The sequence below is a fragment of the Chromobacterium alkanivorans genome (assembly GCF_016937655.1).
Classification (GTDB): Bacteria; Pseudomonadota; Gammaproteobacteria; order Burkholderiales; family Chromobacteriaceae; genus Chromobacterium; species Chromobacterium alkanivorans.
In genome coordinates this window covers 169,939-226,382 of sequence record NZ_JAFHKL010000005.1, presented here as the reverse complement: position 1 = coordinate 226,382, position 56,444 = coordinate 169,939, and the positions used below count along the sequence as shown (strand labels likewise).

Annotated in this window: 51 protein-coding genes and 2 tRNA genes (2 of these 53 only partly in view); 27 read left to right on the top strand and 26 right to left on the bottom strand. The window is 65.3% G+C overall.

The features are described from left to right. The 3 genes in view from JW897_RS11080 to JW897_RS11070 are tightly spaced (at most 6 nt apart) and all read right to left on the bottom strand, a layout consistent with a single transcriptional unit that may run on beyond the window. Window positions 1-430, bottom strand: partial view of an AAA family ATPase gene (locus JW897_RS11080; RefSeq protein ID WP_338030566.1) — the 5' portion only. Its footprint begins 128 nt before the window's first position; only the first 430 of its 558 coding nucleotides appear in the window; its start codon is at window positions 428-430; its stop codon lies beyond the left edge, outside the window. After that, window positions 427-2,115, bottom strand: coding sequence for a single-stranded-DNA-specific exonuclease RecJ (recJ, locus tag JW897_RS11075; protein WP_205466103.1), 1,689 nt, complete (start codon window positions 2,113-2,115; stop codon window positions 427-429). Before recJ ends, JW897_RS11080 begins: the two co-directional genes overlap by 4 nt. A gap of 6 nt (window positions 2,116-2,121) precedes the next feature. Further along, window positions 2,122-3,129 (bottom strand): hypothetical protein, encoded by a 1,008-nt coding sequence (locus JW897_RS11070; RefSeq protein ID WP_205466102.1) that lies wholly within the window; start codon window positions 3,127-3,129, stop codon window positions 2,122-2,124. 239 nt (window positions 3,130-3,368) lie between these two features. Between JW897_RS11070 and JW897_RS11065 the strand changes: the two genes are divergently transcribed. From JW897_RS11065 to JW897_RS11045, 5 genes are all read left to right on the top strand, one after another. Continuing rightward, window positions 3,369-4,703, top strand: a complete 1,335-nt coding sequence (locus JW897_RS11065; RefSeq protein WP_205466101.1) for a M23 family metallopeptidase — start codon at window positions 3,369-3,371, stop codon at window positions 4,701-4,703. Continuing rightward, complete coding sequence (locus JW897_RS11060; RefSeq protein WP_205466100.1) at window positions 4,703-5,800, top strand: anhydro-N-acetylmuramic acid kinase; 1,098 nt, start codon at window positions 4,703-4,705, stop codon at window positions 5,798-5,800. Before JW897_RS11065 ends, JW897_RS11060 begins: the two co-directional genes overlap by 1 nt. Window positions 5,801-5,916: 116 nt before the next feature. Continuing rightward, a complete protein-coding gene (locus JW897_RS11055; protein ID WP_205466099.1) occupies window positions 5,917-8,214 on the top strand; it encodes a DNA translocase FtsK in 2,298 nt (765 codons plus the stop codon). Window positions 8,215-8,276: 62 nt separating this feature from the next. Further along, on the top strand, window positions 8,277-9,365 hold the full coding sequence (gene hemH / locus JW897_RS11050; protein ID WP_205466098.1) for a ferrochelatase: 1,089 nt from the start codon (window positions 8,277-8,279) through the stop codon (window positions 9,363-9,365). Window positions 9,366-9,644: 279 nt separating this feature from the next. Further along, window positions 9,645-10,868 carry a branched-chain amino acid ABC transporter substrate-binding protein gene (locus JW897_RS11045; RefSeq protein WP_048414733.1) on the top strand — a complete coding sequence of 408 codons (1,224 nt, stop codon included), beginning with the start codon at window positions 9,645-9,647 and terminating at the stop codon, window positions 10,866-10,868. Window positions 10,869-11,022: 154 nt separating this feature from the next. On the opposite strand, the gene JW897_RS11040 is transcribed toward JW897_RS11045, so the two are convergent. The 3 genes from JW897_RS11040 to JW897_RS11030 are packed head-to-tail and all read right to left on the bottom strand — an operon-like array spanning window position 11,023 to window position 12,970. Next, window positions 11,023-11,838 (bottom strand): crotonase/enoyl-CoA hydratase family protein, encoded by an 816-nt coding sequence (locus JW897_RS11040; RefSeq protein WP_205466097.1) that lies wholly within the window; start codon window positions 11,836-11,838, stop codon window positions 11,023-11,025. Then, window positions 11,835-12,329: a DUF4442 domain-containing protein gene (locus JW897_RS11035; RefSeq protein WP_227108215.1), complete on the bottom strand. Its 495-nt coding sequence runs from the start codon at window positions 12,327-12,329 to the stop codon at window positions 11,835-11,837. The genes JW897_RS11040 and JW897_RS11035 overlap by 4 nt, the downstream gene beginning before the upstream one ends. A 56-nt stretch (window positions 12,330-12,385) precedes the next feature. Next, the gene (locus tag JW897_RS11030; protein WP_205466096.1) at window positions 12,386-12,970 is read right to left on the bottom strand and encodes a TetR/AcrR family transcriptional regulator; all 585 of its coding nucleotides are present in this window, start codon (window positions 12,968-12,970) and stop codon (window positions 12,386-12,388) included. Between the two features lie 224 nt (window positions 12,971-13,194). Between JW897_RS11030 and JW897_RS11025 the strand changes: the two genes are divergently transcribed. From JW897_RS11025 to JW897_RS11010, 4 genes are all read left to right on the top strand, one after another. Beyond that, window positions 13,195-15,246 carry a site-specific recombinase gene (locus JW897_RS11025; protein ID WP_205466095.1) on the top strand — a complete coding sequence of 684 codons (2,052 nt, stop codon included), beginning with the start codon at window positions 13,195-13,197 and terminating at the stop codon, window positions 15,244-15,246. Window positions 15,247-15,719: 473 nt separating this feature from the next. Beyond that, entirely contained in the window at window positions 15,720-17,078 is a 1,359-nt protein-coding gene (fliD, locus tag JW897_RS11020) for a flagellar filament capping protein FliD (protein WP_205466094.1), read from the top strand. A 212-nt stretch (window positions 17,079-17,290) separates the two neighbouring features. Then, a complete protein-coding gene (locus tag JW897_RS11015) occupies window positions 17,291-18,286 on the top strand; it encodes an LD-carboxypeptidase (protein WP_240352164.1) in 996 nt (331 codons plus the stop codon). 103 nt (window positions 18,287-18,389) lie between these two features. Beyond that, a complete protein-coding gene (locus JW897_RS11010) occupies window positions 18,390-20,834 on the top strand; it encodes a S9 family peptidase (protein WP_205466092.1) in 2,445 nt (814 codons plus the stop codon). Here the strand turns inward: JW897_RS11010 and JW897_RS11005 are convergent. Next, window positions 20,831-21,970 (bottom strand): HoxN/HupN/NixA family nickel/cobalt transporter, encoded by a 1,140-nt coding sequence (locus tag JW897_RS11005; RefSeq protein ID WP_205466091.1) that lies wholly within the window; start codon window positions 21,968-21,970, stop codon window positions 20,831-20,833. The genes JW897_RS11010 and JW897_RS11005 overlap by 4 nt on opposite strands. 134 nt (window positions 21,971-22,104) lie before the next feature. On the opposite strand from JW897_RS11005, the gene JW897_RS11000 reads away from it, so the two are divergent. Next, a complete protein-coding gene (locus tag JW897_RS11000) occupies window positions 22,105-22,380 on the top strand; it encodes a metal/formaldehyde-sensitive transcriptional repressor (protein WP_048414740.1) in 276 nt (91 codons plus the stop codon). Window positions 22,381-22,608: 228 nt separating this feature from the next. On the opposite strand, the gene JW897_RS10995 is transcribed toward JW897_RS11000, so the two are convergent. From JW897_RS10995 to tig, 11 genes are all read right to left on the bottom strand, one after another. Next, entirely contained in the window at window positions 22,609-23,418 is an 810-nt protein-coding gene (locus JW897_RS10995; protein WP_205466090.1) for a MetQ/NlpA family ABC transporter substrate-binding protein, read from the bottom strand. Window positions 23,419-23,491: 73 nt separating this feature from the next. Continuing rightward, window positions 23,492-24,178: a methionine ABC transporter permease gene (locus tag JW897_RS10990; protein ID WP_048414742.1), complete on the bottom strand. Its 687-nt coding sequence runs from the start codon at window positions 24,176-24,178 to the stop codon at window positions 23,492-23,494. Further along, window positions 24,178-24,915, bottom strand: coding sequence for a methionine ABC transporter ATP-binding protein (locus JW897_RS10985; RefSeq protein WP_205466089.1), 738 nt, complete (start codon window positions 24,913-24,915; stop codon window positions 24,178-24,180). Before JW897_RS10985 ends, JW897_RS10990 begins: the two co-directional genes overlap by 1 nt. A gap of 373 nt (window positions 24,916-25,288) precedes the next feature. Continuing rightward, complete coding sequence (locus JW897_RS10980; RefSeq protein ID WP_205466088.1) at window positions 25,289-27,124, bottom strand: SurA N-terminal domain-containing protein; 1,836 nt, start codon at window positions 27,122-27,124, stop codon at window positions 25,289-25,291. 72 nt (window positions 27,125-27,196) lie between these two features. Beyond that, a tRNA-Asp gene (locus tag JW897_RS10975) sits at window positions 27,197-27,273 on the bottom strand. A gap of 6 nt (window positions 27,274-27,279) precedes the next feature. Continuing rightward, window positions 27,280-27,355, bottom strand: a tRNA-Val gene (locus JW897_RS10970). Window positions 27,356-27,399: 44 nt separating this feature from the next. Then, the gene (locus JW897_RS10965) at window positions 27,400-27,789 is read right to left on the bottom strand and encodes an HU family DNA-binding protein (protein ID WP_474456863.1); all 390 of its coding nucleotides are present in this window, start codon (window positions 27,787-27,789) and stop codon (window positions 27,400-27,402) included. A gap of 54 nt (window positions 27,790-27,843) precedes the next feature. Then, window positions 27,844-30,261, bottom strand: a complete 2,418-nt coding sequence (gene lon / locus JW897_RS10960; protein ID WP_048414745.1) for an endopeptidase La — start codon at window positions 30,259-30,261, stop codon at window positions 27,844-27,846. 143 nt (window positions 30,262-30,404) lie between these two features. After that, the gene (gene clpX / locus JW897_RS10955) at window positions 30,405-31,679 is read right to left on the bottom strand and encodes an ATP-dependent Clp protease ATP-binding subunit ClpX (RefSeq protein WP_048414746.1); all 1,275 of its coding nucleotides are present in this window, start codon (window positions 31,677-31,679) and stop codon (window positions 30,405-30,407) included. A 19-nt stretch (window positions 31,680-31,698) separates the two neighbouring features. Beyond that, a complete protein-coding gene (gene clpP / locus JW897_RS10950; protein WP_048414747.1) occupies window positions 31,699-32,331 on the bottom strand; it encodes an ATP-dependent Clp endopeptidase proteolytic subunit ClpP in 633 nt (210 codons plus the stop codon). Between the two features lie 18 nt (window positions 32,332-32,349). Continuing rightward, window positions 32,350-33,657: a trigger factor gene (tig, locus tag JW897_RS10945; RefSeq protein WP_205466087.1), complete on the bottom strand. Its 1,308-nt coding sequence runs from the start codon at window positions 33,655-33,657 to the stop codon at window positions 32,350-32,352. A 579-nt stretch (window positions 33,658-34,236) separates the two neighbouring features. On the opposite strand from tig, the gene trxB reads away from it, so the two are divergent. From trxB to JW897_RS10920, 5 genes are all read left to right on the top strand, one after another. Next, entirely contained in the window at window positions 34,237-35,193 is a 957-nt protein-coding gene (gene trxB, locus JW897_RS10940) for a thioredoxin-disulfide reductase (RefSeq protein ID WP_205466086.1), read from the top strand. Between the two features lie 4 nt (window positions 35,194-35,197). Then, window positions 35,198-35,821, top strand: a complete 624-nt coding sequence (locus JW897_RS10935; RefSeq protein WP_048414750.1) for a Smr/MutS family protein — start codon at window positions 35,198-35,200, stop codon at window positions 35,819-35,821. A 99-nt stretch (window positions 35,822-35,920) separates the two neighbouring features. Continuing rightward, complete coding sequence (locus JW897_RS10930) at window positions 35,921-36,373, top strand: peroxiredoxin (RefSeq protein WP_048414751.1); 453 nt, start codon at window positions 35,921-35,923, stop codon at window positions 36,371-36,373. Window positions 36,374-36,433: 60 nt separating this feature from the next. Beyond that, window positions 36,434-37,837, top strand: coding sequence for a PhoH family protein (locus tag JW897_RS10925; protein ID WP_048414752.1), 1,404 nt, complete (start codon window positions 36,434-36,436; stop codon window positions 37,835-37,837). Then, window positions 37,837-38,664 carry an alpha/beta hydrolase gene (locus tag JW897_RS10920; protein WP_240352163.1) on the top strand — a complete coding sequence of 276 codons (828 nt, stop codon included), beginning with the start codon at window positions 37,837-37,839 and terminating at the stop codon, window positions 38,662-38,664. Before JW897_RS10925 ends, JW897_RS10920 begins: the two co-directional genes overlap by 1 nt. Window positions 38,665-38,994: 330 nt before the next feature. Here JW897_RS10920 and JW897_RS10915 read toward each other — a convergent pair whose 3' ends face one another. After that, window positions 38,995-39,183, bottom strand: a complete 189-nt coding sequence (locus JW897_RS10915; RefSeq protein WP_048411033.1) for a putative motility protein — start codon at window positions 39,181-39,183, stop codon at window positions 38,995-38,997. A gap of 169 nt (window positions 39,184-39,352) precedes the next feature. On the opposite strand from JW897_RS10915, the gene JW897_RS10910 reads away from it, so the two are divergent. The 6 genes from JW897_RS10910 to JW897_RS10885 all read left to right on the top strand — a co-directional run bounded on the left by JW897_RS10910 (window position 39,353) and on the right by JW897_RS10885 (window position 44,331). After that, window positions 39,353-40,186 carry a GNAT family N-acetyltransferase gene (locus JW897_RS10910; protein ID WP_205466084.1) on the top strand — a complete coding sequence of 278 codons (834 nt, stop codon included), beginning with the start codon at window positions 39,353-39,355 and terminating at the stop codon, window positions 40,184-40,186. A gap of 59 nt (window positions 40,187-40,245) precedes the next feature. Next, entirely contained in the window at window positions 40,246-41,328 is a 1,083-nt protein-coding gene (locus JW897_RS10905) for a PfkB family carbohydrate kinase (RefSeq protein WP_205466083.1), read from the top strand. A gap of 25 nt (window positions 41,329-41,353) precedes the next feature. Next, window positions 41,354-42,280, top strand: coding sequence for a pseudouridine-5'-phosphate glycosidase (locus tag JW897_RS10900; RefSeq protein ID WP_205466082.1), 927 nt, complete (start codon window positions 41,354-41,356; stop codon window positions 42,278-42,280). A 62-nt stretch (window positions 42,281-42,342) separates the two neighbouring features. Continuing rightward, entirely contained in the window at window positions 42,343-43,008 is a 666-nt protein-coding gene (locus JW897_RS10895) for an HD domain-containing protein (RefSeq protein WP_205466081.1), read from the top strand. Window positions 43,009-43,139: 131 nt separating this feature from the next. After that, window positions 43,140-43,865: a metallophosphoesterase gene (locus JW897_RS10890; RefSeq protein WP_048414758.1), complete on the top strand. Its 726-nt coding sequence runs from the start codon at window positions 43,140-43,142 to the stop codon at window positions 43,863-43,865. 70 nt (window positions 43,866-43,935) lie between these two features. After that, window positions 43,936-44,331: a hypothetical protein gene (locus tag JW897_RS10885; protein WP_205466080.1), complete on the top strand. Its 396-nt coding sequence runs from the start codon at window positions 43,936-43,938 to the stop codon at window positions 44,329-44,331. Window positions 44,332-44,342: 11 nt separating this feature from the next. Here JW897_RS10885 and JW897_RS10880 read toward each other — a convergent pair whose 3' ends face one another. After that, the gene (locus JW897_RS10880) at window positions 44,343-46,136 is read right to left on the bottom strand and encodes an ABCB family ABC transporter ATP-binding protein/permease (RefSeq protein WP_205466079.1); all 1,794 of its coding nucleotides are present in this window, start codon (window positions 46,134-46,136) and stop codon (window positions 44,343-44,345) included. A 193-nt stretch (window positions 46,137-46,329) separates the two neighbouring features. After that, on the bottom strand, window positions 46,330-46,710 hold the full coding sequence (gene apaG, locus JW897_RS10875) for a Co2+/Mg2+ efflux protein ApaG (protein WP_019101389.1): 381 nt from the start codon (window positions 46,708-46,710) through the stop codon (window positions 46,330-46,332). Between the two features lie 107 nt (window positions 46,711-46,817). Here apaG and rpe point away from each other — a divergent pair, with 107 nt between their 5' ends. The 4 genes from rpe to trpE all read left to right on the top strand — a co-directional run bounded on the left by rpe (window position 46,818) and on the right by trpE (window position 50,674). Beyond that, window positions 46,818-47,501: a ribulose-phosphate 3-epimerase gene (rpe, locus tag JW897_RS10870; RefSeq protein WP_205466078.1), complete on the top strand. Its 684-nt coding sequence runs from the start codon at window positions 46,818-46,820 to the stop codon at window positions 47,499-47,501. Between the two features lie 28 nt (window positions 47,502-47,529). Beyond that, window positions 47,530-48,285, top strand: coding sequence for an SDR family oxidoreductase (locus tag JW897_RS10865; protein WP_205466077.1), 756 nt, complete (start codon window positions 47,530-47,532; stop codon window positions 48,283-48,285). Window positions 48,286-48,403: 118 nt separating this feature from the next. After that, window positions 48,404-49,072, top strand: coding sequence for a phosphoglycolate phosphatase (locus JW897_RS10860; RefSeq protein ID WP_048414763.1), 669 nt, complete (start codon window positions 48,404-48,406; stop codon window positions 49,070-49,072). Between the two features lie 138 nt (window positions 49,073-49,210). Next, window positions 49,211-50,674, top strand: coding sequence for an anthranilate synthase component I (gene trpE / locus JW897_RS10855; protein WP_048414764.1), 1,464 nt, complete (start codon window positions 49,211-49,213; stop codon window positions 50,672-50,674). 76 nt (window positions 50,675-50,750) lie between these two features. On the opposite strand, the gene JW897_RS10850 is transcribed toward trpE, so the two are convergent. Next, complete coding sequence (locus tag JW897_RS10850; RefSeq protein WP_205466076.1) at window positions 50,751-51,560, bottom strand: phytanoyl-CoA dioxygenase family protein; 810 nt, start codon at window positions 51,558-51,560, stop codon at window positions 50,751-50,753. A 119-nt stretch (window positions 51,561-51,679) separates the two neighbouring features. On the opposite strand from JW897_RS10850, the gene JW897_RS10845 reads away from it, so the two are divergent. Continuing rightward, on the top strand, window positions 51,680-52,600 hold the full coding sequence (locus tag JW897_RS10845) for a LysR family transcriptional regulator (RefSeq protein ID WP_205466075.1): 921 nt from the start codon (window positions 51,680-51,682) through the stop codon (window positions 52,598-52,600). A 194-nt stretch (window positions 52,601-52,794) separates the two neighbouring features. On the opposite strand, the gene JW897_RS10840 is transcribed toward JW897_RS10845, so the two are convergent. The 4 genes from JW897_RS10840 to arfB all read right to left on the bottom strand — a co-directional run bounded on the left by JW897_RS10840 (window position 52,795) and on the right by arfB (window position 55,799). Further along, entirely contained in the window at window positions 52,795-53,406 is a 612-nt protein-coding gene (locus JW897_RS10840; protein WP_205466074.1) for a 3'-5' exonuclease, read from the bottom strand. Beyond that, window positions 53,403-53,609: a hypothetical protein gene (locus tag JW897_RS10835; RefSeq protein WP_019101381.1), complete on the bottom strand. Its 207-nt coding sequence runs from the start codon at window positions 53,607-53,609 to the stop codon at window positions 53,403-53,405. Before JW897_RS10835 ends, JW897_RS10840 begins: the two co-directional genes overlap by 4 nt. Window positions 53,610-53,686: 77 nt before the next feature. Continuing rightward, window positions 53,687-55,309 (bottom strand): methyl-accepting chemotaxis protein, encoded by a 1,623-nt coding sequence (locus JW897_RS10830; protein WP_205466073.1) that lies wholly within the window; start codon window positions 55,307-55,309, stop codon window positions 53,687-53,689. A gap of 82 nt (window positions 55,310-55,391) precedes the next feature. Next, complete coding sequence (arfB, locus tag JW897_RS10825) at window positions 55,392-55,799, bottom strand: alternative ribosome rescue aminoacyl-tRNA hydrolase ArfB (RefSeq protein ID WP_048414853.1); 408 nt, start codon at window positions 55,797-55,799, stop codon at window positions 55,392-55,394. A gap of 167 nt (window positions 55,800-55,966) precedes the next feature. Between arfB and JW897_RS10820 the strand changes: the two genes are divergently transcribed. Next, a protein-coding gene (locus tag JW897_RS10820; protein ID WP_053077401.1) for a GGDEF domain-containing protein crosses the window boundary here: on the top strand, window positions 55,967-56,444 show its 5' end (the start). 707 nt of this gene lie beyond the right edge of the window; only the first 478 of its 1,185 coding nucleotides appear in the window; the start codon lies at window positions 55,967-55,969; its stop codon lies beyond the right edge, outside the window.

The following is a 56,444-nucleotide window of genomic DNA, read 5'->3' as shown; positions in this document are numbered from 1 at the left end:
CCTCGGCGAAACTCTGCTTGCGCTCCTGGTCCTGAACGAAAATGTCGCGCCACGGCGGCAGCAAGAACACTTGGCGATGGTAAGGGAAACGCTCGGCGGCGGCTTGCATGTGGGCGGGAATCGGCAGGCCCAGCAAATCCAGATAGCCCAGCACGTCGGGCAGGCCGCGGTCGAAGAACACCGGCCCGGGCAGGTCCGCCGCCAGCCGCAGGCTGCGCAACTCCCAGGCCAGCATCGCCTCGGCGAAGGCGCCGGGATCCACCCAGGGCAAGGCGCGCCCGCCGATCAGCGTCTGGTCCTGGATGATGGCGCGGCCGGCCTCGTCCATCACCGAATGCCCGGCGGCGCGCAAGGCTTCGAGCAAGGCGCTCTTGCCCGCGCCGGGGCCGCCGGTCAGCACCAGCCGGCGCGCGTCCGCCTGTCCGCTCACGCCGCCGCCCAGTGCTGCAGATACACTTGCAATTCCTTGCGGCCCTGCCACTCGTTGGCGATCAGCTGATAAACCGCGTCGACGTTGTCCGGCAGCCACTCCACCTGATTGAACAGCATGGCGTCGAACTCCTCGCCGTCGCGCGCCAGCCGCAGCTTCAAGTGCTTGTCGCCGACCACGCGCTGACTCATCACCGCGAAACGGTCGTGGAAGTAAGGCACCGGGAAGCCCTGGCCCCACACCTCGGCCGCCAACTGTTCGGCAAAGGCCAGGTTCAATTCGCGCGGCGCCAGGCTGCCGTCGGTTTCTATGGTGCGGGTCAGATGGCGCTCTTCCAGCAGTTCGCGCGCCACCGCCTCGAAGGCGTGCTGGAATTCGTCGAAGCGCGTCTGTTGCAAGCTCAGGCCGGCCGCCATCGCGTGGCCGCCGAACTTGAGGATCAGGCCGGGATGGCGCTTGAACACCAGGTCCAGCGCGTCGCGCAGATGGAAGCCGGGAATCGAGCGGCCGGAGCCCTTGATCTCGCCGTTGTCGCCTGGCGCGAACACGATGGCCGGCCGGTGAAAACGCTCCTTGAGCCGGGAGGCGACGATGCCGACCACGCCCTGATGCCAATCGTCGCGGAACAGGCTGAGCGTGTAGCGGTTGTCGGCGTCGATGCCGGACAGCGCCGCCAGCGCCTCGTCCTGCATGCCGTGTTCGATGCTGCGCCGCTCGCGGTTGAGCTGATCCAGCTGCTGCGCCAGCCGCATGGCCTGCTCTTCATTGCCCGCCAGCAGGCAGGCGATGCCCAGGCTCATGTCGTCCAACCGCCCGGCGGCGTTCAGCCGCGGACCCAGCGTGAAGCCCAGGTCGAAGGTGTTGGCCTTGTAATGGGCGCGACCGGCGACGCGGAACAAGGCGGCGATGCCCGGCACCATGCGGCCGGCGCGCATGCGCTTGAGGCCGTTTTCCACCAGAGTGCGGTTGTTCTGGTCCAGCCGCACCACGTCGGCCACCGTGCCCAGCGCCACGTAGTCCAGCAGTTCGCCCAGATTGGGCTGGCCGCGCTCGTCGAACACGCCGCGCCGGCGCATTTCGGCGCGCAGCGCCAGCAGCACGTAGAACATCACGCCGACGCCGGCCAGATTCTTGGACGGGAATTCGCAGCCGGGTTGATTGGGATTGACGATCAGCGCCTCCGGCAACACGTCGCCGGGCAGGTGGTGGTCGGTGACCAGCACCTCGATGCCGCGCGCCTTGGCGGCGAGCACGCCGTCCACGCTGGCGATGCCGTTGTCGACGGTGACGATGATGTCCGGGCTCTGACGCGCGGCCAGCTCCACGATCTCCGGGGTCAAGCCGTAGCCGTACTCGAAGCGGTTGGGCACGATGAAGTCGACGCGCGCGCCCAGCATGGACAAGCCCTTGACCGCCACCGCGCAGGCGGTGGCGCCGTCGGCGTCGTAATCGGCCACCACCAGCAGGCGCTGCTTATCGGCGATGGCGTCGGCCAGCCGGTTCGCCATCGGCAGGATGTTTTTCAGGCTCTGATAAGGCAGCAGCGCCTTGAGGCCGTAATCCAGCTCGGCGCAGTCGCAGATGCCGCGCGCGGCGTACAGCCGCGCCATCAGCGGGCTCAGGCCCTGGCGCAGCAATTGTTCGTGAGTGTCGGCGGGAATGCTTCGGGAAACGATTTGGGACATGTTTTCTCAATACAAGGCGGACAACGGCAGCGGCCGCTTCCAGAATTTCCACAGGTCGTTGCGGCTCACCTTCAATTCCAGCCCGCCGGGGCCGTGAGCGCGCAAGGCCAGGCTGTCGATCCGGCCCTGGCGCAAGGCCTGCAGCAGGGGCGCGAACCAATCGCGCTCCAGCCGCGGCAAGGTTTCGCGCCAGCCCCAGGCGTCGCGGTACTGCGCCGCCGCCTGCAAGGCGTCCAGCGCCAGCAAGCTGTCGCGCCCGCCGGCCTGGTCGATGAAGCCGGCGAAGTCGTAAGGCGCCGGCAGGCAGGGCTCGCCGGCCTCGGCTGCGATCCAGCCCAGCCAGTCCTCGTCGGCGAACACCTGCTCCGCCGGCGCGCGCCAGCCCGGCTCCACGCCGCCGCCCCACAGCCACAGGCTGTTGACGCCGAGCTCGCCGCGCGCCTCGCGCTCGTCGTTCAGCGGATGCGCGTACAGCAGCATCTGCAATTCATTCAGCAGCCGGCTCCAGTCCAGGCTGCGCTCGCCCTGCGGCAAGTGCTCGTTGATGTCCTCGCCCACCACGTCCGGCAGCGGGCTGAAGCTGGCGGCGGCCGGCGCGTCCAGCTGCAGCAGCCAGCGCCCGGGCTCCAGCGGATGGATGCGCCAGCCGTCGTCGGCGAAATGGCGGTTAGCCGCGTCGGCCAGGGTTTCGGCCTCGGCCTGGCTCAAGCTCATCACGCCGATATCGGCCAGCAAGGCGCGGTCGCGGTCCACGCGCACATGCACCGGATCGGCCAGCAGCCAGTCGCCCCGTTCCGCCGGCAAGCCGGCGGCGCGCGCCCGCAAGCGCGCCAGGCCCGCCGCGGTGCCGCGCCACGGCGCGGTCAAAAGTTCGCTCAGCGTCGCCGGTTTGGCGGCGCGCTCGCCCTGGCCCAGCAGGCGCTGCAGCGCGGGAAGCTGCAGGCCCTTGCACACATCGGCGCCGTCGTGGCCGTCCAGCCAGAGCAGACCGGGCAACAACAATGTCAATTTCATTTATCGCTACACATGGATGACGAGATCGAAGTAATATCAAAGCCTTGCAAAAACGCCCTGGCATGGGCGCCGGGCGAAATCAGGCGGATAGCATCCGGAATCGCGGCTATAATTTACAGTTTGCACAGGAACTTATGCCGCGCAAGCTCCCCAAATGTTGAGACGCGGCCGCAAGGCCTGTGATTGGCAAATACGGAATTTACAAAGGTTGGCCCATGGCCAGCCTTTTATAGTGAACGATGGATTATCGCAAACTGCTACATATCCCGCAAAAATGCTTCCACAAGCTGATGAACCACCATCTGAGCTTGATCGGCGCGGCCGCCTCCCTGCCCTTGTTCGGCATGGCCACCGCCTTCGCCGTGGCTCAGAACGGCGCCCAACCCGCCGCCCCGGACATCCAGCAAAAAGAAGTCACCGAACGATTGAGCCTGCCCGCCTTCAGCTTCAGCGAAAGCGGCACCCGTTACTGGCGCGACGAGGCGATCCAGCGCGGCGACACCATCGCCCGCGTGCTGAATCGGCTGGGCATCCGCGACAGCGAGGCCAACCGCTTCCTGCACTCCAGCCCGCTGTCCAAGGACTTGCTCAAGTTGAAGACCGGCGCCACGCTGTCGGTGCAGACCAACGACTTGGGCGAATTGTTCGGCCTGCGTTTTCTCAATGACGACGAGAACGGCGAACAAGTGCTGGTGGCCGTCGAAAAGGTCAACGGCGAATGGCAGGCCAGCGCCGACCCGATCGCCACCGAGGCGGTGCAGACGGTGCGCTCGCTGCTGATCACCCGCTCGGTAGGCGCCACGCTGGCCAAGGCCCAGGTGCCGCGCGACATCCGCGCCCAGCTGTCGGAAATCTTCGCCGACCAGTTCAACATCAACTCGCTGGGCAAGGGCGACCGCATCAATCTGGTGTACGAGACCCTGCTCTACAACGGCGCCCCCATCGCCGCCGGCAACCTGCTGGGGGTGGAAATCCAGCGCTCCGGCAAGCTGCACCAGGCCTTCTACTTCGCCCACGACAGCGAATCCGGCGCCTATTACGACGCGCTGGGCAAGCCGATCAAGCAGGGCTTCAGCCACCAGCCGGTGGCCAACGCCCGCATCAGTTCCGGCTTCGGCTTCCGCAAGCATCCGATACTGCGCTCGCTGCGCCTGCACTCCGGCGTGGACTACGCCGCCGCCACCGGCACCCCCATCATCGCCCCGGCCGACGGCACCATGGTCAAGGTGGAACGCCAGAACGGCTATGGCAATATGGTGGAAATCCGCCACAATCAGAAAATGACCACGCTGTACGCGCACATGAGCCGCTTCGCCCAAGGCGCGCGCGCCGGCAAGAGCGTCAAGGCCGGCGAAGTGATAGGCTATGTCGGCAGCACCGGCCGCTCCACCGGCCCGCATCTGCACTTTGAAGTGCGGATCAACGGCCAGGCGGTGGACCCGGCTACGAACGCGCTGCCGACGCCGGGCCTGAGCGCCACCCAGCTGGCCGAATTCAAATCCGGCAACCAATCGCTGACCGCGCACCTGAAACTGCTGCGCGAACTGCCCACCAATATCGCATTGCTAGACTGATGAATAAACGCTTGATCGGACTGATGTCCGGCACCAGCCTGGACGGCGTCGACGCCGTGCTGGTGCGCTTCGACGAACAGGGCGCGCCCAGCGTCGAGGCCGACCATTTCGTCGCCTACCCGCCGCGGCTGCGCGAACAGGCGCTGGCGCTGCAAGCCCGCGGCGACAACGAACTGGACCGCGCCGCCAGGCTGGCCAATGAACTGGCCGAACTCTACGCCCAGGCGGTCAACGGCCTGCTGGCCGCGCAAGGACTGAAGCCGGCCGACATCGCCGCCGTCGCCAGCCACGGCCAGACCATACGCCACGCGCCGGACGCAGGCTATACCTGGCAGATCGGCAATATGGCCCGCCTGGCCGAGCTGAGCGGCATCGACGTGATCGCCGACTTCCGCAGCCGCGACCTCGCCGCCGGCGGCCAGGGCGCGCCGCTGGTGCCGGCCTTCCATCAGGCGGTGTTCGGCTCGCCGACGCAAAACCGCGTGATCCTGAACCTAGGCGGCATCAGCAATCTGACCCGGCTGCACCCCGGCCAGGCGGTGGTCGGCTTCGACTGCGGCCCCGGCAATATGCTGATGGACGCCTGGTGCCTTCGCCACCAGGGCCAGCCCTACGACGCCGACGGCCAATGGGCGGCCCAGGGCGCGGTGGAGGCCTCGCTGCTGCAGGCGCTGCTGGACGAGCCCTTCTTCCGTCAGCCGCCGCCCAAGAGCACCGGCCGCGATCTGTTCGACCTGCCCTGGCTGGAACAAAAGCTGCTGGGCCGCCACGTGCCCGCCGTCGACGTGCAGGCCACGCTGCTGGAATTGAGCGCGCGCAGCGTCGCCCAGGCCATCGCCCTGCACTGCCCGACCAATCAGACCGTCTTCGTCTGCGGCGGCGGCGCGCGCAACGGCGCGCTGATGCGCCGGCTGGCCGCGCTGCTGCCGGAGCAAGACATCGCCGGCACCGCCGCGCTGGGCCTGCCCGAACACCAGGTGGAAGCCGCCGCCTTCGCCTGGCTGGGCTGGCGCTTCCTGCGCCGCCTGGCCGGCAACCTGCCGGAAGTGACCGGCGCCGCCGGCGGGCGCGTGCTCGGCGCGCTCTACCCCCGCTAGGCGTTTCAACAGGGAACGCCATCAAGTCTTGTCAGCAAAGCTGAATACATTCCGACACGCTTAAACCGGGCGTGTCAGGCTATAATCAGCGACAGTCATAGCCGAACAAGAGAAAAATGCGACTTTTCAAGCGCAAAGCCGTAGTCAAAAACAGCCAGACGCCGTTGCCGCCGCAGCTGGCCTCGCTGCTGCGCGAGGCGTGGTGGCTGCTGATGGCCGTGCTGGCCGTCTATCTGGTGCTGGTGCTGGCCAGCTACTCCCCGCTCGACCCCTCCTGGTCCCACAGTTCTTCCGACCCCACGGTGCGCAACTACGGCGGCGCTTTCGGCGCCTGGCTGTCCGACATGCTGCTCTACGTATTTGGCCTGTCCGCCTGGTGGCTGGTGGTGTTCTGCCTGGTGGCCATCGCCTGGGGCTATCAGCGGATGGAAACCCTGGGCTTCAAGCTCAACCCTATCACCGTCGCCGCCATCGGCGGCTTTCTGCTGCTGCTGTTTTCCAGCGCCAGCATAGAAGCCATCATCCTGGCGGAAAAAGCGCTGAACCTGCCGCTGTCCGCCGGCGGCATGCTGGGCCATTTCATCGGCCTCGGCATCGCCCACGGCCTGGGCCTGTCCGGCGCCTACCTGTTGCTCAGCGTGCTGGCCGCCATCGGCTTCTCCCTGTTCACCGGCCTGTCCTGGCTCGACATCATGGAGAGACTGGGCGGCGCGCTGGAAGACGGCGCCTTGAAACTGTGGCATAGCTGGCAGGCGCGCAAAGATCGCGAAATCGGCAAGGAAATCGCGCAGAAGCGCGAAGCCAAGATCACCACCGAGAAAAAGAAGAACGAAGAGAAAATCCCGCTGCGCATCGAACCGCCGGTATTGGACGTGCCGCTGTCCACCAAGGCGCAGAAGCCGGTGCAGCAATCCTTGTTCGCCGACCCCAAGGACGGCGCGCTGCCCGGTCTGACCCTGCTGGAAGCGCCCAAGGAACAGCAGGAGCCGGTGTCGCAGGACACCGTGGAATACACCTCGCGGCTGATCGAGCGCAAGCTGGCCGACTTCGGCGTCGACGTCAAAGTGGTGGCTGCCTATCCCGGCCCGGTGATCACCCGCTACGAGGTGGAACCGGCGGTCGGCGTCAAGGGCGCCCAGGTGGTCAACCTGATGAAGGACCTGGCGCGCGCGCTGTCCCTGGTCTCCATCCGCGTGGTGGAAACCATTCCCGGCAAGACCTATATGGGCCTGGAACTGCCCAATCCCAAACGCCAGATCGTGCGACTGTCGGAGATCGTCGGCTCCGACGGCTACCAGAACATGGCCTCCAAGCTGACCATGGCGCTGGGCAAGGACATCGCCGGCCAGCCGGTGTCCGCCGACCTCGCCAAGATGCCGCACGTGCTGGTGGCCGGCACCACCGGCTCCGGCAAATCGGTGGCCATCAACGCGATGATCCTGTCGCTGCTGTACAAGTCCACGCCCAAGGAAGTGCGACTGATCATGGTCGACCCCAAGATGCTGGAGCTGTCGATCTACGAAGGCATCCCGCACCTGCTGGCCCCGGTGGTCACCGACATGAAACAGGCCGCCAACGCGCTCAACTGGTGCGTGGCGGAGATGGAGCGGCGCTACAAGCTGATGTCCAAGCTGGGCGTGCGCAACCTGGCCGGCTTCAACCAGAAGATCAAGGACGCGGACAAGGCCGGCGAGAAAATTCCCAACCCGTTCAGCCTGTCGCCGGAAACGCCGGAGCCGCTGGACACCCTGCCGCTGATCGTGGTGGTGATAGACGAGCTGGCCGACCTGATGATGGTGGCCGGCAAGAAGATAGAGGAATTGATCGCGCGCCTGGCGCAGAAGGCGCGCGCCGCCGGCATCCATCTGATCCTGGCCACCCAGCGGCCGTCGGTGGACGTGATCACCGGCCTGATCAAGGCCAACATCCCCACGCGGATCGCCTTCCAGGTGTCCAGCAAGATAGACAGCCGCACCATTCTGGACCAGATGGGCGCGGAAACCCTGCTCGGCCAGGGCGATATGCTCTATCTGCCGCCGGGCACCGGCTACCCGGTGCGGGTGCACGGCGCCTTCGTCGCCGACGAGGAGGTCCACCATGTGGTGGAATTCCTGAAAAGCACCGGCGGGCCGGATTACGTGGAAGGCATTCTCACCGGCCAGAGCGAGGGCGACGACGGTTCGTCCTCCGGCCTCGACGGCGACACGGACGGCGAGGCCGACCCGCTGTACGACGAGGCCGTCGCCATCGTGCTCAAGACGCGCAAGGCGTCGATTTCCTCGGTGCAGCGCCATCTGCGCATAGGCTACAACCGCGCCGCGCGGCTGATCGAGCAGATGGAATCGGCCGGCCTGGTTTCGGCGATGGAAAGCAACGGCAACCGCGCAGTGCTGGCGCCGTCCCGCGAAGACTAAGACCCCCCCCCAAGAAAACCGGCCGGGCGTCACGCCGCCCGGCCCCAACCAAGAGGTCCCGCATGGCGGATTTCAAGCCCGAACCCCCTTTTCGCCACGACTACGCGCCCAAGACCGGCGTGCTGCTGATGAATCTGGGCACGCCGCAAGCGCCCACCGCCAAGGCCCTGCGTCCCTATCTGAAAGAATTCCTGTCCGACCGCCGCGTGATCGAAATCCCGCGAGCGCTCTGGTGGCTGATCCTCAACGGCGTGATCCTGAACACCCGCCCCGCACAGTCCGCCAAGAAATACGCGGCGATCTGGGAAAAGGACGGCTCGCCGCTCTACACCCACACCCGCAAACAGGCGGCGCTGATCAAGGGCCAGCTGGGCGAGATGGGCTTGCGCAATCTGGTGGTGGACTTCGCCATGCGCTACGGCGAGCCCTCGGTGGAAAACGTCGTCGCCCGCATGCGCGAACAGGGCGTGGAGCGGCTGCTGGTGGTGCCGCTGTATCCGCAATACGCGGCCTCCTCCAGCGCCACCGCGCTGGACCAGGTGTTCCGCGCGCTGATGAAGCTGCGCAATATGCCGGAGTTGCGCACCGTTCGCCATTTCCACGACGACCCCGGCTATATCCGCGCGCTGGCGGAACAAGTGCGCGCGCATTGGCTACAACACGGTCGCGGCGACAAATTGGTGATGAGCTTTCACGGCGTGCCGCGTTTCACTCGCGACAAAGGCGACCCCTATCACTGCGAATGTCAGAAAACCGGCCGCTTATTGGCGGAAGAATTGGGTTTGTCGCAACAAGAGTATCAAGTCTGCTTCCAAAGCCGCTTCGGCCGCGCCGAATGGCTGCAGCCTTATACCAGCGAAGTATTGGCCCAGTTGGGCAAGGACAAGACCGGCAAGCTGGATATTCTCTGTCCCGGCTTTATCGCCGACTGCCTGGAAACGCTGGAGGAAATCGCGATGGAAGGCAAGGAAACCTTCCTCAGCCACGGCGGCGGCGAATATCGATACATTTCGTGTTTGAATGAAAATCCGCAATGGATTCACGCAATCTCGACTATGATCAAACAGAATCTGGCGGGATGGTGCGAGGCCCCGGAGGAAAACGCCCCGCTGCGCCAACAACGCGCCCAGGCCCTGGGCGCCAAGACTTGAAACCGGACTGCTCGCAAAAATTCGAACAAGTCGTTTAAATTCAAAAACTTGAAAAACAAGAAGCGCCACCTGGCAGTTATTCCAGGTGGCGTTTGCGCTTTAGACACACCATTAGCCAAGAAGTTTACAAATAGTTGCACCCCTCCCCGGTTTTGACATTGACACTCGCGCAAACAGCTACCCATAATCAAACGCAACCAATGGTCATTTTCACCAAATACCGTTGGCCACAAAGAGATGACTAGAGTCTACAGAATAGAGAATCAGGGGATACATCACATGAACAAATATGTCCGCCTCAGCGTCATTGCCGCTGCCGCCATGACCCTGGCCGCCTGCGGCAAGCAAGAGCAACCGGCCGCCAACCAGGCGGCTTCGGCCCCGGCTCAAGCCGCAGGCGACGGCGCCGTCGTCAAGATCGGCCAGGTATCGCCGATGTCCGGTCCGATTTCCCATCTGGGCAAGGACAACGAATACGGCGCCAAGCTGGCCATCGCCGATTTGAACGCCGCCGGCGTGGAAATCGGCGGCAAGAAGCTCAAATTCGAACTGGTGTCGGAAGACGACCAGGGCGACCCGAAGATCGGCACCCAAGTGGCGCAGCGCCTGGTTGACGCCGGCGTGGCCGGCGTGGTGGGCCACCTGAACTCCGGCACCACCATCCCCGCGTCCAAGATTTACTCCGACGCCGGCATTCCGCAGATCTCCCCGTCCGCCACCAACCCGGACTACACCAAGCAAGGCTTCAAGACCACCTTCCGCGTGATCGCCAACGACGTGCAGCAGGGCCGCGCGCTGGGCGAATTCGCCGCTGTCGGCCTGAAAGCCAAGAAGATCGCCATCATCGACGACCGCACCGCCTACGGCCAGGGCCTGGCCGATCAGTTCGAGGCCGCGGTCAAGGGCAAGGGCGCCGAAGTGGTGAAACGCGAGTTCACCACCAACACCGCCACCGACTTCAACGCCATCCTGACCTCGATCAAGGCCAGCAAGCCGGACCTGATCTTCTACGGCGGCATGGACGCGCAAGCCGGCCCGCTGGCCAAGCAGATGCAGCGCCTGGGCCTCAAGGCCAAGCTGATGGGCGGCGACGGCTGGCAAACGCCGGAATTCATCAAGCTGGCCGGCGAGGCCTCCGACGGCCAGTACGCGTCCAGCTGCGGCGTGCCGCGCGACAAGATGCCGGGCTTCGCCGCCTTCAACGACAAGTTCAAGAAGCAGTTCAACACCGAGGTGCAGATCTACGCGCCGTATGAATACGACGCGGTGATGGTGCTGGTGGACGCGATGAAGCGCGCCAAGTCCACCGACCCCAAAACCTATCTGGCCGAAGTGGGCAAGACCGGCTACACCGGCGTGACCGGCAAGATCGCCTTTGACGACAAGGGCGACATCAAGAACGGCGCGGTCACCGTGTACCAGGTCAAGGGCGGCAAGTGGGAAGTGGTGTCCACCGTCGGCGGCGAAGCCGCCGCCGCGCCGGCCGCCAGCGCCGCCCAGTAAGCCCGTCAAACCGCTAAACCCCGAAGAGGCGCTCCGCGCCTCTTTTTCTTTGCCCACCGCCGGGCCTGTTCAAGGCCGCGCGGCGGACTTGGCGCCGCCGCCAAGAACAATGGCGCCCTGAGGCGCCATTGAGGGGACGACGGACGAGCCGCGCTCAGTCGCGAAACTGCGCCGCGTGGCCGGTCAGGATCGCCATGCCGGCCTTCTGGATGTCCTCGGAGATCAGCATCGCCGCGTTCCAGGTCGCCACATAATTAAGGCCGTCCGCCACCGAGTGGTCGCGGCTGTAGTTGAGCACGTCCTTGCAGCCGCGCATCGACAGCGGCGACTTGGCGGCGATCAGCCGCGCCGACTCCAGCGCAGACTCCAGCGCGGCGTCGGCGTCCGGCAGCACGCGGTTGACCAGGCGCATCGCCAGCGCCTCCTCCGCGGCCACGTCGCGGCCGGTCAGCGCCAGTTCGCGCGCCAGACCCTCGCCCACCACGCGCGGCAAGCGCTGCAGCGAACCCACGTCGGCCACCATGCCCACGTCGATCTCGCGCACCGAGAACACCGCGTCCGCCGCGGCGACACGGAAATCCGCGGCCAGCGCGATGTCCAGGCCGCCGCCGACGCAGGCGCCGTGCACTGCGGCGATCACCGGCTTGCGGCAGCGCTCCAGGCTGTTGACGCAGTCCTGCAGATCCAGGATCAGCCGGCGCAGCTTCTCGCGCTTGCGCGCCTCGCAATCGTCGGCGATCTCCGCCTGCACGCCCATCAGCATGCCCAGGTCTATGCCGGAACAGAAATGGCGGCCCTCGCCGGCCAGCACGCCCACGCGCGCCTCCGGAGCATCGTCCAGCCACTCGAAGGCCGCGCGCAAGTCCTGCCACATCTGCCAGTTCAGCGCATTGGCCTTGTCCGCGCGATTGAGGCGGATCAGCGCCACGTGCTGGTTCAGTTCTACGCGCATCGTTTCCAGATTGATCATGCCGCCGCTCCCTGTTCCGGGCGCTTCTTGGGAATCCACGCCCACAGCATTTCACATTCGATCGGAGATTCGCCGGATTCGTCGGTGACCAGCACCGGCACCAGCACCTCGCCCTTTTCCGTATCGTGCATCAGTTGGATCTGCTCGGCGTTCAGGCTGGCCACCGCGCGCATATCGCCCTGCGAGCGGCGCACGTAGTTGACCTTCATCGACTTGAGCAGCATCAGTTTGTCGTCCGGCATATTCATGCCGACGACGAAGCCGGTAGACGTTTCCGCCAGCAGGGCCATCGCCGCGGCGTGCACGCCGCGAATGTGGTTCTGCACCTTTTTGCGGTTGCGGATGGACACCGTCAAGCGCTGATGGCCCACCTCCTCGAAACGCAGGCCGGCGGTGGACAGAAACGGCACGATCTTGCCGAACATCATGCTCAATACCGTGCTGCGCATCCCCGCCGGCAACTTGCCCACTTTGTCGGCAATGCGGCTCATGCTGTTTTTCTTGTACTCCATGTAGCGCCCCTCTGTTGTTGTCGTGATTCCGGCACTCAATGCCCGGGCAAGCCCAATACCGCGCGCACCTGCCGCTTGATGGTGTCCAGCGCGCCGTCGTCGATGCGCGCCAGCTGCAAAGCGCCTTGCAGCGCGGAAAACAGCATCATGCCGATGGCCTCCGGCGTGCCGGCGTAGCGCATCTGGCCGCAGGCCGCGCCGCGCCGGGTGATGTCCACCGCCCACAGCCGCATCTCGTCGATGAAGGCCGCCGCCTCGCGCTGCATCTCCTCCGGCAGCGTCAGAAACTCGGTGCTGAGAATGCCGCTGGGGCAGATCTGCCGGTGCTGCCGGTAATAGCTGTCGCTCAAACCGAAATACGCCTCCAGCTGCGCGCCGGGGTCCAGCGCCGCCTGCTGGTCGATGAAGCGTTGGAAACGCCGGCGGTAACGCTGGATCAAGGCCACGCCCAGATCGCTTTTCTTGGGGAAATGATAATGAATGGCGGCGTTGCGCACGCCCAGCTCCGAGCTGATGTGCTGGTAGCTGAAAGCGTTGAAGCCCCGGCTGAGCAGCAGTTGCTCGGCGATGTCCAGAATGCGCTTGCGGGTGTCGGTCTTGGGGTCGGAGCCTTGAGTCATGCGAAGCACTCTACTTACTGGTCAGTAAGGTGTCAATTGCGCGATTTTGCAAGCAAAGCTGGAAACTGAATCAATCGTCCCCATCTCTAATCCCCGTTGCCGATTCCACGCGCCGCCAGCCGTCCGCCCGCGCCGGAAAATCAGGCCGCTTGCGCCTACCATTAAGATCAGAAGGCCGGAATCGAGCCCCCCGCCACCCACTTGCACCCAAACCAGCACCCTAGATGAGCGAAAACATTCAGTCCCCCAGCCTGGAACAGGCCTTGCGCCAGATCAGCCAAGCGCCGGCCCAGCTCGACGCCCTGTCCGCCCTGCTGCAGTGCCTGCGCCCCGACGACGCCGGCAAGCCGCAACAAGCGGTCGTCAACCTGCAAGCGCTGTCCTATCTGCTGGAGCATCATTCCGACTACCGCGCGGCCTTGCGCAAGGCGCTGCTGCAATTGCTGACCGAAACCCGGCAGATCCCGCTGTACACCGAATGCGGCATCCTGGCCAACGAAGGCTTCGGCTCCACCTTGCTGCGCCGCGTCGGCGAGCGCATCCTGCCCATGCCCTACAAGGCGGACTCGCTGCAGGACCGCTTCAGCCGGCTGTTCAGCTGGAAGCAGGACTACGTCTGGCTGGCGGCGATTCCCGACGCCACCTGGCACGCGCTGTGGCGGGCGATGGCCTGGCAGGAGAACGACAACGCCGACGGCTGGCAGCAGACCCGGCTGCAATTGCTGGAATCGGTGCAAGTGCTGTCGGCTCAGATCACCGCCATCGGCCTGGAACCCGAGCTGGTGCGCATCAACCCGGACATCGAGCGCTTCGAATCGCCGTTTCTCAATCTGAACGCCGAAGTGCAGCGCTATGTCGACGGCTACCGCCGCGATCTGGTGGAAGGCCTGCCGCGCGCCGAGGACGACAAGCACGTGCTGGTGCTGCTGGACCAGTGCGAGAGCATTCTCAACAAGGTGCGCAAGAACGCGCGCCGCTTCGGCATCTCGGTCAACCTCACCTACCACGGCCTGCGGCTGGCGCAGAGCATCGCCCGCATCCGCGCGCTGCTGGCCATTCTGGACCCGGAGCACGACCCGGCCTCGCAGCCGCATTTGTTTCAGCTCATCGTCACCTTCGCCCGCGCCGAAAACCGCAAATACAGCCTGCGCGACCTGTTCAAGTCCAATGTGGAGCTGCTGGCGCTGCAAGTCACCGAGCACGCCGGCCGCCACGGCGAGCACTACATCGCGGAAAGCCGCAAGGAATGGTCCGCGATGGCCAAGGCGGCGATGGGCGCCGGCCTGATCGTCGGCTTCATGGCGCTGATCAAGCTGATGCTCAGCCGCGGCCACCTGCCGCCGCTGTGGGAAGGCATCGCCTTCGGCCTCAACTACGCCATCGGCTTCATCATCGTGCAGATCCTGCACCTGACCATCGCCACCAAGCAGCCGGCGATGACCGCCGCGCGCATCGCCGCGGTGCTGCATGAAAACAACGGCCACAAGAAACAGCTGGAGGACCTGGCCGACCTGGTGGTCAAAGTGATGCGCACCCAGTTCGTCGCCATCCTCGGCAACGTGCTGCTGGCCATCCCCACCGCCGGCCTGATCGCCTTCGCCTGGCAGGCCGCCTTCGGCGCGCCGGTGGTGGACGTGGCCAAGGCGCAGCGCCTGCTGCACGACATCGACCCCATCCACAGCCTGGCGCTGCCCCACGCCGCCATCGCGGGGGTGTTCCTGTTCCTGTCCGGCCTGATCGCAGGCTATTACGACAACAAGGCGATCTACCGCCGCATCCCTGAACGCATCGCCTCCCACGCCGGGCTGAAGCGGCTGCTGGGCGAGCACCGCGCCTGGAAACTGGGCAGCTATATCGAACACAATCTGGGCGCGCTGGCCGGCAATTTCTACTTCGGCATGTTCCTGGGCCTGACCGGCACCATAGGCTTCATCCTCGGCCTGCCCATCGACATCCGCCACATCACCTTCTCCGCCGCCAACCTGGCCTTCGCCACCGTGGCGCAGGACTTTCAACTGCCCCTGGCCACGGTGTTGCTCGGCTGCGCCGGCGTGGCGCTGATCGGCCTGACCAACCTGGCGGTCAGCTTCTCGCTGGCCCTGTGGGTGGCGCTGCGCTCGCGCAAGCTGTCCGGCAGTCTGCTGTGGCCGCTGGTGCCCATGCTGTTCAAACGCTTCCTCGGCGCGCCGCTGTCCTTCTTCCTGCCGCCCAAGGCCCCCGTCCAGGAGACGGCCGCCGCGGACGGCGACGCCGGCGAGGTCAAGAACCACTCTTAAGAACCTGTTTACGATCTGCTGCGCCTCGGCGATACGGCGTTGAAACCCGCTTCGAAATGCTCATGTACCACGAGTACATTCCGCTTTCTCAGCCGTTTTCGCCTTGTCTCGCTCTTGCTCGCGAGATCGTACACAGGCTCTAAGACAACGCCGGGCCGTCAACCGCCCGGCGCCGCCCGCGTTATTGCCGATGAAGGACTTAGAGCCGCCAACAAAACTGCGCAGCGTCCCCAAGCCAAGGCGCGCCGACGCAGGCAATGCCTGTGGCACGACAAGGAGGCGCAACGCAGGATGAGGGCTTATGTTAGCGACTCTTAAGGCTAAAGTTGGCGGCCGAACGGCCGATAGCATGACAGTAGTCCGTCCGCCGGCTGGCAGCCGGCGGCCCCGTGATGGAACGCAAACGACACAAGACTGAATTTTCTCGCAAGACAAGCGCGCCGGCGGCAGCGGCGCGCCAGGGAGGCGTCGTCATGGCATCCATCACCACCAGCGTAGGCCCGCTGGACGTGCAAAGCATTGTCAGCCAGCTGATCGCAGTGGACTCGCAGCCGCTGACCCAAAGCCAGACCCGGGTCAGCAACTACCAGTCGCAGCTCAGTTCCATCGGCCAGATCAGCTCGGCCTTGTCCAGCCTGCAGACCGCCGCCACCGCCATGTCTTCCGGCAGCTTTCTGCAACAGTTCCAGATCTCCTCCACCGACGGCACCGTCGCCAGCGCCAGCGCCACCAGCGGCGGCGTGGCCGGCAACTACGCGCTCAACGTCACCCAGCTGGCGCAGCCGCGGCAACTGGTGTTCGACCAAGACTCCAGCGGCCAGGCGATCACCGACCAGAACGCCGCGCTGAGCGGCGCGCCCGGCGCGCTGAGCTTCACCGTCAACGGCGCCACCAGCACCGTGCAGCTTGGCCAGAACGGCGGCGCCGTGTCGCTGTCCTCCATCGCCGACAGCATCAACAGCGCCGGCATCGGCGTCAACGCCTCGGTGGTGGAGTACGACAACACCTTCTCGCTGGTGCTGGCCTCCTCGCAATCCGGCCCCGCCAACGCCTTCAGCATCGCCGCCGGCGGCAGCGACAGCGGCTCCGTTTCCGGCAACACCCTGGCCGGCCTGGGCCAGAGCAGCGCGGCCGCCGGCGAATCCGCGGCGGCCCAGGACGCGCTGCTCACCGTCAACGGCGTCAAGGTTTCCAGCAGCAGCAATACCCTGAGCAATGTGATCAACGGCGCCACCGTCAACCTGAACAAGCTGGGCCAGGCGACGCTGAACATGAGCCAGAACACCGCCAACGTCACCTCCACGCTGCAGAACTTCGTCAGCGCCTACAACCAGGTGATCAGCGCCAGCAACGCCGCCCTTAACGGCAGCATGAAGAACAACAGCGACGTGATCGGCCTGCAAGAGCAATTGTCCGGCCTGCTCAGCACCCCGGTGCCGGGCGTCGACGCCTCTTCCTCCTACGCCTATCTGGCCCAGGTCGGCATCACCCAGCAGGCGGACGGCACGCTGAAACTGGACTCCAGCGCCTTCACCACCGCGCTGAACGCCAACCCCGACGCGGTCGCCAATCTGTTCGGCAACGCCCAGAACAACGGCTACGCCAACACCTTCAACACCGCCATCAACAATCTGCTGGGCCCAAGCGGCATGGTCACCACCGAACAGGGCGACATCAACGTCAAAATCAATGACGAAAACAATCTGCAGACCCGGCTGAACAACCAGCTGGCCACCGAGAAAAGCTCGCTGCTGAACGAATACACCGCGCTGAACAGCGAGCTGTCGGCCATGCAGCAATCCACTTCCAGCCTGGCCAACCTGCTGGCCTGAACGCGTCGATGTCGGCGGCGGCGCCCTGCGCCGCCGCGGCGTTTGCCGTATACTGACGCAACTCACGCAGCCTTGCGCTGTCGAACCCCGTTTGCACCAGCCCTTTCAGGGCCCCGGATTCAATGACTGCCCGCATTCAATACTCTCGTCGCCAACTACTCCAGATGGGCGCGCTCAGCGCCGGCCTTGGCCTCTTGCAAGGATGTCGCACCATGGTTGACCAATCCCTTTCCTCGCCGGCCGCCGTCGGCAGCAGCCTGTATTTCACCGCCTGCTCCGGTCCGCTGCCGGACGCGCGCCAAAAGCAGCAAGCCGTGGAACGGCTGCGCCTGGCCGGCTATCAGCTGGAAAACGTTCAGGCGCTGGACCGCCGCCATCAACGCTTCGCCGGCAGCGACGCGCAAAGGCTGGCCGACCTCAATCAGTTGATCTCGCGCCGCCGCGCGCCTCAGCTGCTGGTGGCCGGCCGCGGCGGCTACGGCGCCACGCGGCTGCTGCCGCACATCGACTACGGCCGCCTCTGCCCGCTGCTGCGCGAATCCGGCAGCCAGCTGATAGGCTATAGCGACTTCACCGCCATCCAGCTGGCCTTGCTGGCCAAGGGAGGGCTGGGCAGCTTCGCCGGCCCCATGGTCAGCGACTTCGGCGCCAAACAGCCCAGCGCCTTCACGCTGAACGAATTCCTGACCACCACCACCACCGCCAACCGCCAGCTGCGCGTCGACGCGCCGCAAGCCCACAACGCCAGCGGCGAAGGCGTGTTCTGGGGCGGCAACCTCAGCGTGCTCAGCAGCCTGGTCGGCACCCCCTATCTGCCGGACATCAAGGGCGGCCTGCTGTTCCTGGAAGACGTGTCCGAACAGCCCTACCGCATCGAGCGCATGCTGCAGCAACTGCATCTGGCCGGCGTGCTGGCCAAGCAACGCGCCATTTTCATCGGCGATTTCAATATGAGCCGCCAGGTCGACATCTACGACCCCGGCTACACCCTGGACGCGGTGCTGGCGGAAATCCGCCGCCTGACCGGAGTTCCGGTGCTGACAGGCATTCCTTTTGGTCATGTCCACGACAAGACCACGCTGCCGCTGGGCTTCCCCGCCCGCTTCAGCGCCGACGGCGGCGGCCTGAGCCTGCAGTTCTTCGACTACCCGGTAACGCCGGCCAATCCTCAGCAAAAAGAACTGCTTAGCGCGGCCGCTCCGCTCTAGCGCCTCCCAGGCCGCCGCCGTCCGCGCGCGGCGCGCCTTGACGCTCCGGCGAGACTAGGGCAAGTTTTTCGGCTTGCCCGCCATCCCTCCTCAGGAGCCTCGCATGCCCTCTCGTTTCCCGCTGCTGGCCGGCGCGCCGCTGCTCGTCGGCCTGCTGGCGTCGACGCCGGCTGACGCCGCCGAACACGGCTACCAGACCCCGCCCGCCGAATTGCAGGCGCTGGTGGACGCGCCGCGTCCGCCCTTGCAAAGCCTGGGCCCCAAACGCCGGACCCTGCTGCAAATCCATCGCCCCGGCCTGCCCGGCATCGCCGACGTCGCCCAGCCCGAACTCAAGCTGGCCGGCTTGCGCCTGAACCCCGCGATGCGCGCCGCCAGCCGTTTCGACTTCGGCAACGCGCTGAGCCTGCTGGACGTGAAGCAAGGCGGCAGCCGCGCGGTGCGCGGCCTGCCCGCCGGCGCCCGCATCGCCGACAGCGCCTGGTCCGCCGACGAAAGCCGCGTGGCGTTCAGCCTGTGGGGCGCCAAGGGCGTGGAACTGTGGCTGCTGAACGTGGCCGACGCCCGCGCGCGCAGGCTGGGCGACTTCCACCTCAACGCCGCCACCGGCCCAGGCTTCGCCTGGTTCGGCGAACAACTGCTGATCAAGCGCGTGCCCGCGCGCCAAGGCCCGGCGCCGCGCCCGCCCCAGGCCCCAAGCGGCCCCAACATCCAGCAAAGCGAAGGCGGCGCCCTGTCCCAGACCCGGACCTATCCCGACCTGCTCAAGACCCCGTACGACGCCGATGTGCTGGACTACCAGCTGCAAAGCCAGTTGGCGCTGGTCGGCCTGGACGGCAAGCTCAGCCCGATAGGCCAGCCTGACCGCTATCTCGGCGTCAGCGGCTCGCCCAATCGCCAATACCTGCTGGCCACCCGCCTGCAGCGCCCCTACTCCGGCCTGGTGCCGCTGTCGCGCTTCCCCAAACGCGTGGACGTGCTGGACCGGCAGGGCCGCATCGCCCGCACCGTGACCCAGCGCCCGCTGCTGGAACGCATGCCCTCGGGCAACGACGCGGTGGAGACCGGCCCGCGCGAAATCGCCTGGCGCGCCGACGCGCCGGCCAGCCTGTTCTGGGTGGAGGCGCTGGACGGCGGCGACCCCGGCCGCGCCGCCGCCGAACGCGACGCGCTCTACCTGCAAGCGGCGCCCTTCCAGCAAGCGCCGCGCCAATGGCAGCGGCTGGCCAGCCGCTTCGCCGACGTCCGCTGGGGCCGCGGCGACCTGGCCCTGGTCCGCGAACACTGGTGGAAAACGCGCGAACTGAAAGTCTGGCGCGCACGCCCGGATCAGGACGCGGCGCCGGAGCTGCTGAGCCGCCGCAAATCGGAAGACCGCTACAGCGACCCGGGCGAGGCGGCCATGGTCAGCAACGCCAACGGTCAGTCCGTGTTGCAGACCACGCCGGACGGCGGGTCCGTCTATCTGTTGGGAGAAGGCGCCGGCCCCGACGGCGACCGCCCCTTCGTCGACCGCTACGCGCTGGCCGACAAGCGCGCCACACGGCTATGGCAATCGCAAGCGCCGTGGTTCGAACAGCCGGCGGCGCTGCTGGACGACGCCGGCCGGGAGCTGCTGCTCAGCCGCGAAACCGTGGACCAGCCCCCCAACCTCTACCGCCTGGCGCTGGGACAAGCGTCCGCACCGGTGGCGCTGACCCGCATTCCACACCCGACGCCGCAATTGAAAAACGTCGCCAAGAAGCTGCTGCGCTACCGGCGCGCCGACGGCGTGGAGCTGACCGCCACCCTCTACCTGCCTCCCGGCTACGAGGCCAAGCGCGACGGCCCGCTGCCGCTACTGATGTGGGCCTACCCCACCGAGTTCAAAACCGCCGCCGCGGCCAGCCAGGTGACGGAATCGCCGTACCGCTTCAACCGCGTCAGCTATTGGGGACCGCTGGCGATGCTGGCGCGCGGCTACGCGGTACTGGACGACCCGGGCATGCCCATAGTCGGCGAAGGCGACAAAGAGCCTAACGACAGCTATCTGCCGCAGCTGAAAATGAACGCCCAGGCCGCGGTGGACGAAGTCGTCAGGCTGGGCGTGGCCGACCCGGCGCGCATCGCCGTCGGCGGCCACTCCTACGGCGCCTTCATGACCGCCAACCTGCTGGCGCACACCCGGCTGTTCCACGCCGGCATCGCCCGCTCCGGCGCCTACAACCGCACGCTGACGCCTTTCGGCTTCCAATCCGAAGAGCGCAATTTCTGGCAGGCCCAGGCGGTCTACCAAACCATGTCGCCGTTCAACTACGCCAATCAGATCAAAGACCCGCTGCTGCTGATCCACGGCGAGATGGACAACAATCCCGGCACCTTCCCGCTGCAGAGCGAACGGCTGTACCAAGCGCTGCAAGGACTGGGCGCCACCGCGCGGCTGGTGACCCTGCCGGCGGAAAGCCACGGCTACCGCGCGCGCGAATCCATCCTGCACATGCTGTGGGAGCAGGACCGCTGGCTGGGGCTGCACCTGGGCCGCGCCGACGCGGCCCGGCGGCCGTCCTAAGCGGCCAGGCCGCGCGCGGCTTGTGCGGCCATGAGCAGGCCGACCGCCAGCATCAGGCCGGCCGACAGATAGGGCGCGCGCCGCGCCCACTCTCCCAGGCCGCCGAAGCGGGCGCCTGCCTGGCGCACGCCCCAGGCGGCCAGCACCCCGACGCTGACCAAGGCCAGAGCCAGGCCCAGACTGAAGGAAAGCACCATGGTCGCCCCCAGGGAAAAGCGCTTCAGATGCAGGCACAGCAGCAGAATGGTCACCGAGGCCGGACACGGTATCAGGCCGCCGGTCAGGCCGAACAGCGCGATTTGCGCGGTGCCCACCTCCCGGCCGGCGAAGCGTCGCTGAATCTGCTCGGCGTGCGCGCGTTCATGCGCGTCCTGATAGACGGGCAACGCCGCCGACGCGCGTCGCACGCTGTTTGCCGGGCGGCTTCCGGCGGCCCGGCGATAGGCCCCGCCCTGCGCCGCGCCGGCCCCAGGCGCGAGATGCAGCGGATAACGGTGGGCATGGCCGCCGTGGGCCAGCCGCAAGGCGCTGACGCTGGCTCCGGCCGGCAACGGCGGACTCAACAGATACTCCCCCTCAGTTTCAAAACCGGATTCGCCCGCGCGGCCGTCGAGCTGCCACTCCAGCGTCAGGCCCTGTCCATCCGGCTTTGCGCGCCGCAAACCGGCGCCGTACTGATACAAGGCCACACACGCGGCCGCGCCCGGCAACAGCAAGGCCTCCAGCAGACCGTGGCCGGTGTCTATCATGCGGCCGCCCCTGGGCGGCCGCCGCATGGCCCGCGCGGCCAGATTGTCGCGCCAGGTGCGCCACAGCATCCAGGCCGCCACCGCCATGACCACGACGGCTGAAAACAGCATCAGATAAGGCTCCGCCTGCTCGGCGATCAACTGATTGCCGTAATGGAGCGCCAGCGCCGCCAGCAGCCAGACGATCAACGAATGCGACAAGGCCGCGCACAGGCCCAGCAGCACCGCCTGGCCTATGCTGCCGCGGATGGCGATGATGAAAGAAGCCATCATGGTCTTGGAGTGCCCGGGCTCCAGCCCGTGCAACGCTCCCAACAGGATGGCGGAAGGAATGAACAACCAGAGATTGATGCTTCCCTGTTGGATCAGTTCGGCGATTGGCGGCATCTTCGGCCTTCTTTTACAATACGTTCATGCCGGCCTCCCGCCCCCAGGCGGAAGAAGCCGGCGCCACCGCAGCAAAGCTGCGCCCCACATACTATACCCCAGTATATTATCAACAATAAGGGACGTCTACGCGCATGCCGCATACCGTGAAAGACAAGAAGAAGTTATTGACCCGCGTCCGCCGCATCAAGGGCCAGGCGGAAGCGCTGGAACGCGCGCTGGAACAGGAAGTCGATTGCTCGGCCGTGCTGCAACAGATCGCCGCGGTGCGCGGCGCCGTCAACGGGCTGATGATGGAGGTGATAGAGGGGCATCTGCGCGAACACCTGGGCCCGGAGGCCGCCGACCCTCTGCAACGCAGCCAGGACCTGGAACAGGTGGTGGGCGTGCTGCGCTCCTACCTGAAATAAGAGCCCCTAACAAAACCGCGCAGCGCACCTGAGCCAAGGCGCGCCGACGCAGACAGTACCAGCAGTACGACAAGGAGGCGCAACGCAGGATCAGGGGTTTTGTTAGCGGGTCTAAGCGCGCAAAAAAATAGGGAGGGCTGAGCCCTCCCTTCAAGTCTTGTAGCCAGGAGTGTTACAAGAAATCCTGCGCCGCCGGCCGTGGGCCGGCGCGCGAATCAGCCTTTGCGCTTATTTCCAGTTCTGCGGCAGCTTGTAGCCCGCGTACTTCTGCTTGGCGAAAGCCTTGAACGCCGGCGAGTTGTAGGCCGCCACCACATCCTTGGCCCAGGGCTTGGCCAGGTCGGCCGCGCGCACCGCGCCCCAGTTGACGTAGGCGTAGCTCTTTTCCTGATAGATCGCCTCGGTCAGCTTGATGCCGGAACTGGTGGCGTAGTTGCCGTTGATCACCGAGAAATCCACGTCGCTGCGCGAACGCGGCAGTTGCGCGGCTTCCAGCGGAATGATCTTGATCTTCTTCACATTGACCGCGATATCGCGCTCGGAAGCGGTCAGCGGGTTGATGCCCGGCTTCAGCTTGACCCAGCCCAGATCGGCCAGCATCACCAGCGCGCGGGCGAAGTTGGACGGATCGTTGGGGGCGGCCACGATGGAGCCCACTTTGACGTCCTTCAAAGCCTTGATCTTGCCGGCATAGATGCCCAGCGGCGCGGTGGGCACCTGGAAGGCCTCTTTCAGGTTCAGCTTGTGCTCTTTGACGAAATTGTCCAGATAGGGCTTGTGCTGGAACACGTTGACGTCCAGCGCGCCTTCCTGCAAGGCCAGGTTCGGGCGGACATAGTCGGTGAATTCCACCAGCTTGACCTTATAGCCCTGCTTTTCCAGGATGGGCTTGATCGACTGCTTGACCATGTCACCGAAATCGCCGACGGTGGTGCCGATCACGATGTCCTTCTTGGCCGGGTCCGCCGCCAACGCCGCGCCGGCCACCGCCAGTCCCAATACCGAAGCCGCCACTGCCTTGATCACGAATCTGCGCATTTCTTTCTCCTGCTTGTCCATTGATGGGTAAAAGGTCCGGGACGTCGGCGGCTGCCGCCGGCGCCGGCGAATGTCAACGCTTGTCCAGCTTGGCCGCCAAGCGATTGCCCAGCAGCTGGATGATCTGCACCAGCGCCACCAACATCAGCACCATGGCCACCATCACATCGGTCTGATAGCGGTAATAGCCGTAGCGGATGGCCAGATCGCCGATGCCGCCGCCGCCCACCACCCCCGCCACCGCGGTATAGCTCAGGAAGCTGATGGTCAGAATGGTCAGGCTGGAAATCAGGCCTGAGCGCGCCTCGTTGAGCAAGACCTTGCAGATGATCTGCAGCGGGCTGGCGCCCATCGCCTCCGCCGCCTCCACCACGCCGCGCGGAATCTCGCGCAGCGTCTGCTCGACCAGGCGGCCGAAATACGGAATCGCAGCGAAGGCCAGCGGCACCGAAGCGGCCACCGGGCCGATGGTGCTGCCCACCAGCGCCCGCGTCAGCGGCACCAGCGACACCATCAGGATGATGAAGGGGAAGGAACGCACCAGGTTCACCACCCAGCCCAGCACGCCGTTCAGCGCGCGGTTGGCGAATTGCTGACCCGGCTGGGTCAGATAGAGCACGATGCCGAGCGGGCCGCCCAGCAACACGGCCGCGCTCAGGCCTATGCCCAGCATCACCAGGGTTTCCTGGAAGGCCTGCCAGATTTCCGGCCCCATGCTCACCAGGTTTTGCAATGCTTCGTTCAGGGTTGCGGCATCCATTACGCGGCCTCCAGCAGAGAGCGCGCCAGATCGGAATCCGCCACCACTTCGTTGTTCGACACATCCACCACTTCCACCACCCTGCCGGCGTCCAGAGCCGCCGCGCGGTGGCAGATCGCCCGCACCACGCCCATCTCGTGGGTAACGATGACGATGGTGACGCCGAAGCGTTGATTGATGTCCTTCAGGCACTCCAGCACGGCCTGGGTGGTTTTCGGGTCCAGCGCCGAGGTGGGTTCGTCGGCCAGGATCACCTTGGGATTGGGCGCCAGCGCGCGGGCGATGCCGACGCGCTGCTTCTGGCCGCCGGACAGCTGCGCCGGGTAGTGATTGGCGCGGTCCAGCAAGCCCACCACTTCCAGGCATTCGTTGACGCGCTTGTCGATATCCGCCTTGGCCCAGCCCGCCACTTCCAGCGGGAAGGCGACGTTGCCGGCCACGGTGCGGTTGGCCATCAAATTGAATTGCTGAAACACCATGCCGATATTCTGGCGCGCGCGGCGCAAGGCCTTGGCGGACAGGCTGGTCAGGTCCTCGCCGTCGACGATGACCGCGCCGTGGTCCGGGCGCTCCAGCAGATTGATCAGGCGCAGCAAGGTGGACTTGCCGGCGCCGGAAAAGCCGATCAGTCCGAAGACTTCGCCCGGACGAATGGTAAGAGAGGTGTCCGTGACCGCGTCGAACCAGCCCCCCTCAGGGTGACGGAAACGCTTACGAACATTTTGCAGATGAATCATTCCAAACACTCCAAAAGCACAAGGCCCGCCAACGAACGCGGCGGGCCTTGCATGGGAATCTTCGGAATCACTGCTGAATCGAGATTACTGTAAGCAGATGCTGGATCACGTCCTGGGTCTGCTTACCCACGCTTTAGCTGTTTTACGCCCGCAAGCTGTGTTCAAATCGGCGACTAAATTTGTTTATGATTGAACATCTATTTTCGTTTTCAGTCAATAGCTTCATTCAAAAAAACATCGAAACTGTCTCATCCCGTTCAAAAACAGCGCCTGCTTAGCGCAAAGCCTTATAAGCAAATCCGCCTGCCGCATATGAAAACCGCCGCCAGCATGCGCTGGCGGCGGCGGAGCTCAAGCCCGGATCGAGGCTGGATTACTGCGCGTCGGACAAGCCTTGCTTGCCCATGGTCACGCTGTACTTCTGACGCAGCGTGTCCAGATAGCTGGACAGCTGGGCGTTGGCGTTCATCTCGCCCAGGATCGCGCTCAGCTGGCCGCGCTCGGCCTCGCTGGCCGCCGGCGCCGGAATCACCTTGTCGATGCGGTACAGCGCGTAATCGCCGTTGTCGCGCTTGGCGCCGGCGAAGGCCGGCAGCTTGCCCGACTGAGCGGCGAACACCGCGCGCGCGTCGGCGATGGGCAGGCCGGCCGGGTCGCGGCGCAACAGGGTCTTGGCTTCGCTCCAGGCCTTGCCCTCGCCCTTGCCGGCCTTCAGCTCGGCCAACAGCGCCTGGCCTTTCTTCTCGGCCAGCTTGGCGCCTTCCTTGGCCACCAGCTCGGTCTTGATCACGTCGCGCACCTCGTCCAGCGTCTGCTGACGCTCCGGCTGATGCTCGGCCACGCGCACCACCAACAGGCGGTTGTTGCCGATGTCCACCGGCTCGCTGTTGTGCTTCTTCTTCAGCACGTCCTCGCTGAACGCCGCCTCAAGCACCTTGGGGCTGTTGAGCAGAGGATCGGCCGCCGGCTTGCCGCGGCTCAGCCAGTCGGAATGCTGCGGCTGCAGCTTCAGCTGCTCCTGCAAGGCCTTCAGCGAATCGCCCTGCTGGTAGGCCAGCTCGGTCAACTTGTCGGCCTGGCTGCGGAACAGGCCGCCCGCCTGCTGACGCTGCAGCTTGTCGGCGATCGCCGCCTTCACCTCGGCGAAGTCCTGCGCCTTCACTTCGTCCAGCTTGATGATGTGATAGCCGAACTCGGTCTCGATCACTTCGCTGATCTGACCCGGCTTCATGCGGAACACCGCGTCGTCGAAGGGCTTCACCATCATGCCGTGGCCGAAGAAGCCCAGATCGCCGCCATTGGCCGCGGAGCCCGGGTCTTGCGACTTGGACTTGGCCAGCTCGGCGAAACGGGCCGGATTGGCGCGCACTTCCTTCAGCAGCGCTTCCGCCTCGGCCTTGACCTTGGCTTTCTGCTCCGGCTTGGCGTCCTTGGCCACCGTCAGCAGGATGTGGGAGGCGCGGCGCTGTTCATTGCTGAACTCGGCCTTGTGTTGTTCGTAGTACTTCTGCAGTTCGGCGTCGCTGGGCTTGAGGCCTTGAGCCAGCGCGTCCTGGGACAACAGCACGTAGTCGAGCTTGACCCGCTCCGGCACGCGGAAACGCTTCAGGTTGGCGTCGTAGAAGGCCTTGAGCGCGGCGTCGTCGGTCTTGACTTCGGCGGCGAAGTCCGCCGGCTTCAGCAGCAGCGAGCGCACTTCGCGGCCCTCGCCCAACAGGCCGGCCAGGCGGTTGACCACGGTGCCCGCCACGAACTCGGTGCCGGCGATGCCGGTCAACTGGCCTTGCAGCACGATGTCGCGCTTGACCTGGGCTTCGAAAGCCTCGGGCGACGGATAGCGGTTCTGCAGGAATTCACGATAGCGTTCCGGGCTGAACTTGCCGTTGTCCTGGAAGGCGGGAATGGAGGCGATGACTTTGCGCAACTGCTCGGGGCTGACGGAGACGCCGCGGTCGTGCGCGTCGGACAGCAGCAGTTCTTGGCGGATCAGGTTTTCCAGCGCGGCCTGACGGCTGGCCAGATCGGTGGGCTGGCCCTCCAGGGCTCGATCCAGATCGCGCTTGTAAATCTTGGCGGAACCTACCTTGGCGAGATAAGGGTCGTCGGAAGCTGCTTCATAGCTGCCCACGCCGAAGCCCACGAAGGTCAACGCAACAGCTCCCAATACAACCTGAATGAAGACTTTATTGTTCTGGACAAACTCGAACATGGCGATTGGCTTGAGCCACCCTTGTCAAAAAAAAAGGTGAACGCTGTATTTCGTTCACCTTTTTGTGAGTTCTGGCGGAGCGGACGGGACTCGAACCCGCGACCCCCGGCGTGACAGGCCGGTATTCTAACCAACTGAACTACCGCTCCGGACTGTGGTGGGCGTTGACGGAGTCGAACCGCCGACATTCTGCTTGTAAGGCAGACGCTCTACCAACTGAGCTAAACGCCCCTCGAAACACCTTGCCAGCCGCTAAGGGCTGCCAAGGCCGCTAATTATAGCGCGTCTTTCAGTGCCTTGCCAGCACGGAACTTCGGCGAACGAGCTGCCGGGATCTTGATGGTGGCGCCGGTCTTCGGGTTGCGGCCGCTGCGTTCTGCGCGCTCGCCAACATAGAAGGTGCCGAAGCCCACCAGGGTCACGGTGTCGCCCTTTTTCAGAGCGTCGGTTACAGCGGCCACCATGCCGTCCAGCGCCTTGGCGGCGGCGGCTTTGGAGATATCGGCCTCAGCGGCAATAGCGTCAATCAGTTCAGACTTGTTCACGTAAGTCCCCTTTCGTCGTTCTCGGTCTACGTAATTCGGATAAAAACCGCTTGCTTTATAGCAAGGGCGAAATCCTTGTGTCAAGCGGCTTTGACGGGCATTTTGCCATTTCGCAAACACGCTGGAAAGCCGCTTGGACACAAGTTATTCAGCGTTCGGCTAAGACCATGATTCTTAATGCTTCATCACGGACACGCCTTGCGCGCTTTCTTGCGTCGCTCGCAACTCCTCCGCCGGCTTGTCCTCCTCCGACAAAGGCTCCGGTTGCCGTTCCAACGCCAATGCCAAGACCTCGTCTATCCACTTAACGGCATGGATTTCGATTTTATGCTTGATATTGGCGGGAATTTCAACCAAATCTTTTTCGTTGCCTTTGGGGATCAACACATGCTTGATCCCGCCGCGATGGGCGGCCAGCAGCTTCTCCTTCAGGCCGCCGATGGGCAGCACCTCGCCCCGCAGCGTGATCTCGCCGGTCATCGCCACGTCGGCGCGCACCGGGATGCCTGTCAGGATGGACACCAAAGCCGTGGTCATCGCAATGCCGGCGCTGGGGCCGTCCTTGGGCGTCGCGCCTTCCGGCACGTGGATGTGCATATCGCTCTTCTCGTAGAAGTCGGGCTTGATGCCCAGCGAACGCGCGCGGCTGCGCACCACGCTCATCGCCGCGGTGATGGACTCCTGCATCACCTCGCCCAGCTGGCCGGTGCGAATGATGTTGCCCTTGCCCGGCAGCGACACCGCCTCGATGGTCAGCAATTCGCCGCCCACCTCGGTCCAGGCCAGGCCGGTGACTTGGCCGATGCGGTTCTCGTCCTCGGCGATGCCGTAGTCGAAACGGCGCACGCCCAGGAATTTGTCCAGGTTGCGGCCGCTGACCGTCACTTTGGCCGCCTTGCCGGCCTTCAGCGAGGCGCTGGTCACCACCTTGCGGCAGATCTTGGCGATCTCGCGGTCCAGGCTGCGCACGCCGGCTTCGCGAGTGTAGTAGCGCACGATGTCGCGCAGCGCGGACTCCTGCACCGCCAATTCGCCTTCCTGCACGCCGTTGGCCTTCATTTGCTTGGGCAGCAGGTATTTGGTGGCGATATTGACCTTCTCGTCCTCGGTGTAGCCGGCCAGGCGGATGATTTCCATCCGGTCCAGCAGCGCCGGCGGAATGTTCAGCGAGTTGGCGGTGGCCACGAACATCACGTCGGACAAGTCGAATTCAACTTCGGCGTAGTGGTCGATGAAGGAGTGGTTCTGTTCCGGATCCAGCACCTCCAGCAGCGCCGACGACGGATCGCCGCGGAAATCCGCGCCCATCTTGTCCACTTCGTCCAGCAGGAACAGCGGGTTCTTCACCGCCGCCTTGCTCATGTTCTGCAACACCTTGCCCGGCATCGAGCCGATGTAGGTGCGGCGATGGCCGCGGATCTCGGACTCGTCGCGCACCCCGCCCAGCGCCATGCGCACGAACTTGCGGTTGGTGGCGCGCGCCAGGGACTGGCCCAGCGAGGTCTTGCCCACGCCCGGAGGCCCCACCAGGCACAGGATGGGCGCCTTGAGCTTGTCGACGCGCTGTTGCACCGCCAGGTACTCCAGAATGCGCTCCTTGACCTTCTCCAGGCCGAAGTGATCCTCGTCCAGCACTTCCTCGGCCTTGGCCACGTCCTTGCTGATCTTGGTCTTCTTCTTCCACGGCAGTTCGAGCAGGGTGTCGATGTAGTTGCGCACCACGGTGGCTTCCGCCGACATCGGCGACATCATGCGCAGCTTCTTGAGCTCGGACATCGCCTTCTCGCGGCCCTCCTTGCTCATGCCGGCGGCCTTGATCTTGTTTTCCAGCTCGTCGAGGTCGCTGACCTCGTCCATCTCGCCGAGCTCTTTCTGGATCGCCTTGACCTGCTCGTTCAGGTAGTACTCGCGCTGGCTCTTCTCCATCTGCCGCTTGACGCGGCCGCGGATGCGCTTTTCCACCTGCAGGATGTCGATCTCGCCTTCCAACTGGGACATCAGGTGCTCGAGGCGCTGCTGCACGTCGAACATCTCCAGCACCTCCTGCTTCTGTTCCAGCTTCAGAGGCAGGTGGGCGATGATGGTGTCGGCCATGCGGCCGGCGCGGTCGATGCCGGCCAGCGAGTTCAACACCTCGGGCGGGATTTTCTTGTTCAGCTTGACGTACTGCTCGAACTGGGCGAGCAGCGCGCGGCGCATCGCCTCGGTCTCGGTCGATTCCTCGGCCTCCGGGCTCAGCGGCTTGAAGGCGCCGACGAAGCACTCGTTCTCCTCGCCGACGGACTCTATCATCGCGCGCTGGCGGCCTTCAACCAGCACCTTGACGGTGCCGTCCGGCAGCTTGAGCATCTGCAACACCGAGGCGATGGTGCCGACCTGGTACAAGTCGTCGGCGGACGGTTCGTCCTTGGAGGCGGAACGCTGCGCCACCAGGAGGATCTGCTTGCCCTCGTCCATCGCCAGCTCCAGCGCGCGTATGGACTTGGCGCGACCGACGAACAACGGGATCACCATATGGGGGAAGACCACCACGTCGCGCAACGGCAGCAATGGCAGCGCGGCTTCTTCTTTGAGTTCTGCGGGTTGCGGCATATCACCTAACCTTGCTTATGAAACAATGCTTGGGAGATGGGGGGCGGACAGTAAAATTCAACACCCCCATACTAAATCAGATTTCCGGCTCTACAAATAAAAAACCGCCCGGTTTGGGCGGTCTCCGGAGTCGCGGCGGACAATCAGGCCGATTGCGCCTTGTCGTCCTTGTCGCGATAGATGAACAACGGCTTGTCGCCCTTGTCGATAACCTTTTCATCCACCACCACTTTTTCCACGTCGCCCATGGACGGCAACTCGTACATGGTGTCGAGCAGCGCCCGTTCCAGAATGGAGCGCAGGCCGCGCGCGCCGGTCTTGCGGACCAAGGCCTGCTTGGCGATCACGCGCAAGGCGGACGGACGCACTTCCAGCTCCACCGACTCCATCGAGAACAGCTTCTGATACTGCTTGATCAGCGCGTTCTTCGGCTGGGTCAGGATGGTGACCAGCGCCTCCTCGTCCAGTTCCTCCAGCGTGGCCGCCACCGGCAGCCGGCCGATCAGTTCGGGAATAAGACCGAAACGGATCAGATCCTGCGGCTCCACTTCCTGGAACAGCATGGACAAGCTCTTGCCGTCGTCCTTGGAGCTGATGTCGGCGCCGAAACCGATGCCGCCCTTCTCCGAGCGCTGGCGAATGATCTTCTCCAGGCCGTCGAAAGCGCCGCCGCAAATGAACAGGATGTTGGTGGTGTCCACCTGGATGAATTCCTGGTTCGGATGCTTGCGGCCGCCCTGAGGCGGGATCGAGGCCACGGTGCCCTCGATCAGTTTCAGCAAGGCCTGCTGCACGCCCTCGCCCGATACGTCGCGGGTGATGGACGGGTTTTCCGACTTGCGCGAGATCTTGTCGATCTCGTCGATGTAGACGATGCCGCGCTGGGCCTTGTCCACGTCGTAGTCGCATTTTTGCAGCAGCTTCTGGATGATGTGCTCGACATCCTCGCCCACGTAGCCCGCTTCGGTCAGCGTGGTGGCGTCGGCGATGACGAAGGGCACGTCCAGCAGACGGGCCAGCGACTGGGCGAGCAAGGTCTTGCCGGAACCGGTCGGACCGATCAGCAGGATATTGCTCTTGGCCAGCTCGACGTCGCTCTTGCTCGCCGGGCTGCTCAGCCGCTTGTAGTGGTTGTACACCGCCACCGACAGGGTCTTCTTGGCGAAATCCTGACCAATGATGTATTGGTCGAGATCCGCGCGGATTTCCTGAGGCGTGGGCAGCGGACGATCTTCGGAGGCGGACGCGGCATCGCCGACGCCCTTCTCCAGCTCCTCGCGAATGATGTCGTTGCACAACTCGACGCATTCGTTGCAGATGAAGACCTGCGGCCCGGCGATCAGGCGTTGGACTTCATGCTGGCTCTTGCCGCAGAAAGAGCAGTAGAGAAGCTTTTCATTGCTGTTCTTGTCAGCCATTGGCGGATTCCATCACTCCTTAAGCTTTCACGTCCTTGTGGGACGTCAGCACTTTGTCGATCAAGCCGTAGGCCTGAGCCTCGTCGGCGGACATGAAGTTGTCGCGCTCGGTGTCGGCAACCACTCGCTCCAGCTGCTGGCCGCTGTGCTTGGCCAGCAGCTCGTTCATCTTGGCCTTGACCTTGACGAGTTCGCGAGCGTGGATTTCGATGTCGGTGACCTGGCCGGACAGGCCGCCGCCGTACAGCAGCGGCTGGTGAATCATCACCCGGCTGTTGGCCAGCGCGAAGCGCTTGCCCTGCGCGCCGGCGGCGAGCAGGAAGGCGCCCATGCTGGCGGCCTGGCCGATGCACAAGGTGGAGACATCCGGCTTGATGAAGTTCATCGTGTCGTAAATGGACATGCCCGCGGTAATCGACCCACCCGGCGAGTTGATGTAGAAGTGAATGTCCTTGTCCGGATTCTCCGATTCAAGGAACAACATCTGCGCCACAACCAGGTTGGCCGACTCATCCGTGACAGGGCCCACCAGGAACACGATGCGCTCCTTCAGCAGACGCGAGTAGATGTCATACGCGCGCTCGCCGCGGCCGCTTTGTTCCACCACCATGGGCACCAGGCCCAGACCTTGAGGTTCCATCATCGATTTCATCGGCCACTCCAGCTGTTATCAGGCGTTGTTGCCCATCAGGGCGTCGAAGGACAGTTCTTTCTCTACAACATTGGCCTTGGACAGCACAAATTCAACCACATTGTCTTCCAGCACCATGGAAGTCGGGCCTTCCAGGCGGTCCGGGCTGGCGTAGTACCAGGTCAGCACTTCAGCCGGATCTTCGTAGCTGTCGGCGAACTCGGTGATCATGGCCTTGACTTGGTCCGGCTGGGCTTCCAGCTTGTTGGAGTCAACGACTTCGGACAGGATCAGGCCCAGGGCCACGCGGCGCTCGGCTTGCTGAGCGAACAGTTCCGGCGGGAACGGCATGTCTTTGACGTTCATGCCGCGTTGCTGCATGTCGCGACGAGCCTGCTCGACCAGACGGCCGATTTCCAGGCTGACCAGGGCTTTCGGCAGTTCGATCTCGGTGGAGTCCAGCAGCGCCTGCATCACGTTTTCCTTGGTGCGGGCTTGCAGGCGGCGCTTCACTTCGCGCTCCACGTTCTTGCGGATTTCGGCGCGCATTTTCTCAACGTCGCCGTCGGCGATGCCCAGCAGCTTGGCGAACTCGTCGTTCACTTCCGGCAGCACGGCTTCAGCCACGTTCTTCAGCAGGATTTCGAACACGGCGGTTTTGCCGGCCACGTCCTTGCCGTGGTAATCCTCGGGGAAGCTCACTTCCACGCTCTTGATGTCGCCTTCCTTCATGCCGGTGACGCCGGCTTCGAACTCGGCCAGCATCTGGCCCTGGCCCAGCACGAACGGGAAGTTCTCGGAGGAACCGCCTTCGAAGGCCACGCCGTCGATGGCGCCCTTGAAGTCGATGATCACACGGTCGCCGGCGGCGGCTTCGCGCTCAACGCGGTTGTAGCGAGTGCGCTGCTTGCGCAGGATCTCGATGGTTTTCTCGATTTCGGCGTCGGTCACCGGGGTCAGCGGCTTTTCCACTTCCTTGCCGGCCAGCTCGCCCACTTTCACTTCCGGGTAAACCTCGAAAGTGGCGGCGAACTTGAAGTTTTCCTTGTCGTCGCCGGCGGCTACCGGCTCGAAGCGCGGGTAGCCTGCAACGCGCAGCTTCTGCTCGCTCACGGCGGAGTAGAAACCCTGTTGAACCTGTTCACCCATCACTTCTTCACGCACCTGGGCGCCGTAGTTCATTTCCACGATCTTCAGCGGAGCCTTGCCCGGGCGGAAACCTTGAATCTTGGCGTTGCGGGCCACGCGCTTCAGGCGTTCGGCCACTTGCGCGTCGATGGCGGCCATAGGCAGGGCGATATTCATGCGGCGCTCAAGATTGCTCAATGTTTCCAGCTGTACTTGCATGTTAAATCCTATAAGTGTGTGACAGGTTTAGTCATCTGGGACGGTACGACGCCACGGATCGGCAGACTCGAAGGACATTGCCTCACCTTGAGTGGCGCTGCGCGGAGTTACACCGCGCACCCAACGCGAAAGCGGACAGTATAGCACGCGGCCGACGCTGGCAAGTAGCCGCCGCGCCGCCGCGGCCGGCGGAACGGGCCTTGCGTCGCCTCGGTTTCCGGCGCGGCGGCGGCCGGAAGAACGGCAAGCTTTTGAATCGACGCGTGAATGCGCGAATGATTTTGGCCTGAACCAAGCCCGGCCGATAGGACGGCTCGGACAAGCGATAAAGGATTTCAATCAGCAATGTTGAATATTCCAATCGAGCCGACGCTTAACCTTGCCCCGCCGCTCTTGTATATTGTCAGCCGAAACGGCCGCCGCGGCGCAAACGCGGCAGGCCCCGGCGAGACTCCGGAGCTTGGATTCCGCCGGCTTGGCTCCATACTTCAGAACTGAACGGCGCGTTCGCGGCTCCAAGCACTCCGCCCCGGACCCGCGCCATCGGCTCTCTTACCGCTTCTCACACAGGAAAACATCATGACCACGACTCGCCACAGCCCCCTGCTGATTCTTGGCTCCGGCCCCGCCGGCTACACCGCCGCCGTTTACGCGGCGCGCGCCAACCTGAAGCCGGTGCTGGTCACCGGCCTGGCGCAAGGCGGCCAGTTGATGACCACCACCGACGTGGACAACTGGCCCGCGGACGCCGCCGGCGTGATGGGCCCGGAACTGATGCAGCGCTTTCAGCAGCACGCCGAGCGCTTCGGCACCGAAATCCTGTTCGACCACATCCACACCACCCATCTGCACGAAAAACCGATCCGCCTGGTGGGCGACTCCGGCGAATACACCTGCGACGCGCTGATCCTCGCCACCGGCGCTTCGGCCAAATACCTGGGCCTGGCCTCCGAAGAAGCGTTCAAGGGCAAGGGCGTGTCCGCCTGCGCCACCTGCGACGGCTTCTTCTACCGCAACCAGGACGTGGCGGTGATCGGCGGCGGCAACACCGCGGTGGAGGAAGCGCTGTACCTGGCCAACATCGCCAAGCACGTGATCCTGATCCATCGCCGCGACACCTTCCGCGCCGAGAAGATCTTGATCGACAAGCTGATGGAGCGCGTCAAGGAAGGCAAGATCAGCCTGAAGCTGAACGCCACTCTGGACGAAGTGCTGGGCGACGACTCCGGCGTCACCGGCCTGCGCCTGAAATCGATGCAGGACAGCAGCACTGAAGAGATCAAGGTGCTGGGCCTGTTCGTCGCCATCGGCCACCAGCCGAACACCGAAATTTTCAAGGGCCAGCTGGAGATGGACGCCACCGGCTATCTGATCACCAAGAGCGGCCGCGAAGGCAACGCCACCGCCACCAGCGTGCCGGGCGTGTTCGCTGCCGGCGACGTGCAGGACCACATCTACCGCCAGGCGGTGACCAGCGCGGCCTCCGGCTGCCAGGCCGCCCTGGACGCGGAGCGCTACCTGGACAACCTGAAGTAAACGCTTGAAAGCCTTCAAGAAAGCCTTGCAAGGCCTGCGCCAGCAGGTGCGCGATTCCCGCGCGCCGGCTGGCGTTTCCGTTTCCGCCGCGCCGCAGGCCGAGCCGGAGCCGGATTTCCGCCAGCTGTTCCGCGACGTCAAGCCGCTGAAGCCGGACGGCCGCCACGCCAGCCCTCGCCCCAAGCCCAGCCCGCATCCGCGCCGCCGCCATCAGCACGGCCAGACGTCGGAAGCGGTGCAACAGGCCTTGCTGCAGCAGATGGTGGGCTGGTTCGAGCCGGCCGAGATCGACGCCCATTTCGCCCGCCCCGGCATGCCTTCCGCCACGCTGAAGAAGCTGCGCGCCGGCTTCTGGCCGGTCAGCCGCCAGCTCGACCTGCACGGCTGCGACCGCTACCAGGCGCAGGACGCGCTGGCTCTGTTCCTGCACCAGGCGCGGCGCCACGGCCCCTGCGTGCGGGTGATTCACGGCAAGGGCTTCGGCTCCAACGGCCAGCCGGTGCTCAAACGCATGGTGCGCGCCTGGCTCAAGCACCACCCCGACGTGCTGGCCTTTTGCGAGGCCGGAGAATCCATGGGCGGCGCGGGCGCGCTCTTGGTGCTGCTGCGGCGCGAGCACGCGCCGTGAAAATTTCGTTACCCATTCCCATTGTCTAACCGGGCGAGAATCCGCTAATCTCAAAACAAGGCGGACGCACCGACCCAGTTCCACCACAGGAGTTACTGCATGTCCGGCATTGCTTGCCCCGACTTCACCCTGCCCGGCACCGCCGGCGTCTCGTTTCAGCTGTCCAGCAGCCCCAAGCCGCTGGTGATCTACTTCTACCCCAAAGACAACACCCCGGGCTGCACCAACGAAACCATGGATTTCCGCGACCTGCACGCCGAATTCGCCGCCGCCGGCGCCGCCGTTGTCGGCATTTCCCGCGACAGCCTGAAGTCTCACGAAAACTTCAAAGCCAAGCTGGAGCTGCCGTTCGAATTGTTGTCCGATGCAGAGGAGGTTGTTTGCAATCTATTTGGCGTCATCAAGATGAAGAATATGTATGGCAAACAGGTCAGAGGGATTGAACGCAGCACCTTCGTGATAGGCCGGAACGGCGACATCGCGCGCGAATGGCGCGGCGTCAAAGTGCCGGGCCACGCCGCGGCGGTGCTGGACTTCGTCAAGACGCTCTAAAAAACCGCGACGGGGTCGGCCGATTCCCGGCCCGCCCCGCGATAAAACCAGGGGATCATCATGGCCAGCCGCAAAAAAATCAGCGCCAGCAAGCTGTTTGTTCTCGACACCAACGTGCTGCTGCACGACCCCACCTGCTTGTATCGCTTCGAAGAACACGATGTGTTCATCCCCATCATCACGCTGGAAGAACTGGACACCCACAAGAAGGGCATGTCCGAGGTGGCGCGCAACGCGCGTCAGGCCAGCCGTTTCCTCGACGAGATCGTCAGCGGCGCCGAAGCCAAGATCGAATCCGGCATTCCGCTGAAGAGCGCCAGCCGCGACGCCGCCACCGGCAAGCTGATCCTGCAGACCCAAGCGATACACAGCGTGCTGCCGCCGTCGCTGCCGGTGGGCAAGGCCGACAACCAGATCCTCGGCATCGTGATGGCGCTGAAGGAGTTGCAGCAAGGCCGCTCGGTGATCCTGGTGTCCAAGGACATCAATATGCGCATCAAGGCCCGCGCGCTGGGCCTGGACGCGGAAGACTATTTCAACGACAAGGTGCTGGAAGACACCGACCTGCTCTACACCGGCACCCGCGAGATCGACGAGAGCTTCTGGGAGCGCAACGGCAAGGACATGAAGTCCTGGCAGGAACAGGGCCGCAGCTACTATCAGGTCAAGGGGCCGGACGGCCAGAACCTCTACGTCAACCAGATGCTGTGGCAGGAAGGCGCCCAGCCGCTGCAGGCGCGCGTGACCCAGGTGGAAGGCAAGACCGCGGTGCTGCAGACGCTGAAGGACTACAGCCACCACAAGAACAACGTCTGGGGCATCACCGCGCGCAACCGCGAGCAGAACTTCGCCCTCAATCTGCTGATGGATCCGGAGGTGGACTTCATCACCTTGCTGGGTCAGGCCGGCACCGGCAAGACGCTGCTGACGCTGGCCGCCGGTCTGGCGATGACGCTGGAGCAGAAGCTGTACTCCGAAATCATCATGACTCGGGTCACCGTGCCGGTGGGCGAGGACATCGGTTTCCTGCCCGGCACCGAAGAGGAAAAGATGGCGCCGTGGATGGGCGCGCTGGAGGACAACCTGGACGTGCTCAACAAGAGCGATGACGACGGCGGCGACTGGGGCCGCGCCGCCACCCGCGACCTGATCCGCTCCCGCATCAAGGTCAAATCCTTGAACTTCATGCGCGGCCGCACCTTCCTCAACAAATACCTGATCATAGACGAGGCGCAGAACCTGACGCCCAAGCAGATGAAGACGCTGATCACCCGCGCCGGCCCCGGCACCAAGGTGGTCTGCCTGGGCAATATTTCACAGATCGACACCCCCTATCTGACCGAGGGCAGTTCCGGCCTGACCTATGTGGTGGACCGCTTCAAGGGCTGGGGCCATTCCGGCCACATCACCTTGCAGCGCGGCGAGCGCTCCCGGCTGGCCGACCACGCCGCAGAAGTGCTGTGATGCACCCGCGCCTGGAGCTGCTGCATCAAGCCCCGGCGCCAACGGCGGCGCGTCTCGCGCCGCCGTTGTTGTTCGTGCACGGCGCCTTTTGCGGCGCCTGGTGCTGGCGGGAAAACTTCATGCCCTGGTTCGCCCGGCAAGGCTACGATTGCTGGGCGCTGAGCCTGGAAGGCCACGGCGGCAGCGAGGGCCGGGATTATCTGGCCGCCATCGGCGTCGACGACTATGTGCGCAACCTTGACCTCGCGCTCAAGCAACTGCCGGCGACGCCGGTGATGGTGGGCCACTCCATGGGCGGCTACGTGGTGCAGCAGTATCTGAGCCGCCACAAGCTGCCCGGCGCGGCCTTGCTGGCCTCGGTGCCGCCCGGCGGCCTGGCTTCGTCCAGCCTGCGCTTGCTGACGCAGGCGCCGGCCTTGTTTCTCAAGCTCAATATGTACCAGCACGGCCTGTACGATCCGGAGTTCGTCGAACTGAAGGACATGCTGCTGTCGCCTGACGCGCCGGAATCGGCGGTGGAACTGCTGATCAGCCGTTGCCAGCAGGAGAGCCCGCGCGCGCTGATGGACATGACCCTGGTCAACCCACTGGCCAACCGGCCGCTGGCGCGGCTGCCGGCGCTGGTGCTGGGCGCGGCGGAAGACCGGCTGGTGGGGCCGGAGGACGTGGTGGCCACCGCGCGGCGCCTGGACGTGGCGGCGGACATCCTGCCCCATCTCGGCCATATGATGATGCTGGACACGCGCTGGGAGAGCGCGGCGGAATGGCTGGCGGAATGGCTGGAACGGCAGTTCCCGGAAGACTGGGACCAGGCGCTCAGCGCCTGAGAACCGGTTTACGATCTGCTGCGCGTCGTGATACGCGGCACGGTGAGCACAGCTTAGAAATGCTCATGCGCCACGAGCATACTCCGCTTTCTCAGCCACAACGCCTTAGAACCTGTTTACGATCTGCTGCGCGTCGGCGATACAGCGTTGAAACCGAGCTCAAAATGCTCATGTACCACCTGTACATTCCGCTTTTTCTCTCGTTTTCGCCTTGTCTCACCTTAGCTCGCGAGATCGTAAACACGTTCTTACCCGCTAGATCGTGAACAGATTCTGAAACCCGACAATAAAAAAAGCGGCCTAGGCCGCTTTTCCAGTCACCCCGCCGTCTCAGGCGCGGGTATCGATATTCTGCCCCAGATGGGCCGGATTGCTGGCCTGGGCCTGCGCCATATTGTCGGACGCGCCCTGCACCAAGCTCAAGGCCGACTGCGACTGCGCCGACATGGCTTTTTTCAATGCGTAGATCTGGATGCTGTTGGACACGCCCTGCCCGCTGATCTGACTCAATCCATCCATACTTCGCCTCCCTCTGAAACACGCACAATGCGCATGGCTATAGTCTAGACGCATCGCCTCCGGCTGTCATCGCTGAATTTAGTCTTTTGTATCCAATACACTACAACGCCGACCACGCCGCGTCGCCGCCGCGCATAATCAGCCCATCCCTATTGACCCGAGCCCGTCCATGCGCCTGCACAGCCTGTCCCTGATCGATTTCCCGCTGATCCACCAAGCCTTCGCGCTGGCGTTCAGCGACTACCTGCTGCCGATGCGAATGGACGAAGAACAGCTGGCCGCCATGCTGCATCGACGCAGCTGGCGTCCGGAGCTGAGCGTCGGCGCCTGGCGCGACGGCGCCCTCGTCGGCCTGTGGCTGGCCGGCGTGCACTGCGACGAGGCCGGTCCGATCGGCTATTGCATCGCCACCGGCGTGACGCCCGACGCGCGCCGCCAAGGCCTGCTGCAGGCCATGGCCGCCGCGACGGAGCAAAGACTGGCCAGCCGGGGCATCCATCGTCAACGGCTGGAAGTGATCGCCGACAACGCCGCGGCCATGGCCGCCTATCTGCGCCTCGGCTTTCGCCCGCACCGGCGGCTGGACTGTTACCGCATCGAACACGCGCTGGCCGTGGACGCCGCGCCCGGCTGGCGTTGCGAAGCCGCGGATCTGTCGCAATGGCCGCGCTGGCCGCTGCACAGCGAGCCCGCCGTGCCCAACAGCCGCGACAGCCTGGAGCGCGCGCGGCCGCCGCTGCAATTGCTGACCGCGACGCGGAATGGCGAGGTGCTGGGCTACGCGCTCCACTCCGCCGCCGGCGACGTCGCGGAGCTGGCGGTCGCGCCGCCGCATCGGCGCCGCGGCGTCGCCCGCTCCCTGCTGGCCGCCGTACAGCGGCAAACCTCCGCGCCCGCGCTGTCCGTCAGCAATCTCGACGCCGACGACCTCGCCGGCGCCGCCCTGCTGCGCTCTTGCGGCGCCGGGCTGTGGCTGTCGCAATGGGAGATGCGCCGCCCTTGACCCGCGGCATGCCAAAGCAGTAATATCAAACAAATGTTTGCAAAACGGACAAATGTTTGATGACAGAGCGGGAACAACAAATCCTCGCCCTGCTGCGTCGGGATCCGCTGATCCCGCAGCAGGAGCTGGCGGATCAACTGGGCATCAGCCGCTCGGCGGTGGCCGGGCACATCATGAATCTGGCGCAGAAGGGGCATATCCGCGGCAAGGGCTACATCCTGGCCGAACAGCGCTATGTCGCCGCCGTCGGCGGCGCCAATATGGACATCGTCGGCAGCGCCTCCGCCGCGCTGCGCCACGGCGACTCCAACCCCGGTCAAGTGCGCTGCTCGCCCGGCGGCGTGGCGCGCAACGTCGCGGAAAACCTGGCGCGCCTGGGCGCAGACTGCCGGCTGGTATCGGTGGTGGGCGACGACATCCACGGCCGCTCGCTGCTGGAAGCCACCCAGCGCGCCGGCGTCGACGTGCGCGGCTGTCTGACGCTGCCGGACGCCTCCACGTCCACTTATCTGTCCATCCAGCAGGCCGACGGCGACATGGCGCTGGCCATCAACGACATGGACATCCTCAACCGGCTGACGCCGGAGCGCCTGCAAGCGCAGCGCGATCTGGTGCGCCACGCCGGCGCGGTGGTGGCCGACACCAATCTGAGCGCCGACGCGCTGGCCTGGCTCATCGCCGAAACCGGCGACAAGCCGCTGTTCGTCGACCCGGTGTCCGCGTTCAAGGCCGAACGCGTGCGTCCCTGGCTGTCGCGCATCCATACGCTGAAACCCAACCGGCTGGAAGCCGCCGCCTTGTCCGGCCTGCCGCTGGAGCGGGCGGAACACGCGCCGGAAGCCGCGCGCTGGTTCCATGAGCAAGGCGTGCGCCGCGTGGTGCTGAGCATGGCCGGCGCCGGCATCTATTACAGCGGCGAAGCCGGCGACGGCTGGCTGGACGCGCCGGACTGCGCCATCGTCAACACCACCGGCTCCGGCGACGCGCTGATGGCCGGCCTGGCCTGGGGCTGGCTCAATGAATTGTCGCTGGCGGACAGCGTGCGCTTTGCCCGCGGCTGCGCCGCGCTGACGCTGTCCTCCGCCGCCACCAACAACCCTTCGCTGTCGCGCGCGGCGGTGGAAGCTTATCTGAACGCCTGATCTCGTCATCAACAAGGAGCACGCAATGCACAACGCCCATCTCGACATCCATCCCGAAGTCGCCGCCGCCCTGGCCGCCAACCGCCCGGTGGTGGCGCTGGAATCCACCATCATCTCCCACGGCATGCCCTACCCGCAGAACGTGGAAACCGCGCTGCAGGTGGAAGCGGAAATCCGCGCCCACGGCGCGGTGCCGGCCACCATCGCCATCATCGACGGCCGCCTGAAGGCCGGCCTGAGCGCGGACGAGATCGAATACCTGGGCAAGGGCGGCCGCGACATCCCCAAAGTCAGCCGCCGCGACCTGCCCTTCATCGTCGCCGGCAAGCGCAGCGGCGCCACCACCGTGGCGTCCACCATGATCATCGCCGCGATGGCCGGCATCCGCGTGTTCGCCACCGGCGGCATCGGCGGCGTGCACCGCGGCGCGGAACAGAGCTTCGACGTGTCCGCCGACCTGCAGGAACTGGCGCAAACCCCGGTGGCCGTGGTCTGCGCCGGCGCCAAGTCCATCCTGGACCTGGGCCTGACGCTGGAATACCTGGAAACCCACGGCGTGCCGGTCATCGGCCACCGCTGCGACCGCCTGCCGGCCTTCTTCACCCGCGACAGCGCCTTCAAGCTGGACCACCGCCTGGACGAGGCCGCCGACATCGCCGCCGCGATGCAGGCCAAGTGGAGCCTGCAGCTGCGCGGCGGCATGGTGGTGGCCAACCCGATTCCGGAACAGTACGCGATGCCGCGCGACAAGATCGACGCCGCCATCGAGCAGGCGCTGCGCGAGGCCGAGGAGCAAAGCGTCGGCGGCAAGGAGTCCACGCCCTTCCTGCTGGCCCGCGTCTGCGAGCTGACCGGCGGCAACAGCCTGGCCGCCAACATCCAGCTGGTGCTGAACAACGCCCGGCTGGCCTCGGCGATCGCGGCGTGCTACTGCGAACTGAACGCCGGCTAAAGCCGGCTTGACGGCGGCGCGGATTGGGGCTGTAATTCCCTGCCCCAATCCTTGCCGCCGCCATGAACGCCCCCCTCTCCAACACGATGCTGGACGACTGGCGCAACCGCCTGATCGGCCTGCTGCAACAACAGCCTGCCGACGACGACGGCGCCCACGATCTCAATCACTTCCACCGCGTCTGGGCCTGCGCCCGGGAGCTGCTGGGCGCCCACCCCGGCGCCGACGCGCTGACCGTGCTGGCCGCCTGCTATCTGCACGACCTGGTCAACCTGCCCAAGAACCATCCGGAACGCCATCTGGCCTCGCGCCAGGCCGCCGCTCGCGCCCGCGCGCTGCTGGCCGCCGACGGCTTTCCGCCGGAAAAGCTAGACGGCGTCGCCCACGCCATCGAGGCGCACAGCTTCAGCGCCGCCATTCCGCCGCAAAGCCTGGAAGCCCGCATCGTGCAGGACGCAGACCGCATGGACGCGCTGGGCGCCGTCGGCCTGGCGCGGCTGTTCTACACCGCCGGCCGCATGGACTCGGCGCTGGCCCATCCGCTGGACCCGCTGGGCGAAGCGCGCGAGCTGGACGACCGCCGCTGGGCGCTGGACCACATCGAGGTCAAGCTCGCCAAATTGCCGGCCATGATGCAGACCGAGGCCGGCAGGCGCATGGCGGAACTGCGGCTGCAGTGGCTGCGCGACTTCCGCCGGCAATTCTGTCAGGAGTGGCGAACCGGCTAGCCCCAGCAAGCGTCGAACTCGGTAAGCCTTTGATAGTCAAATCAAAACAATTCTAATTTTGAAACTATCAATACGATGACAAAACCATTGGCATGGCGCAAAATAGTCGCACCCCACCCCCGAGTTCAAGCATGATTCTGAAGCTGCAACGCAATACCCAAGGCCGCGACTGGGCGGTCGGCGACATTCACGGTTGCTTCCGCCAATTGTCGCGCCTGCTGAAAATGGCCGCCTTCAATCCCGAATGCGACCGTCTGTTGTCGGTCGGCGACATGATAGACCGCGGCGCCGACAGCGCGGCGGTGCTGGAATGGCTGGCGCAACCGTGGTTCTACGCCGTGCGCGGCAATCATGAGCAATTGGCGATCGATTCGCTGCTGGGCGACAAACAGGCCGAAATCCGCCACGTCAACAACGGCGGCTCCTGGCTGCTGACGCTGCCTGCGCCTGAGCGGCAAGCCTGCCTGGCCGCGTTTCAACGCCTGCCCTACGCCATAGAAGTCGGCGACGCCGACGGCGGCAAGATCGGCGTGGTGCACGCGGACTGCCCGGGCAACGACTGGGACGCGCTGGCCGCCGGCCTCGCGAACGGCACGCTGCCGGAAACCGGCCGCAACGTCGCGTTGTGGTCGCGGGAACGCGCGCGCCAGGGCCGAGGCGGCGTCGTGCGCGGCGTGGACCTGCTGTTGGTGGGCCACACCCCGCAAGCCAGCGCCACCCGCTTCGACAATGTGCTGAACCTGGACACCGGCGCGGTCTACGGCGGCAAACTGACCCTGTTCTGCCTGAACGATTTCGTCGAACTGTCGCTGCCCAGCGAAGACGACGCCCTGCTCGGCTTCCACCTGCACGAATAGCGCGACGGTGGCGCGCCGCGGCCGGGATGGCTAGAATGCGGCGCTCTGTCTATTTCCCCAGGAGCCCAAGATGGCCAGCAAGAAAGCCGCGACCAAGCCCCAGGCGCAGCAACGCCAGCAGCAGGACAAGCGCTGGAACGCCGCGGAGCAGGCCTGCCGCGAAATCATGGCGCTGCTGGAAGCGCTGGGCCCCAGCCTGGCCTCGCAGCAAACCGCGACGCAATACGCGCAGATGGCGGCCGTGTACTACAAGAAAGTCCGCAACGGCCGGGTGCTGTCTCCCGGCGACTTCAATCTGGCCGCCGACGTGGCCGCCAGCGCCCGCCGCGCCTTGCAGGCGCTGGCCCCCACGCTGGACTTCTCCTCCCAGCCGCAAGCGGCCGACTGCCAACGCATGCTGGCGCTGGCCGACGAGGTGCTGGCGGCGATGAGCGAATTGAAGGCCGCCGGCCGCCGCCAAGCTTAAAGCGACGCCTTTCAGGCGTCGTCGGCCGCCAGTTGCTCCGTCTGCTGCAAGCGCCACATCTCGGCGTAGCGGCCGCCGCGCTCCAGCAGCTCGCGATGGCTGCCCTGCTCCAGCACGCCGCCGGCCTCCATCACCAGGATCTGGTCGGCGTCGACGATGGTGGACAGCCGGTGGGCGATGATCAGCGTGGTGCGGTTAGCGGAAATTTCCGCCAGCTCGCGCTGGATCGCCTTCTCGGTGCGCGAGTCCAATGCGCTGGTGGCTTCGTCGAAGATCAGAATGGGCGGGTTTTTCAGAATGGTGCGCGCAATCGCCACCCGCTGCTTTTCCCCGCCGGACAGCTTGAGGCCGCGTTCGCCCACCATGGTGTCGTAACCGTCCGGCAGGCCGCTGACGAAATCGTGGATGTGCGCGGACTTGGCCGCCTCCATCACCTCCTCGCGGCTGGCGCCCGGCCGGCCGTAGGCGATGTTGTAATACACCGTGTCGTTGAACAGCACCGTGTCCTGCGGCACGATGCCGATATGGGCGCGCAGGCTGTCCTGAGTCAGTTCGCGGATGTCGCGGCCGTTGACCAGGATGCGGCCCTGGCCGACGTCGTAATAGCGAAACAGCAGCCGCGACAGCGTGGATTTGCCGGCGCCGCTGGCGCCGACCACCGCCAGCGTCTTGCCGGCCGGGATTTCGAAGCTGACCTCGTTCAGAATCCGCCGCTTGCTCTCGTAAGCGAAGCCCACCTGCTCGAAGCGCACCGCGGCCGCCGGCGCGGCCAGCGCCGCCGCCCCCGGCGCGTCCGCCACTTCCTCGTTGGCGCCCAGCAGCGCGAACATGCGCTCGATGTCGGCCAGCGAATGCTTGATCTCGCGGTAGACGAAACCGAGGAAGTTCAGCGGCGCGTACAACTGGGTGATGAAGGTGGCCACCAACACCACGTCGCCCACCGTCATCCGCCCGGCCACCACCTCGCGCGCGGACAAGATCATGATCAGGGTGACGCCGCTGGCGATGATCAGGCCCTGGCCGGCGTTGAGCATGGACAGCGACACCTGGTTCTTGATCGCGGACGCCTCCCAGGCCGCCAAGTTCTTGTCGTAGCGCGCCGCCTCGTAGCCTTCGTTGTTGAAGTATTTGACCGTCTCGTAATTGAGCAGCGCGTCTATCGCCTTGGCGTTGGCCTTGGAATCCAGATCGTTCATGCTGCGGCGGTAAACGGTGCGCCACTCGGTCACCACCAGGGTGAAGGCGATGTAGACGGCGATGGTGCCGAAGGTCACCAGCGCGAACGGCCAGGCGTAGCGGTGCAGCAGGATGGCGGTGACCATGCCGATTTCCAGCAAGGTGGGCAGGATGTTGAACACGGTGAAGTTCAGCAGAAAACCTATGCCCTTGGTGCCGCGCTCGATGTCGCGGCTCATGCCGCCGGTCTGGCGCTCCAGATGGAAGCGCAAGGACAGCCGCAGCAGATGCTGGAACACGCCGCGCGCCACGCTGCGCACCGCGCCCTGTATCACCCGCGCGAACACCGCGTCGCGCAACTCGCCCAGCACGCTGGACAACAGCCGGGCGCAGCCGTAGCCGGCCAGCGCCAGCACTGGCAGCGCCGACAGCGTGGCCGGCACCGAGAGTTGATCGACGATGTCTTTCAGGTACAGCGGCACGCTGACCGCGGCCACCTTGGCCAGCACCATACAGGACAGCGCCAGCAGCACCCGCCACTTGAACACCCATAAATAGGGCACAAGCGTCTTGAGGGTGGCGACATCGTTGCGGCGGCCCGGAGCCGGGCCGGAATGGGTGAAACGCATATTTTGGGATTGCCTGTTGCGTCAAGCTGTTCCAAAGTGAGAGCTGAGCTGTCTTGCAGACATCATCAACGCTCGCCAGGGGGCGCGGACATGTGGATATTATTGCTGGAAGCGGCGATTGCCGGCGGATTGGCCACCTTCATCGTGTGGTGGACCTGGCCAAGGGAAAAATAGCGCCGCCGGCCTCGGGGTTTTAGTGCAGCACGCGCGGCGCCACCAAGTTCATCTCGGGAATTTCCGCCTCGAAACGCTTGCCGTCGTCGGCCAGGAACTGATAACTGCCCTTCATTGAACCGTAAGGCGTTTTCAGATGGGTGGCGCTGGAATAGTCGAAAGACTGGCCCGGCTCGATGCGCGGCTGCTCGCCCACCACGCCCATGCCGCGCACTTCCTGCACCTGCTCGTTGGCGTCGGCGATGATCCAGTGGCGGCTGACCAGCTGCGCCGGTTCGCTGCCGGTGTTGGTGATGCGGATGCGATAGCCGAACACATAGATGTCGTTGGCCATATTGGATTGTTCTTCGATGTAATGCGGTTCGGCTTCCACTTCGACACGGTAGGTTTTTTCCGCCATGTTCAGCGCTCCTTTTGTTGTTTGTGCTTCATTTTATCCCGCCGGGACGCTTTTGGCGCGGTAGAATGTGGCCATCCCGTGTTCATCCTTGCCCAAAGCAACGCCCTATGCGCACTTTCCGTATCGCCCCCAGCATTCTTTCCGCCGATTTTTCCTGTCTTGGCCAAGAGGTTCGCGACGTGATCGCCGCCGGCGCCGACATCATCCATTTCGACGTGATGGACAATCACTATGTGCCCAACCTGACCATAGGGCCTATGGTGTGCGAAGCCATCCGCCCTCACTGCAAGGGCACGCCCATCGACGTCCACCTGATGGTGAAGCCGGTGGACAGCCTGGCCGCCGCCTTCGCCAAGGCCGGCGCGGACATCATCACCTTCCATCCGGAAGCCTCCGAGCACGTCGACCGCACGCTGGGCCTGATCAAGGACGCCGGCTGCAAAGCCGGCCTGGTGTTCAATCCGGCTACCTCCTTGTCCTATCTGGATCACGTGATGGACAAGATAGACATGGTGCTGATCATGTCGGTGAACCCAGGCTTCGGCGGCCAGAAGTTCATCCCGCACGCGCTGGACAAGGTGCGCGAGGCGCGCCGCCGCATCGATGAATACACCGCCAAGCATGGCGGCGAAATCTGGCTGGAAGTGGACGGCGGCGTCAAGACCGACAATATCCGCGCAGTGGCCGAGGCCGGCGCCGACACCTTCGTCGCAGGCTCCGCCATCTACGGCCAGGCCGACTACACAACCGTGATTGACGCGATGCGCGCCGAGCTGGCCCAGCTCCGCTGAAGCCGGCCCTCTCTCCAGGAGCACAGATATGCATGCCTTCATCGTGACCGGCGCTTCCCGCGGCCTTGGCCTGGCGCTGACCGAAGCCCTGCTCGCCGACGGCTACCGCGTCGCCGGCCTGGCGCGCGGCGCCGTGGACGCGCTGGCCTCGCTGGCGCGCCGCTACCCGGAACGCCTGAGCGCCATCGACGTCGACCTTTCCGACGCCGCCGCGGTGGCACCGGCCATCGCCGCCGCGGTGGAGCAACTGAAGCCGGCCGATTGCGCCAGCCTCAACCTGATCAACAACGCCGGCGTGGTGAGCCCCATCGCCCAGGCCGGCCACTACCCGGCCGAGGACGTGGTCCGCGCGCTGGCGATCAATCTGGCGGCGCCCATGCTGGCCACGGACGCGCTGCTGCGCGCCAGCGCCGGCCTCAAGGCCCGCCGCCGCATCCTCAACATTTCCTCCGGCGCCGCCGCCAAGCCCTACCCTGGCTGGAGCGTGTATTGCACCACCAAGGCCGGGCTGGACCACTTCAGCCGCAGCGTGGCGGCGGAACAGGCCGGCCAGGCCAACGCCGCGCAAATCGTCGCGCTCTATCCCGGCGTGGTGGACACCGATATGCAGGCCAGCATCCGCGGCAGCGACGCCGAGCAGTTTCCGCAGAAAGCGCGTTTCGACGCGCTGAAGGCGGACGGCGAACTGAGCACCCCGGCCGCCTCCGCGCGCCGCATCGTCGATCACCTGCTGTCGCCGGCCTTCGGCCTGCAAGCCGTGGTGGACATCCGCAACCTGGGCTGAGAAGCTGTCCGCGTCCTGCCGCGCTTTGGAGCAGGCAACGGGCGGAGCCCAGTCCCCGCGCGCCACGCCTGCCCGGCTAAACCCAACCGGCGGCCCACGCCGCCGCACTGAAACGCATATGAATCTGAAACACATCAAAGCCGTCGCCTTCGATCTGGACGGCACCCTGGTCGACTCCATCCCCGATCTGGCCGCCGCCGCCAACGCCATGCGCGAACATCTGGACCTGCCGCCGCTGCCGGCGCTGCGCATCCAGGAGCATGTCGGCGACGGCATCGCCAGCCTGGTGCACCGCGCGCTGACCAATGAGCGCGACGGCCAGGCCGATCCGGCGCTGTGGGAGCGCGGCTACGTCTTCTTCATCCAGTACTATCGCGAACACCTGAGCGACAACACCGCCGTCTATCCCGGCGTGGCCGACGGCCTGGGCCTGCTGCGCGCGCTGCAGCTGCCGCTGGCGGTGATCACCAACAAGTCCGAACGGCTGGCCGTGCCGCTGCTGGAGCAGCTGGGCCTGCGCGACCACTTCAGCCTGGTCATCGGCGGCGACACCCTGCCGGAAAAGAAACCGTCGGCGCTGCCCTTGCAACACGCCTGCCAGGCGCTGGGCATTCAGCCCGAGCAAATGGCCATGGTCGGCGACTCCGCCAACGACGTGCTGGCCGCCCGCAATGCCGGCAGCGCCGCCGTCGCCGTCAGCTACGGCTACGCGGACGCCGCCTCCTTGGGCGCCGACCTGGTGGTGGCCAATATTGCCGAACTTTACGATTTGATGAAGAATAGCTGATCAGCTGATAACTTCTTTTACGGATGACAACTTCATGATGAGACAAGGATACCGGCTTGGATGCCGATGGCGTCGCTCAATGCCTGTTTGACAAGCTGCATTCGACCTCACCACGACCGCAAAAGCGCAGGACCCGCCATGACCCATGAAGAATTCAACCGCCTGGCCGCCGCCGGCTACAACCGCATCCCGGTTAGCCTGGAGCTGTTCGCCGACCTCGACACCCCGATGTCGGTCTACCTGAAACTGGCCAACCAGCCTTATTCCTATCTGTTGGAGTCCGTCGTCGGCGGCGAGCGCTTTGGCCGCTACTCCTTCATCGGCCTGCCGTCCACCACTCGGCTGCGGGTCAACGGCCGGCAGGTGCAGGTGGAATACGGCGACAAGGTGATCGAGCGCCACAGCGGCGACCCGCTGGCCTTCATCGAGGCCTTCCAGCAGCGTTTCAACACCCCGCCGCAACCCGGTCTGCCGCGCTTCGCCGGCGGCCTGGTCGGCTATTTCGGCTACGACACCATCCGCCACATCGAAAAGCGGCTGTCCGAAACCAGCAAGCCCGACACCATAGGCACGCCGGACATGCTGCTGATGGTGTCCGAAGAGCTGGCGGTGGTGGACAATCTGTCCGGCAAGCTGTACCTGATCGTCTACGCCGATCCGGAAGTCCCCAACGCGCTGCTGAAAGCCGAGGCGCGGCTGGCGCAATTGCGCGCTCGCCTGCGCGAACCGCTGGAAGCGCCCCTGTCCTTGCCGACCCAAGGCACGCAATCGGCGTCCGAATACGGCGAACAGGCGTTCAAGGACGCGGTATCCGCCTGCAAGCGCTACATCCACGACGGCGACATCATGCAGGTGGTGCTGTCGCAGCGCATGCAGATGCCGTTCGCGGAGTCCCCGCTCAGCCTCTACCGCGCGCTGCGCAGCCTGAACCCGTCGCCCTATATGTTCCTCTACCATTTCGACGACTTCCACGTGGTGGGCGCCTCGCCGGAAATCCTGGTGCGCCGCGAGCAGGACACCGTCACCGTGCGTCCCATCGCCGGCACCCGCCCGCGCGGCCAAACCCGCGAGCAGGACGAGGCGCTGGCCGCCGAACTGCTGGCCGACCCCAAGGAAATCGCCGAACACGTGATGCTGATGGACCTGGGCCGCAACGACGTGGGCCGCGTGTCCGTCACTGGCAGCGTGCGCGTCACCGACAATATGGCGATCGAGCGCTATTCCCACGTGATGCACATCGTGTCCAGCGTCGAAGGCAAGGTCGGCCCGGAAGTGTCGAACATCGACGTGCTCAAGGCCACCTTTCCGGCCGGCACCCTGTCCGGCGCGCCCAAGGTGCGGGCGATGGAGATCATCGACCAGTTCGAGCCCAGCAAGCGCGGCATCTACGGCGGCGCGGTCGGCTACCTAGGCTTCAACGGCGACATGGACCTGTGCATCGCCATTCGCACCGCGGTGCTGAAAAACCGCATGCTCTACGTGCAGGCCGGCGCCGGCATCGTCGCCGACTCCTCGCCGGACATGGAATGGCAGGAAACCCAGAACAAGGCGCGCGCGGTCCTGCGCGCCGCGGCGCTGGCCCAGCAGGGCCTGGACGCCTGAGCCGACGACACGGCCCGCCTAGGCGGGCCGTTTGATTTGGAACGTACGCCGCGCCGCGCGAAAAGTCGACCCGCTCTCAGGCCGCCGGCCACAGCACCGGAAACCAGTCCTCGCGCAGGCGCTGGCCCGGCAGCATGCCGTGCTCCGGATACGGCGGCGAAGTGCGGCCCGGACGTTCGGCGTAGCGCGCGTCGTCGCCCAGCCAGCGCAAGGACAAGGCCCGGCGTCGTCCGCCGCCGGGATTGCCGCGCGCGCCGTGCACGGTGCGGAAATCAAAAACCACCGCGTCGCCTGGCTCCAGATCCCACTCCAGCACGGTCATCCCCGGTTCGCGGTCCGGGTCCGGCGCATCGCGGTAGCGGCGCGCGTCGCCTTGATAGAAGCCGGACTCGTCCTTCCAGCGCAGCGGCCGCACCCACTCCTCCCAACGATGGGAACCGGCGATCAGCCGCAACGTCGCCTCCCGCACCGGGTCCGCCGGAATCCAGAAACTGACGGTCTGCTCGCCGTCGACAAAGTAATAAGGGATGTCCTGATGCCAGGGCGTGGGCTTATGGGTGCCCGGCTCCTTGACCAGCACATGCTCGTGGAAGAATTGCGCGCTGCCCGAGCCCATCAGCGCGGCGGCGCCGGCCGCGGCCGGCGACTCCCGCACCACCGCCTCGAACTCGGGAATGCGCCGCCAGTTGCAGTAATCCTCGAAGAAAGACCCCGGCTCGCCGGCGGCCACCACATTGCCGGCGTAAGGGCCGGGCGCGCGCAGATTGCGTTCGATGCCGGCGGCGATGGCTTCCACCCAATCGCGGAACAGCCCGCGCAGGCAGACGGCGCCGTCGCGCTGAAAAGCGGCGACGTCGGCGGCGGAAATTTCGGGACAGGCAAGCATGGCGTTCTCCTTATCTGCTGCGGGTGGGCGCCGCCGCTGCGGGCGGCCGTCCTCACTATCGCCGCAAATCCATGCCAGAATAAAATAATATGTTTTGACCATACTCCTCGGAAAAAGCGATGAAGCTGACCCTGCGTCAATTGCGCTACGCGCTGGCCGTGGCCCGCCACGGCGGCATCAGCGCCGCGGCCGAACGGCTGAACGTGTCTCAGCCGGCGATATCCGCCGCCGTCGGCGAGCTGGAAACCATCCTGGGCCAGGCGCTGTTCGTCCGCACCCGCGGCGCGGGAATGGCGACGACGCCGTTTGGCCGGCAGGCGCTGGCGCAGGCGCGGCGAACCGTGGAAGCCGCGATGGCGCTGGAGGGGCTGGCCGACAACGCGGACGCCTTGGCCGGAGAGTTGGCGCTGGGTTGCTTCGAGGACTTGGCGCCCTATTGCCTGCCGCCCCTGCTGCGCGCCTTGGGCGAACGCCAGCCGCGGCTGCGCGTGGAGGTGCGCGAATGCGGCTTCGACCTGATCGGCCCGCAACTGCTGCAGGGCGGGCTGGACGCGGCCATCAGCTATGATCTGGCGCTGCCGCCGGCGCTGGCCTTGACCGAACTGCGCACGCTGGCGCCGCACGCGCTGCTGGCGGTCGATCATCCGCTGGCGCGGGCGGAACAGGTGGGTTTGAAGGAATTGTGCGAATGGCCGCTGCTGCTGACCGAGCAGGCGCACAGCGGCCCGCATTTTCTGGACTTGCTGCGCATGCACGGCCTGCGGCCGGCGCGGCTGGAGTCGGTGCGCAGTTTTGAGCTGCAACGCGGCATGGTGGCGCACGGCCTGGGCGTGGCCATCGCCTACACCCGGCCCAGCGGCGATCACAGCTACGACGGCCAGCCGCTGGCGCTGCGCCCCATCGCCGAGCCGCTTCCCGCTCAGCGCATCGTGCTGGCCTGCCTGCGCGAGCGGGCGGACACGCCGGCCGTCGCCGCGCTGCGGGAATCGGCGCTGGACTGGTTCTCGGCCCGGCCGGAGTTCGGCGTCGGCGCGAATTGATGTGGGTTTCGAAAGCGCTCCCGCCGTCTCGCCTTTCACAAGGCGAGGCGACGAACCTGTTCAAAGTCCGCTGCGCTTCGTGAAGTGTTGCACGGCGAGTACCAGCTCAAAATGCTCATGTACCACATGTACATTCCGCTTTTTCGCTAGTTTTCGCCTTGTCTCGCCCTTGCTCGCGAGACTTTGAACAGGTTCTAAGCAAGCTGAGCCTGCAGATACTGGCTTATCTTGGCCGCGCTGATCTTCTGCATGCCGCACAGCTGGCCGTGATCGCACAGGTGCGCTCCATAGCGGCGGCTGAGTTCGCCCTGCAGATGACACAGCAGTTGCGCGGCCATTTCCGCGTCGGCCAGCGCGCGGTGGGCGCGGCCGGTGTCCGGCAGGCCCAGCCAGCGCGCCAAAGTGCCCAGCTTGTGGTCCGGCGCCTGCGGCAGCACCCGGCGCGACAACAACAGCGTGCAGGCGAAGTCCTGGCGGCGCGCCAGGCCCAGCTGGGCCAGTTCGTAATCCCAGAACTTGCGGTCGAAGCTGGCGTTGTGGGCGGCCAGCGGCGTGTCGCCGACGAAGCGCGCCGCTTCCGCCATCGCCACCGACGGCGGCGGCGCGTCGCGCAGCATTGCGTTGCTGATGCCGGTCAGGCGCTCGATCATCGGCGGAATCCACACCCCGGCGTTGATCAGGCTTTGATAACGGCCGACGATGCGGCCGTCTTCCAGCAAGGCCACTCCGATTTCGGTGGCGCGGCAATCGCGCCCCGGAGAGGCGCCGTTGGTTTCGAAGTCGATGACGGCGATGCGCCGACTCATTTCAGCGCCGCCCGCGCCGCCTCTTCCGGGCTCAGACCGTCGTAGTACTGGTCGGTGTACCACTCGGCCTGTTCCTCGATATGCTCCTGAGCCTCGGCCACGGTGGCGCCGGCCGCCACCAGATGGGTTTCCACCTCGGCGCACCATTCCAGCAGCGCGCGGGTTTCCTCGTCCAATTCGTCCTGTTTCTGTTTTTTGGCCATGGCCGCATCCTCCGCGCCGCTTCGGCGTGTCAAAAACCGTGCATTCTACCCGCGCCGGCCGTGGCGGCCAAACCGGATCAGACCCGCATGTGGCGGATGGACTCGCTCAACTCGCCGAAATGGCCGCGCAGCTGCACCAGCTCGTCCTGCACCTGGCCCACCGAACGGCTGGTGGTGCCGGCGTGCTGGGTCACCTCGTCGACGTTGACCAGGATTTGCGCGCCGGCCGCCTTCTGATTGTCCAGCAGCCGGGAGATATTGCGGATGCGCTCCTCCGCCACCCCGGCCTGACGGCCGATCTGATCCACCATGCCGCCCAGCTGCTTCACCAGTTCCACCCCCTGTTCCACCTGGCCGACGCCGCTTTCCATGCCGCTGACCACTTGTTCCGAGGTGGCCTGCAACTGGGAAATGACGTTGACGATGTCCGCCGTCGCCTGCGCGGTGCGCTCCGCCAGCGCGCGCACTTCGTCCGCCACCACGGCGAAGCCGCGGCCGGACTCGCCGGCGCGCGCGGCCTCGATGGCGGCGTTCAAGGCCAAGAGATTGGTTTGCTCGGCGATGCCGCGGATCGAGTCCACCATGCCGCCTATCTTGCGGATGTCGCCCTCCAGCAATTGCACGCTGTTGGCGCTGTGATGAATGGTTTGGGCCAGGTTGCCGATATTGCCCACGGTCTGCTGCACCGCCTTGCTGCCTTCGCTGGAACATTGCCCCACTTCGCCGGCGATGCGCAAAGTGCTGTCGGCGTGCTCGGCCACGCTGGCCAGATGGTCGGCCAATTGCTGAATGGCGCCGGCCATGGACTGCGCCGAATCGGTTTGCAGCCGGCTGGCCTGTTCCACGCTCTGGGTGAGCTGGGCGATCTCGTCGACCGAATCTCCGAGCGCGCCGGAGGTCTGGCCCACCTTGCCGACGATGCCTTGCAGGGTGTCCATCAGGGTGTTGAATTCGCCGATGGCGGCGCCCAACTCGTCGCGCCGCCCCACTTGCGCGCGGATGGACAGGTCGCCGCTGCGCTCGATGCGCTGCGCCGCGTCCTTGAAACGCTCGATAGGCGGCAATACCGAACGCGCCACCCACCAGCACAGCAGGGCCATCAGCAAGGCCGCGGCCAACGCCGCCACGATGATGACCACGGCGGCCACGCCCACCTGCGCCACGGTGCTGTCGTTCTGCCGCCGCGAACCGTTGTCGATGGCGTCGGCCAGTTTTTCCATCTTGTCCTCCAGCAGCGCGAAGTCCTGCTGGAAATCCTTCAACTTGGCGGTCGCCTGCTCCGGTTGGTCGAAGCCGACGGCGACGATGGCGGCGGCCGCGCCGGTATAGCGCTCCACCACCGGCAGGATCTGCTCAAGCAGGGCGCGGGCCTCGGGATCGCTGACCTTGTCCTGGTTTTCCTTCATCGCGCCGAGAAAGCGCTTGCGGTGCTCGTCCACGTCCTTGCGAATCTCGGTCAACGCGGCGCGGTCGCCGTTCTTCTGCGCCAGCATCAGCGCCAGCACGTCGCCGTGCACCGCGTCGTGCATCATGTCGGCGTCCATCTGCCGCCGCACCGCGCCCTGGCTGTCCAGCAATTCATTGATGCTGCGCACCAAGTGCGCCGTGCTTTGGTAGCCGACCGCGCCGATCAGCAGGCAGGACACCACTACGCCGAAAGCCAGCAGCTGCAGCTGCGCCCGAATCGTCAAGCCTTTCATCGCGGCCCCTTTGCCTCAGTATTAATGCTCTCAGCATTAACACTAATACATTCCCGCGATTCCGCCGAAGCAATTGCGCCGGCTACAGATCCACCTTGCCGCGCAGGGATTTGACTTCGCCGCGCCGCGTCTTGCCGGCCAGCCGGCGCTGCTTGGAGCCGTAAGTGGGTTTGGTGGCGCGGCGCGCCTTGGGAGTGTGGCTGGCGGCGTCGACCCAGGCCTGCAGCCGCTGCAGCGCGTCGGCGCGGTTCAATTCCTGGGTGCGGTGCTGCTGCGCCTTGATCACCAGCACGCCGTCCTTGTTCAAGCGCTGGTCCGGCAGGGCCAGCAAGCGCTCGCGCAGCCATTCCGGCAAAGAGGAGGCGCGCACGTCGAAGCGCAGATGCACCGCCGACGACACTTTGTTGACGTTTTGCCCGCCTGCGCCTTGCGCGCGCATCGCGCTGAATTCCACTTCGCGCTCGCTGATCGGATACCGCGGCTTGTCCATGATGCAGACCAACAATCAAAAGAGATAATTGTAGCGCACGCGCCGCATCCCATGGCATGGGCCTGCGTTTTATTTCAGAGTGAAATTGTATGAATATCAATAGACTGCTATTGTCGTGCGCTTGCCTGGCCGATACCCTGCCAGACGCTCTTTGCCCATAGAACACGATGTCATTTTTCCTCGACCCTCGGACAACGCTGGCCTGCACCGCCGGCTACAGCCTGGTCATTTCCCTGGTCACCTTCCTGTTCTGGCAGCGCAGCCAGCGCCAGCCCGCGGTGCTGGCGCTCGCCATCGGCGGCTTGCTGGACGCGGCGGCCGGCCTGCTCTATCTCGCGCCGCTGGAGCTGGACCCCGCCCTGATCTCCATCAGCGCCAAACTGCTGATCCAGTTGGCGGCGCTGCACGTGCTGATCAGCATCGAGCGTTTTTACAAGCACTCCAGCCACTTCAGCCTGCCCTTGGGCCTGGCCCTGGTCTTCATTCCCCTGCCGCTGTTCATCCACGACGGCCTCGCGCATTCTGCGCTGGCCCGCCACGCCATCTTCTCTCTGGGCGCTTGTCTGCTGTGGGGCTTGATCGCCTGGCGGCTGTGGCAGGCGGAACAGGATTCGCCGCGCGCCGGCAAGTCGCTGGCCTCGGCGC

Bases quoted from the DNA above. Each gene is read 5' to 3' on its own strand.
- fliD (WP_205466094.1), top strand. From the start codon at position 15,720: ATGGCATCCATCACCACCAGCGTAGGCCCGCTGGACGTGCAAAGCATT.
- JW897_RS11030 (WP_205466096.1), bottom strand. From the start codon at position 12,970: ATGACTCAAGGCTCCGACCCCAAGACCGACACCCGCAAGCGCATTCTG.
- JW897_RS11055 (WP_205466099.1), top strand. From the start codon at position 5,917: ATGCGACTTTTCAAGCGCAAAGCCGTAGTCAAAAACAGCCAGACGCCG.
- JW897_RS11070 (WP_205466102.1), bottom strand. From the start codon at position 3,129: ATGAAATTGACATTGTTGTTGCCCGGTCTGCTCTGGCTGGACGGCCAC.
- JW897_RS11010 (WP_205466092.1), top strand. From the start codon at position 18,390: ATGCCCTCTCGTTTCCCGCTGCTGGCCGGCGCGCCGCTGCTCGTCGGC.
- trpE (WP_048414764.1), top strand. From the start codon at position 49,211: ATGACCCATGAAGAATTCAACCGCCTGGCCGCCGCCGGCTACAACCGC.
- JW897_RS10835 (WP_019101381.1), bottom strand. From the start codon at position 53,609: ATGGCCAAAAAACAGAAACAGGACGAATTGGACGAGGAAACCCGCGCG.
- JW897_RS11005 (WP_205466091.1), bottom strand. From the start codon at position 21,970: ATGCCGCCAATCGCCGAACTGATCCAACAGGGAAGCATCAATCTCTGG.
- JW897_RS10980 (WP_205466088.1), bottom strand. From the start codon at position 27,124: ATGTTCGAGTTTGTCCAGAACAATAAAGTCTTCATTCAGGTTGTATTG.
- apaG (WP_019101389.1), bottom strand. From the start codon at position 46,710: ATGGCGGAAAAAACCTACCGTGTCGAAGTGGAAGCCGAACCGCATTAC.
- JW897_RS10865 (WP_205466077.1), top strand. From the start codon at position 47,530: ATGCATGCCTTCATCGTGACCGGCGCTTCCCGCGGCCTTGGCCTGGCG.
- JW897_RS11060 (WP_205466100.1), top strand. From the start codon at position 4,703: ATGAATAAACGCTTGATCGGACTGATGTCCGGCACCAGCCTGGACGGC.
- JW897_RS11040 (WP_205466097.1), bottom strand. From the start codon at position 11,838: ATGATCAATCTGGAAACGATGCGCGTAGAACTGAACCAGCACGTGGCG.
- JW897_RS10860 (WP_048414763.1), top strand. From the start codon at position 48,404: ATGAATCTGAAACACATCAAAGCCGTCGCCTTCGATCTGGACGGCACC.
- JW897_RS10880 (WP_205466079.1), bottom strand. From the start codon at position 46,136: ATGCGTTTCACCCATTCCGGCCCGGCTCCGGGCCGCCGCAACGATGTC.
- rpe (WP_205466078.1), top strand. From the start codon at position 46,818: ATGCGCACTTTCCGTATCGCCCCCAGCATTCTTTCCGCCGATTTTTCC.
- JW897_RS11065 (WP_205466101.1), top strand. From the start codon at position 3,369: ATGGATTATCGCAAACTGCTACATATCCCGCAAAAATGCTTCCACAAG.
- JW897_RS11025 (WP_205466095.1), top strand. From the start codon at position 13,195: ATGAGCGAAAACATTCAGTCCCCCAGCCTGGAACAGGCCTTGCGCCAG.
- JW897_RS10830 (WP_205466073.1), bottom strand. From the start codon at position 55,309: ATGAAAGGCTTGACGATTCGGGCGCAGCTGCAGCTGCTGGCTTTCGGC.
- JW897_RS11000 (WP_048414740.1), top strand. From the start codon at position 22,105: ATGCCGCATACCGTGAAAGACAAGAAGAAGTTATTGACCCGCGTCCGC.
- JW897_RS10930 (WP_048414751.1), top strand. From the start codon at position 35,921: ATGTCCGGCATTGCTTGCCCCGACTTCACCCTGCCCGGCACCGCCGGC.
- JW897_RS10850 (WP_205466076.1), bottom strand. From the start codon at position 51,560: ATGCTTGCCTGTCCCGAAATTTCCGCCGCCGACGTCGCCGCTTTTCAG.
- JW897_RS10925 (WP_048414752.1), top strand. From the start codon at position 36,434: ATGGCCAGCCGCAAAAAAATCAGCGCCAGCAAGCTGTTTGTTCTCGAC.
- lon (WP_048414745.1), bottom strand. From the start codon at position 30,261: ATGCCGCAACCCGCAGAACTCAAAGAAGAAGCCGCGCTGCCATTGCTG.
- JW897_RS11015 (WP_240352164.1), top strand. From the start codon at position 17,291: ATGGTTGACCAATCCCTTTCCTCGCCGGCCGCCGTCGGCAGCAGCCTG.
- JW897_RS10915 (WP_048411033.1), bottom strand. From the start codon at position 39,183: ATGGATGGATTGAGTCAGATCAGCGGGCAGGGCGTGTCCAACAGCATC.
- JW897_RS11045 (WP_048414733.1), top strand. From the start codon at position 9,645: ATGAACAAATATGTCCGCCTCAGCGTCATTGCCGCTGCCGCCATGACC.
- arfB (WP_048414853.1), bottom strand. From the start codon at position 55,799: ATGGACAAGCCGCGGTATCCGATCAGCGAGCGCGAAGTGGAATTCAGC.
- JW897_RS10985 (WP_205466089.1), bottom strand. From the start codon at position 24,915: ATGATTCATCTGCAAAATGTTCGTAAGCGTTTCCGTCACCCTGAGGGG.
- JW897_RS10895 (WP_205466081.1), top strand. From the start codon at position 42,343: ATGAACGCCCCCCTCTCCAACACGATGCTGGACGACTGGCGCAACCGC.
- JW897_RS10840 (WP_205466074.1), bottom strand. From the start codon at position 53,406: ATGAGTCGGCGCATCGCCGTCATCGACTTCGAAACCAACGGCGCCTCT.
- JW897_RS11035 (WP_227108215.1), bottom strand. From the start codon at position 12,329: ATGAGCCGCATTGCCGACAAAGTGGGCAAGTTGCCGGCGGGGATGCGC.
- recJ (WP_205466103.1), bottom strand. From the start codon at position 2,115: ATGTCCCAAATCGTTTCCCGAAGCATTCCCGCCGACACTCACGAACAA.
- JW897_RS10905 (WP_205466083.1), top strand. From the start codon at position 40,246: ATGACAGAGCGGGAACAACAAATCCTCGCCCTGCTGCGTCGGGATCCG.
- JW897_RS10885 (WP_205466080.1), top strand. From the start codon at position 43,936: ATGGCCAGCAAGAAAGCCGCGACCAAGCCCCAGGCGCAGCAACGCCAG.
- JW897_RS10910 (WP_205466084.1), top strand. From the start codon at position 39,353: ATGCGCCTGCACAGCCTGTCCCTGATCGATTTCCCGCTGATCCACCAA.
- JW897_RS10920 (WP_240352163.1), top strand. From the start codon at position 37,837: ATGCACCCGCGCCTGGAGCTGCTGCATCAAGCCCCGGCGCCAACGGCG.
- JW897_RS10990 (WP_048414742.1), bottom strand. From the start codon at position 24,178: ATGGATGCCGCAACCCTGAACGAAGCATTGCAAAACCTGGTGAGCATG.
- trxB (WP_205466086.1), top strand. From the start codon at position 34,237: ATGACCACGACTCGCCACAGCCCCCTGCTGATTCTTGGCTCCGGCCCC.
- JW897_RS10900 (WP_205466082.1), top strand. From the start codon at position 41,354: ATGCACAACGCCCATCTCGACATCCATCCCGAAGTCGCCGCCGCCCTG.
- hemH (WP_205466098.1), top strand. From the start codon at position 8,277: ATGGCGGATTTCAAGCCCGAACCCCCTTTTCGCCACGACTACGCGCCC.
- tig (WP_205466087.1), bottom strand. From the start codon at position 33,657: ATGCAAGTACAGCTGGAAACATTGAGCAATCTTGAGCGCCGCATGAAT.
- clpX (WP_048414746.1), bottom strand. From the start codon at position 31,679: ATGGCTGACAAGAACAGCAATGAAAAGCTTCTCTACTGCTCTTTCTGC.
- JW897_RS10845 (WP_205466075.1), top strand. From the start codon at position 51,680: ATGAAGCTGACCCTGCGTCAATTGCGCTACGCGCTGGCCGTGGCCCGC.
- JW897_RS10995 (WP_205466090.1), bottom strand. From the start codon at position 23,418: ATGCGCAGATTCGTGATCAAGGCAGTGGCGGCTTCGGTATTGGGACTG.
- clpP (WP_048414747.1), bottom strand. From the start codon at position 32,331: ATGAAATCGATGATGGAACCTCAAGGTCTGGGCCTGGTGCCCATGGTG.
- JW897_RS10890 (WP_048414758.1), top strand. From the start codon at position 43,140: ATGATTCTGAAGCTGCAACGCAATACCCAAGGCCGCGACTGGGCGGTC.